Raw genomic sequence first — 57,671 nt, 5'->3', positions numbered from 1 at the left:
GCCGACTTCTAGCGCAACCCCGACGATCGGCGACTCCCGCAGCTGACACGGCTGGCCCTCGAAGCTAGACTGCGGGCATGACCGACATCTACAGCATCCCTCTGCACCGCCTGGACGGCACCCCGACGACTCTCGCCGAGTACCGCGACAAGACGCTGCTGATCGTGAACGTGGCGTCGAAGTGCGGGCTGACGCCCCAATACGCGAAGCTCGAAGAGCTGCAGCGCACGTACGCCGATCGCGGTTTCATCGTGCTGGGTTTTCCCTGCAATCAGTTTCTCGGGCAGGAGCCCGGAGACGCCGAGCAGATCGAGACCTTCTGCTCGGTGACCTACGGCGTGACCTTTCCGATGTTCGAGAAGGTCAAGGTCAATGGGCGCAACAAGCACCCGCTCTACGAGGTGCTCACCGCGGCTCCCGACGACAGCGGCAAGGCCGGGCGCGTGCAGTGGAACTTCGAGAAGTTCCTGATCACGCCGCCAGCCGAAGACGACGTCGATGCGGCACCCGGCATCCGCCGTTTCAGGCCGCGCACCGAGCCCGATGCGCCACAGATCACCGAGGCGATCGAGGCGTCGCTCGCGTCGCACTGAGTGCACGCACCTGCCCCGTACGGGTATGGAAAGAGCTCGGCACAGGCCGAGCTCTTTCTGTCTGCGGAGGATAGGGGATTCGAACCCCTGAGGGCTTGCACCCAACCCGCTTTCCAAGCGAGCGCCATAGGCCACTAGGCGAATCCTCCAGCGATGCACTTTTCAGCGCACACACCAACCTCATCAGTGTACCCGACGATTTCTGCCGGCGCAGGTGCCACGCAGGGTTTCGGCCCTTCGCTCACTCCTCCCCTGTGGGACAAGAGTGGGGCGGCACCGAGAACGTCTCTCGGTGCGGCCCCACTCTGCCAGCAGATTCGCCTCAGCACTTCAGCTGATCGAGGTCAGCGGGCTCGACGACCGTGACTCTGCTCTTTCGAACGAAGCATGACCAGGGCAGCTCCACCGATGAGCAGCCCGAACGCTGCGATCAGAATGCCGAAGTCCATGCCCGTCCTGGCCAGTGGGCTCAGGCCGTCGGCAGGCTGCACCTCGACTTCATCGCTGGCACTGAGCACGGCATCCGGCGTCTGCTCTGTGTCACTCGAGACGTGCACCGTATTGGTCAGGCGATCACCGGCGGCCTCGTTCACAGAGACCGTCAGCGTCAGCGTGCGCGTCTCGCCGACGGCGAGCGGAACCTTCGGGACCCATGTTACCGTCTGACCGGCCGAAGTCACACCCTGCTGATCGGCAGAACGGTAGACCAGGCCTGCCGGCAGCTCATCGACGACCCTGATCGCACTGGGGTCTTCAGTCGGCCCGTTGTTCGTGAGCGTGATCACGTAGGTGCCGTTCTCACCGATCTTGAACTCGCCCTGATGCTGCTTGGTGACGATCAGAGTCGACAGCGGCGGCACCACGATCGGGTCGTCTGCGTGGTTCGGGTGCGGGTCGTCCTGCCCCGGCTCGATGGTCGGCTCAGGCGTGTCCGAGCTGACGTCGACCCCGTTGACGATGTCGGGGTAAGCCTCAGCAGTCACTGTGGTGTCGAGCTTCAGCACCGGGGCGCTGGCGCCAGAGGCCAGGTTCCCCTCACCGGTCAGCAGTGCGAAGGCCACCGTGGTGGTGCCGTCGGCGTTGATGGTCGGCTCCCCGAGCTGCCGCCAGGCGGGTTCGCTCTGGTCAGACTCTTGGCCGGCCTGCAGCCCGACATAGGTCAACCCCTTCGGCAGCTTCTCTGTGATCGTCACACCGCGTGCAGTCGACGGCCCGTAGTTCGTCGTCGTGATCGTGAACGGCAGCGTGTCACCGATGTGCACAGCCGAGGCATCGTGCGTCTTCGTCACGCCGAGATCGGCCTGCTCAGTGACGTCGACCGTGGCGGTGTCGGTGTTGTTCGCAGGTTCGCTGTCGGGGGTGTCTGACGACGTCGTGGCTGTATTGACCAGCGCATGCTGGGCACCACTGGTGGCGTAGACGTCGGCAGAGAGCGAGACCTCGATCACCAGGGCCGGGGCCTTCGCACCCGTGGCAAGCGCACCTGCATATTCGAACTTCGGCGCGGTCGCTGTCGAGCCCTCGGCCACAGACCAGCCCTCACCGCTGACGATCTTGTCGAAGGTCATGCCAGCCGGCAGGGTGTCGCTGATGCGCACGGGCGCCACAACCTGCGAGGGCCCGTTGTTGCTCACGTCGAGCCGGTAGCGCAACGCGGTGCCGGCAGTCGCCGAAGAGACCTCATGCCCGTTCTCGTCAACGGCGGTCTTCGTGAGCTGCAGGTCGCCATCAGTCGTGACCACGATCTTCTCGTCGTCAGACTTCGTGTTCGGCGTGTTCGGATCGGTATCCGTCCACGTCGTCGTCGCCGTGTTCACCAAGTCGGTGCCGGTCGCGACCCCCTGCTCGATGTGCGCGGTCACCGGAATGCTGTAGATGCCCGGAGCGAGGCTGTCGCGCGCGCCCGTGGCGGTCATCTGATCCCACGTCCAGCCGTCACCGTCTGTGCCGATGCTCACCGGGGTCAGCCCGGCGGGCAGCACATCGCTGAGCGTGACGTTGCGGGCGAGCGACGGACCTTTCACCGTGAGTGTGACGTTGTACTTCACGTCAGTGCCCGCGATCCACGGGCCGGCAGCGACCGTCTTGTCGATCAGCACATCGGTCGACGTGGTGATCGGCGTCTCCTTCTCACTCGTGTTGTTGCTCGGGTTCGGGTCGCTGTCGGGGCCGTCGACGGTCGCGACGTTGACCAGCTTGCCCGCTGCCGCATCCTGCGCCACATGCGTGGTCAAGGTGACCGTGATGGTCTGACCCACGGCCAGGTGCAGCGACTCGTCGCCGATCTGCCAAGTCAGCTTGGTCTTGCCGTCAGCGGGTGAGCTGGTGGGCTCAAGTGCCTGAGCAGACTGCCCCGGCAGCACGACACGCGCGCTGCCGGCAACGTATGCCAGCTGTGCCGGCAGTGCATCGGTGACCGTGATCGGGCCACTCGTGTCTGACGACCCGTGGTTCGTGATCGTCAGCGTGTAGCCGAGATCCTTGCCTGCCGTGGGCACCGCCGTGGCATCGGTGAACGACTTCTCGATGCCGAGGTCGACCGAGCGCACTGGGCCGCCGTTGTCCGAGTCTTGCGGTTCATTGGTGTTGTCACCCTTGGCATAGGCCCAGTTCACGACGTCTGAGGTGATCGACGGCGAGGTGGATGCGGTGATCACGTAGGCAGCGGATGCACCGGCCGCGAGCTGACCGGCCGGGTCGCCGCTGGTGAGCTTCACACTCACGGTCTGGCCACCGGTCGAGACAACTGACCATGTACCGGCTGCGCTGTCGATGCTCTTGTACGTGAGGCCGTCAGGAAGCACGTCGCGACTGGTGACGTTCTTCGCGTCTGCACTCCCCTGATTGCTGACGGTGATCAGGTAGCTGACGTCCTGGCCTGCGATGATCTTCTGCTGGTCAGTCGGGATGAACCACGTGCCGTCGGCGCCCTTGACCACACGATGCTTGTCGATCGACAGAGTCGTGCCGTTGTTCGTGGGGTCAATCGTGACGTCGGCTTCACCGGTGTTGTTTGACGCACCCGGGTCAGAGGGCTCTGTCGTCGCGCCCGGCGTGACCGTCGCAGAGTTCTCGATCGTGCCGTCGAGATACGTGGGCAGCACGGTGCTGTTCAGCGTGATCTCGGCAGACTGATTGACGCTCAGCTTGCCGACGAACTGAACGGTGATGGTGTCACCAGCCTGAGCCTTGTGCTCGTTCGACCCCTTCGAGCCAGCGGCAAGTGCCCAACCGGCCGGCAGCGTGCCAACGGTGACGTCTTGTACGCCGGTCGGCACGGTGTCAGTCACGGTGATCGGCTTCTCGGCAGTGCCCAGAGAGCTGGCCTGACCGTTGTTGGTCGCCTTCAGCTGCCAGGTCAACGGCTTGCCCGCGCCGATGTCGGCAGGTGCCGTGGTCACCGACTTGGCCAGCGCCAGGTCGGCCAGCGCGGCGAAGTCCACCGTGTCAGTCGAGCTGTTGTTCTCGGGGTGATCGTCGAGGGTGGGGCTGCTGAGCTGTGCGGTGTCAGTGCCCGTTGAGCCGTTGACCGGATCGATCGCGGCATCAGCGTCAGCGGTCACCAGGATGGTGAGCTTCGGCAGTGTGGCGCCCGTCTCGAGCGTGACGCCGGTGCCTCCGTACGTGTACTTCGCGACCCACTTGCCTTCGGCATTCTTGACTGGGGCACCGTCGACGCTCCATCCTGCAGTGATGCTCTCCGGCGCGATGCCGGTGACTGTCACGCCGTCAGGCACCTCAGTGGTATCGGTGATGGTGAAAGGCCCCACCGCCGCATCCGGGCCGTTGTTGGCCACTTCGATGTCCCAGGCACTCTGCTGACCTGAGCCTGCATAGATCGGCCCGCTGGCCTGATCGGCCTTGTGCAGGCCGGTCTTGTCGACCGACAGGTCGGCCTCGGCGATGTATGCCTTCGCCTGAGCGTCTGTGCCTGCGTATGAGCTGTCGCCCTGGTCGCTGATGCTGCCGGAGTTGGTCGGGGCAGCCCCGTTGGACTTTGCACCGCTGCCATCCGTCAGCTCGACGCCGACCGTGTTGGTGTGCTCACCGGTTGCAGCCTTGGTCGTATCGGGCACGGTGCCGTCGTTCGGCGTGGCCGTGTAGACCACGGTGATCTTCTCACCGGGCTGCAGCGTCCAGCCGTCCTGACCGGCGTCGCGCCATGAGACCTTGCCGGTGTCACCCGCTGCAGGCCCACTCGTGCTGGCAGCCAATGAAGCGCTGTTCGCGCCAGAGGCTTTCGTGACAGACGATGTCGCGGTGAATCGCCAGTTGTCTGGCAGATCATCGACAAGCTTCACATTCTTGGCGACGCCCGCTCCGTTGTTTGTCGCGCTGATGGTCCACTCATAGGCGCCGCCTCGAGTAGCGGTACCCGAGTCGGGAGACTTCTGCAGTTCGACGTGCGGGAAGACCGGCGTGATCTGCGCGGTATCGCTTCCGCCGGCATACTCACGGGTTCCCGTCGGGTACTCACCGTCAGTCTTCGGCTGCGATGCAGAGTGGTCGATGGTCACCGTGTTGGTGTTGTCGGCATCCCATGTGGTGGAGGCCGGATCCAGCTGGTCAGAACTGATCAGCTGAGCCGTGTACTCGACCGTGACCACGCCGCCGACCGGGATCTGTGCAGCGGAAATGGCAATCGTGCCGTCGTTTCTGACCGCCTGTGCGTCGACGACGCCTGTGGTGCCCGACGCCGTGATGTCCTTGACCGACGCCGCATCAATGTTCGCGGGAAGCGCGTCAGCAGCGTTCACGTCATAGGCGGTGGACGCGTTGCCGCCTGCCCAGTTGGTCAACGTCACGCGATAGGTCGCCCAATCGGCCGGGTTCACCTTCGCCTTGCCCTCGTCAAGGCTCGGGGTGCTCCCGTTGACTTTCACCACCGACTTCTCTGGGGTGAGTTTTGGCCCGAGCACCGTGAAGGTCGCCGGTTCAGAGGTCGAACCATGGTCGAACGCCGTGCTGTCCGGACGATTCGAATCGTTCCAGCCGATGCTGGCGACGTTCGAGATGGTCGAACCGGGCTCGATATACGTCGTGCCGTCAGAGCCCTTCCCCGTCACATCCGCGACGAAGACCACACGAATCTGTCGATCCGTCGCACCCGAGGTCACCTTGTTGTTCTGATCGCCTGCCAGCACCCACGTGACGTTCTGCCCATCGACTGCGGCCTGGACGCCCTGAGGATCCTCAAGAGTCGTCCACGACTGGCCACCGTCATCGCTCGTCTGCACGCTGGTGGTGCCTGCAAAGGTGATGCCCTGTGGCAGCGTGTCGCCAACCGTCACGTTATAGCCGGTCGTGTTCGCCGGCAGCTGCGATTCGATCGTGTAGACCTGCTGCTGTCCATAGGTCAAGGCGCCGTCTTCACGAGTCTTGACCGTTGTGAAACCGACGGCGGTGATGTCTTTCGATGCCTGCTTGGCGTAGGTCTGGTTGACTTGGCCGCCGTTCTGATCAGTCGCCTCCTGCGCACTGAGCGAGTCCCCCTGCACAGTGGCCGTGTTCGTGAAGACCTTCGCAGCGCCAATGGGGTTCGGCAGCTTCGCCTGGTAGTTCACAACATACGACTTGCCGGGCTGAATGCCTGCGGTGTTGAGGGCAGGATCGTTCACAGCGACAGTCAGCACGGTGTTCGCAGGGATGACGTCACCCACGTTGAGGGTGGCGGCGACGCCGTCAACGGTGAATGATGACTGCACACTGGCAGCAGTCACTGTCGTTCCGTTCAGCTGGACATCACCGAGCCCCTGCCAGATCAGCCCAGCGGGCAGGGCGTCGTTCAGGCTCGGGGTCTTCAGACCTGGGCGTGAGCCGTCCGCTGTGGCAGTGACCTTGTAGTCGATCACATCGTCTGCGTTGACACGTGAGCCATCTGACAGCACAGTTCCCGCTCGAGAAGCCGTCTTGCCCACGCTGATCTTCGGCTGCACGATGTCGACATCTGCGGTGTCAATCAGTGCGGTCGTGTTGGCCTGGCTGGAGAATGAGGCGTAGTTGCGATCGCGCAGCGACGCCGAGGCATCAGCGAAGGTCGGCGCGGTCGTGACCGCAGCATCTGCGGAGACGACACCCGAGAACGCCACAGTCAAAGTCACTGTCTGATCCGACGTGTTCGTCCAATCAGCGATCGCCGATGTGAAACCGTTGGCGGTCTTCTCGCTGAAGGTCACCGACGGCACACCACTGCTCAATGGCCCGTCCGCATTTGCCCAAGAGGCCGCTGGCGATGACGTGTTCAACACGACTTGTGGATCAGTGCCTCGTTCCAAGGCATCGTTCAGGCGTGCACCCGTGATCGTCGAATGCGCGGGAATCTCCAAGGTGATCCGGTAGTCGACCCGCTCGCCGACGACAGCCTGCGCAGAGTCTCCGTAGACACCCTGGGCAAGGTCGCTCTGGCCCGTGCGCGACCAGTTGTTCTGCGCCTGGCCGAGCCCGGAGGTCACCTGCTTGTTGAGCACCACATTCTCTGCACGCACGTTGGCGGAGTCATCAGCGCGTGGCGCGTTGGGCTCGATGGCACCACCAGACTGGATGCTGGTGTCGATGTTCTGCGCCGGGTACCAGTCCCACGTGGTCGGGCTGCTGGTGTTCTGGTCCAGGATCGTCGTGAAATGGCGTACACCAGCGGTATTGGTGAAGAGCTTGTTCACTTCGGGGTTGTCGGCCACCTGCTGCGTCACATAATAGGTGGCCGTTGCTCCAGCCGCCATGGTGCCGTTATGCGTCCATTTCAAAGTCTTGTTCGGCTCGTCAAGCGCATCAGTGATTTGATTCGAGAGCGCCTCGTCGCTGTAGAGCTTTGCAGAGCCGGCGACGAACTCTGCAGGCAGCACATCCCAGATCTCGGGATCGCTGATGGCGTAGGAGTTCGTATTGGTGACTGCGATCTTGTACGTCACGGTCTGCCCGCTCTTGACCTGTGAGCCGTCGGGAAGCGGATTCTGGCCGACTGTTCCCGCGCTGCCGATGCCCACGATGCTCTTGTCGAGAGCCACCTTCGCGTCAGGCTCGACCCAGAAGCTCACCCGGTCACGGAATGTGACGACTTGACCGCTGTTGTTGGTGATCGAGGCCTTGGCCAAGTTGTCCTTGACCGTCACGCTGCCGCCAGCAGCTGGCGCATCCGTCACCCGCACTGCGATATTGAGCGCGAATTCCGCAGGGTCATCACCGAGCGACTGATAGTTGTCATTCGCCGTCCAGGAGAGCACGGAACCGTTCTGGTCGAAATCCCAGACGGATTTTCCACCGGCGTTGTTGTGGTGGGAGAAGTCCCAGCCCACGAGCTCGACTCCGGCAGGCAGGTAGTCCCTGACCGTCGTGCCCCTCAGCTGAAGCTTGGGATCCTGGATCTGCATGTGCACATGGAACCAGACGATGTCGCCCCGTTGGAAGGTGGAATCAGCAGCAGTCGAGTCGGTGTTGTAGAGAAAGCCCTTGTTGCTGGGGTCTCCCATGGTGCCCTCATTGTGGCCCTGCTGATCGGGCGTCTCGGTGTACTGCAGCTCTGCCGCAGTGAACGCCTCGGTCTCGGCACGGGGGAGAATGCCCTTCTTGATGGTGGGAGTCACCGCGCGCAGGTCGACGGAGGCACCGCCGCTGAGATCCGGCGTACCGGGAGTCTCCTGCTCAACGCCCGGGATCGTCGTCACTTTCGACTCGACCGCGTTCGTGAAGAGGTCGTAGGACACCACCTGCTGGGTGGGGTCTGACGTGTATGTCGTCTGCAAGTAGACCGGAATGGTGATGGAGACCTTGCCACCGCGAGCCAGCGTGTTCAGCGTGTCTGCAGCAGGGGCTCCGGGAAAGTTGAACGACACGGAATAGGTGCCGTCAGAGTTCAGAGTGGCACCCGCATAGGCCGCGCCAGCCGGACTCGAGCCCAACGGCAGCGTGCCGGAGTACTTGTTGTCGGAGTCCACCGGTGACCCGGCGACTGCCTGAGCGACCACGTCGTCGGCAGCAGTGGGAATCGGCTGCATGCCATCGCCGAGAGTGTCGGTCACCGTGATGCCCTGACCGGCGACGTATTCCGACAGCGACGTGGTCAGTGTGAAGTAGGTCACGCTGCCTGGACTGAAGTCATATGCGGGCCGGTTGCCGATGCGCTGCTGAGTCGCGGCAACCGGATTTCCCTGTGCATCGACGACAGTCTTGTCTGCGACGACATCCTGAATCGTGTACTGCTTCGAATCAGCGATGTCTACCGTGGAGTCGTCTTCACTCAGCACCTGAGCGGTGTTCGTCACCTGAGAGCCGACCAGGTCACGGGTGTTCGCACCCGTGTTGTTGTCGAGGTTCGAGGCTTGTTCCAGGCTCGTGGCTGAAGGCGCCGAGTCTGCTGGCCACGGGGCGTTCTCTTTGAGCGGGATGCCTGCGGTGTAGCTGATCTGAGCCGTTTGCCCGGCTGGGACGGTCACCTGCCAGGTGCTCTTGGTGTACACACCCGCTGCGACACCCGGCACTTCGCCATCGGCCAGAGTGACCGTCTCAACGGATTTGAGCGCCCCTGACGACGTGCCGGTAGTTCCGGGCTTGGGTCCGACCGCTGAGGCCGCCCCAGTTGTGTCCGCAGACTCCGCTGTGCCATCCGTGCCATCAGTCCACTCGGGTGCGCCGCTCGGGCTGTTCGTCGACGTGGAGTTGTCCGTCGCACCGAGGAATTCGAAGGCAGCCGGCAGATAGTCGACAACGGTTCGGGTGACGTCTGCGGTGCTGTTGTTCTGCAGCGTCAGCGGAATCGTGCGTTTGTTGTCGTGCACGCCACGCAGCCAGTCAGCGGGAGCCGTGTCCAGGGGCGAAGACTTGTCTTTCAGAAAGATGAGATCCGAGATCGTCGTCGTCACCGAGTCTTCCGGGCTGGACTGGTCAGGCTTCGGCTGGTCTCCCGAACCGAGCACTGAGCTGATCGCATCCTCGTCGACAGTCGATGCCGAGGTCAGCTGCGCGACCACTCGAGGATCGGAGTTGCTGTACGCCTGAGCGGTATTCTTCAGCGAACCGGTGATGCCTTGGTCGAACTTGACCCGGTACTCGAAACTGATGGACTGCCCCGGGACGAGATCGAGTTCGTTGTGCCAGACGAGCACGTGCTGGCCCGTCGCAGAGGTGGTGGAGCCCTCGGTATGCGTCACCGCGATCTGAGCAGGGTCACCGAACGAGTACGGATAGTCGACAGTCGTCGACCCTGCCACATACGAAGCCCCGGCCGGCAGGGTGTCCAGGAGTGAGACGTTGTAGGCGTTGGAGGTGCTCGTCGCCGGATTCTTGATCGTCACCCGGTAGGTGACGGTATCATCAGCTGACGCAGACGCCGGCCCGGATTTGTCCACCTCGAGCACCTCGGCGGTGCCATCGGCATGCGCATCGGCTGCGAACTGCGGGAGCGAGCTGAAGCCAGCCATCGCGATCAGCAGCGCCATCAGCATGGCAATCGGGCGTCGATACCATGGCTGCTCAGTCGAAGCATCAGCGGGCGCGTCGTCCGAGCCTCGTTTCGGCAGGCGGTCTCTCGTGTCCAAATATGCCGGCATGCGTTCCTTCTATCCCCTTGCGTCGAACAGCCTTCGACCGATGTCGAGCGCTGCAGATTCCAGCCACCCTCTTCGAGGGCAGAGTCCACCGCAACGCTCGTAACTCTAGAAAGTCACACAGGACCATTGACGCGGATAGCGTCTAATTCACCCCAAACATCACCCCTCTCACCCCACTGCGGGTCTCTGCTCGACCGCCATCCCGCTCCCTCACCACCACTCCCTCGCCTCAGAACAGTTCCACGGCACCCAGCTGAGCATTTGAGCCGTCGCCACGGCCGAGTCTGCTACCATTGAGGTCGGCTCCTCGTGTGACGACATCCAGGCCAATTCCCCCAGGGCAGAAATGCAGCAAGGGTAACCGGGCTCTGTCGGGTGCACGAGGGGTCTTTTCCATTCTCGGCGCACGCCGATGCGGCCTCTGCACACCGGTACGATGCGACCTTGTTCGCTCACAGATGCACGGCATCCGCCACTCGTGTCGCACCCGGCAGGTACTCTGGACACGTGGTCACCGCACTCTATCGACGCTATCGCCCAGACACCTTCGCCGACCTGATCGGTCAAGAGCAGGTGACGGCTCCCCTGTCCACCGCGCTGCGCACGAATCGGGTCAACCACGCCTACCTCTTCTCTGGCCCGCGCGGCTGCGGCAAGACGACGTCGGCCCGCATTCTGGCCCGCTGTCTGAACTGCGAGCAGGGCCCCACCGACACCCCATGCGGCGAATGCGACAGCTGCCGCGAGCTCGCGACCGGCGGCACCGGATCGCTTGACGTCATCGAGATCGACGCAGCGAGTCATGGCGGCGTCGACGACGCTCGCGACCTGCGGGAGCGCGCCGTGTTCGCTCCTGCCCGCGACCGCTACAAAGTCTTCATCATCGACGAGGCCCACATGGTCACGGCAGCCGGCTTCAACGCGCTGCTGAAGCTCGTCGAAGAGCCGCCAGAACACGTCAAGTTCATCTTCGCGACGACCGAGCCAGAGAAGGTCATCGGCACGATCCGGTCGCGCACGCACCACTATCCGTTCCGGCTGGTGCCGCCTGCCACGATGCTGCCGTTCCTCGAGAAGATTCTGTCCAGCGAGGATGTCTCGGCCGAGCCCGGCGTGCTGCCTCTGGCCGTGCGTGCGGGCGGCGGTTCGGTGCGTGACACACTGTCGGTCGTCGACCAGCTCATCGCGGGGTCTGAGACCGGCACAATCTCGTACGCGCGAACGATCGGGCTGCTCGGCTACACTCCGGGCGATCTGCTCGCCGAAGTGGTCGACGCCATCGGCCGGCAGCAGGCCGAACAGCTCTTTCTCAGCGTCGACAGAGTCGTGCAGACCGGGCAGGATCCCAAGCGCTTCGCCGAAGACGTGCTCGAGCGTCTGCGCGACCTCATCGTCGTGCAGGCCGCCCCTGATCAGGCTCAGGCGATTCTGCGCGGCACGAGCCAAGACGAGCTCGACGTGCTGCAGCGACAGGCTCGCGAGTTCGGCACGGCCGAGCTGTCGCGTGCCGCCGACATCGTCAATCACACGCTGAACACCATGGCCGGCACCACCAGCCCGCGCATGCAGCTCGAGCTGATGTGCGCACGACTGCTCGTTCCCGCTGCAGACGCCGACGAGCTGGGGGCGCTCAGCCGCATCGACCGCCTCGAACGCCGCATCGGGGTGCAGAACGGTGCCGCGAGTGCCGCCCCGAGTCACCCCGGAGCCGCACCGCAGGCATCTGCGCCACCAGCTGCAGTTCACGCACCTGCACAGCCCGAGGCTCAGCCAGCAGCACCTGCCGAGCAGTCTGCTTCACACCCCGCAGCGCAGCAGCCCGCACCGTCGCAGAGACACTCGACCGGGCAGCAGCCAGAGTCGACACGCCCCGCCCCGGCACAGACCGAGTTGCCATCGGAGCAGACATCGACTCCAGACAGCTCTGCCGCACCCTCTTCGCAGCCGGCGTCTGCGGCCGAAGTCGACACCGCCGCAGCCGTCGAGAACACGACAGATCCGCAGCAGCCGAGCACACCGACGACCGCGCTCACGCTCGACCAGATTCGAGTCGGCTGGGATCACGTGCTCGCCCATCTGGAGGGCACGAACCGGCGTGCCTGGATCGTCGCGATCAACGCCAAACCGGTGGCGTTCCGCGACGACATTCTGACACTGAGCTTCGCGTCGTCGACCGACGCTGAGAGTTTCCGCGGCAGCCGAGCGGGGGCGAACCCGGCCGCAGACGGCGTGCGCGACGCGCTGCAGCAGATCTTCGGCATCCGCATGCGCTTCATCGCGCACAGCGGCAGCACGCGACCGGCGCCACAGGTGACCGGCAGTCCCGTGCCTCATGACGCCGGCGCGCCGGCGTCACCGACCTCACCAGAGGCCTCGCCATCACACCAGACGGGCGCAGCACCATCCGACTCCGCCACCTCGCGTGCGATGCTGTCGGCTTCTTCTGCGAATGCAGCCGCGCGATCTGCGGCCTCGACGTCTGCGACTTCGAGCTCTCCGGTTCCCGACACGAGCAGCTCTGCGTCTGCAGCGCTGCAGTCAGAGGCATCCCGCCCCGCCTCGCCGTCAGCCGACGCGCCCTGGCCAGAAGAGCTCCCGCCCGAACCGCCAGACGACGAGTACGGCGCACCGACCCCGGACGACCTCGGCCCCGAGCCCCAGCAGAGCGCCCAGCCGACGAACCCGGCACCTGCGCCGGCACAGGCGCTGGCCACGCCGCACCACCGAGCGCAGTATGGCGAAGCCGTGATTCGCCAGATGCTGCACGCGAAGCCGATCGACGAGCGCTGATCGTGCACCACCCGCCGCCCGCCACAAGCGGCCCGTCACGAGGCGCGAACAAGAGGAGCACATGTACGAGGGCCTGATCCAAGATCTGATCGACGAGCTGGGCCAGCTGCCCGGCATCGGGCCGAAGTCTGCCCAGCGCATCGCGTTCTTCATCGTGCAGGACGAGCACTACAATCCGACGAAACTGGCGCAGACGCTCGCGGCGGTGCGCGAGCACGTGCACTTCTGCAGCATCTGCGGCAATCTCACCGAGAGCGAGATCTGCAGCATCTGCAGCGACGCCCGACGCGATCAGACGGTGATCTGCGTCGTCGAAGAGCCGAAAGACGTCGCGGCCATCGAGCGCACCCATGAGTATCACGGGCTCTATCACGTTCTCGGCGGGGCCATCAGCCCGATCGACGGCGTCGGCCCCGATCAGCTGCGCATCACCAGTCTGATGCCCCGACTCGCCGACGGCACCGTGCAAGAGGTCATCATCGCGACCGACCCGAACCTCGAGGGCGAGGCGACCGCCACGTATCTCTCTCGACAGCTCAGCTATCTCGACATCCCGGTCACGCGCCTCGCCTCAGGCCTTCCCGTCGGCGGCGACCTGGAGTACGCCGACGAGATCACCCTCGGGCGGGCATTCGAGGGGCGGCGCAAGGTCTGACAGACGCCGACCCACGGCGGAGCATCGATCGCTGCCCCGGCCTCGGGCAGTACCGGTTAGACTGGAGTCTGGCTGTCATCCGACGCGCAGGGCCACGCCGGCGCCGCGCACACCGGAATCTCAGCCGCAGCAGACCCAGACAAGGCAGGAAGACCGCGTGGCACTCGTCGTACAGAAGTTCGGAGGCTCATCCGTCTCGGACGCAACGGGCATCAAGCGTGTCGCGAAGCGCATCGTCGAGACCAAGAAGGCCGGCAACGACGTGGTCGTGGTCGTGAGCGCCATGGGCGACACCACCGACGAGCTGATCGATCTCGCGCACGAGGTCTCGGTCACGCCCAGCGGCCGCGAACTCGACATGCTGCTGACCGCCGGCGAGCGCATCTCGATGTCGCTGCTCGCGATGGCCATCATCTCGCTCGGCCAAGAGGCCCGCTCGTTCACCGGGTCGCAGGCCGGCCTGGTCACCGATGCGATTCACGGCAACGCCAGCATCGTCGACGTGACGCCCAAACGCGTGTTCGAGGCCATCGAAGACGGCGCCATCGCGATCGTCGCCGGCTTCCAGGGCTTCAACCGCGGCACCGGCGACATCACCACGCTCGGCCGCGGCGGCTCAGACACCACCGCAGTGGCGCTGGCCGCAGCCATGCACGCAGACGTCTGCGAGATCTACACCGACGTCGACGGCGTCTTCACCGCCGACCCGCGCGTGGTGCCCACTGCGCACAAACTCGACTTCGTCACCAGCGAAGAGATGCTCGAGCTCGCCTCGTCGGGCGCGAAGGTGCTCTACATCCGTGCCGTGGAGTTCGCCCGTCGTCATCATGTGACCCTGCATGTGCGTTCGTCGTTCAGCAACAAGGCCGGCACCATCGTCGCCGAGCCCAAAGAGGGAGAGACTGTGGAAGCACCCATCATCACCGGAGTCGCCACCGACAAAGACGAGGCGAAGATCACCGTCATCGGGGTGCCCGACAAGATCGGTCGCGCCGCCGACCTCTTCAAGGTCGTCTCTGACGAGGGCACCAGCATCGACATGATCGTGCAGAACATCTCAGCGGCAGCGACCGGGCGCACAGACATCTCGTTCACCCTGCCCACCGGCGACGGCCCTCGCGTGGTCGCCTCGCTGCGCCGTCATCAAGAGAGCCTCGGCTTCGAATCGATCCAGTACGACGACCAGATCGCCAAGCTCGCGATCGTCGGTGCGGGCATGCGAACGCATCCCGGCGTCTCGGCTCGGTTCTTCTCGGCGCTGGCCGACAACGGCATCAACATCGAGATGATCTCGACCAGTGACATTCGCGTGTCAGTGGTCACCCGGCTCGACAGCCTCGACGAGGCCGTGCGCGCCGTGCACACTGCCTTCGGTCTCGACGCCAACGGCGAGGCCGTGGTCTACGGAGGAACAGGACGATGAGCACCTACACCCATCCCAGCCGCCCGCTGAACGTCGCCGTGGTCGGCGCGACCGGCCAGGTCGGCGGCGTCATCCGACGACTGCTCGACGAACGCGACTTCCCCGTCGATCGGCTGCGCTTCTTCTCGTCACCACGCTCAGCCGGCAAGACTCTGACCTGGCGCGACCGTGAGATCACCGTCGAAGACGTGACCATCGCATCCGCAGACGACCTCGCCGGCATCGATCTGGCGCTCTTCTCTGCCGGTGGCGCCGCGTCGCGCGAGTATGCTCCCACGTTCGCCGCCGCCGGCGCGATCGTGGTCGACAACTCGTCTGCCTGGCGCGGCGACCCCGACGTGCCGCTCATCGTGCGCGAGGTGAACCCGCACGCGCTGACCGGGCTGCGCAAGGGCATCATCGCGAACCCGAACTGCACGACCATGGCGGCCATGCCGGTGCTCAAGCCGCTGCACGACGCGGCCGGGCTCAAGAAGCTCGTCGTGAGCACCTACCAGGCGGTGTCGGGCTCGGGTCTCGGCGGCGTCGAAGAGCTCGCTTCGCAGGCCGAGGCCGCGGTGGCGCAAGACTTCCGCCAGCTCGCCTTCGACGGCCGCTCGGTGACGTTCCCGGCTCCCGAGAAGTACGTCGCCCCGATCGCCTTCGACGTCGTGCCGCTGGCCGGCAGCCTCGTCGACGACGGCTCGCTTGAGACCGACGAAGAGCAGAAGCTGCGCAATGAGAGCCGCAAGATCCTCGAGCTGCCCGAGCTGCGCGTGGCGGGCACCTGCGTGCGCGTGCCGGTGTTCACCGGCCATGCGCTCTCGATTCATGCCGAGTTCGAGCGCGCGATCACCCCGGCGGATGCCGAGCGCATTCTGGCGGCGGCGCCTGCGGTCGAGCTGAGTGCGGTGCCGACCCCGCTCCAGGCGGCCGGGGCAGACCCGAGCTTCGTAGGTCGCATTCGCCAGGATCAGACCGTCGACGACGACCGCGGCCTCGTGCTCTTCGTCACCAACGACAACCTGCGCAAGGGCGCGGCGCTCAACACCGTGCAGATCGGCGAGCTGATCGCCGACGAGCACTTCAGCGCCTGATCAGTGCGTTCTGCCCCGGCGCTATGATGGATGAGGTGTCGGCGTGCTCGACACCCCGTCGGCGAAGAGGCCGGCACGAGGCCGAAGTGAAACTGGAGACCCGTCAGTGACTACACCGCTTTCCCGCAACGACCGCGACGTGATTCTCGTCGGGGCGGGCATCATGAGCGCAACGCTCGCCACCTTTCTGAAGATTCTGCAGCCCGATTGGTCGATCGAGGTGTTCGAGCGGCTGCCCGGCGCCGGGCGCGAGAGCTCAGACCCGTGGCACAATGCGGGCACCGGCCACTCGGCGCTCTGCGAGCTGAACTACACCCCGCAGGCCGCAGACGGCACGGTCAGCATCGACAAGGCTGTCAACGTCAACGAGCAGTTCCAGCTGTCACGTCAGTTCTGGGCGCACCTCGTGAGCGAGGGCCACCTCGAGGCCGAGCAGTTCATCCACACCGTGCCGCACATGAGCTTCGTCATGGGCAAAGAGCACAGCGACTTTCTGAAGGCGCGCTATGAGGCGCTGAAAGACCACCCGCTGTTCCAGGGCATGGAGTTCACCGGCAACAAGCGCACCATCCAGCAGTGGGCGCCCCTGCTGATCAAGGGCCGCGACGGCGAGCAGCAGGTCGCTGCGACGCGCACTGAGGCCGGCACCGACGTCGACTTCGGCGCACTGACCAAGAGCCTGCTCAAGTTCGCTGCCGAGCGCGACACCTCGATCACGTACAACGCCGAGGTTCGCGACGTCCGGCGTCGGGGCGACGGCCGGTGGTCGCTCAAGGTCAAGAATCGCGGCAACGGCGCGGCTGAGACCTTCACCGCCAAGTTCGTCTTCATCGGTGCCGGTGGTGGTGCCCTGCACCTGCTGCAGAAGAGCGGCATCCCCGAGATCGACGGCTTCGGCGGCTTTCCGATCAGCGGCGAGTTCCTGCGCGCGAAGAGCCCCGAGATCGCCAGACGCCATCACGCCAAGGTCTACGGTCAGGCTGCTGTGGGCGCGCCGCCGATGTCGGTGCCGCACCTCGACACCCGATACGTCAACGGCGAGCAGCATCTGATGTTCGGCCCGTACGCCGGCTGGTCTCCGAAGTTCCTGAAGAGCGGCTCATGGACCGACCTGCCCGGCTCGATTCGCTTCGGCAACATGGTGCCCATGATCGACGTCGGTCTGCACAACTTCGATCTGGTCAAGTACCTCGTCGGCGAGGTCGCGCAGAACCACGCCAAGCGCGTCGAGGCCCTGCGCCAGTTCTACCCCGAGGTGAACGGCGACGACTGGGAGCTCATCGTGGCCGGCCAGCGGGTGCAGGTCATCAAGAAGAAGGGCAAGGGCGGCGTGCTGCAGTTCGGCACCGAGGTCGTGGCTTCGTCCGACGGTTCGATCGCCGGTCTGCTCGGCGCCTCGCCGGGCGCCTCGACGGCCGTGCCGATCATGCTGAAGCTGCTGAAGCAGGCGTTCCCGTCAGAGTTCGACGGGGCCTGGGCAAAGCAGATCGAAACCCTCGTGCCCACCTACGGCACAAACCTGAGCGATGACGCAGATCTCGCAGCGAAGACGTTCACCTCGACCGCAGAGGTGCTCGGACTCACCGCGTAGTCCCTCACCACAGTCTCTGAGTACGTCCGTCGGGGTGGCCCGCGATGCATATCGCGGGCCACCCCTTCTGCTCGGCTCGTTTCCACACCCGTCACAGCGACGGTCTACACTTGGCGGGTGACTTCCACACCCCCAAATTTCTCTGAAGAACCAGACGCCCAAAAACGCGCTGGAGAGGCGACCCCGCCGTCAGAGCCGCCGACCACAACAGGTGCGTTCGACATCCCCATGCACACCCGCATGCTCACGAAGCCGATGCGCACCATCGCACTGCTCTCGCTGGCGCTCGGCGGCTTCGGCATCGGCATGACCGAGTTCGTCACCATGGGCATTCTCCCGCAGCTGGCCGAAGGTCTGCTGCCCGATCTCGCCGCCAGCGATCCCGAGGCGGCGAACGCGAGCGCAGGCCATCTGATCTCGGCGTATGCCGCCGGCGTGGTGGTCGGGGCTCCGTTGATCACCGGGCTCACGGCGCGCTGGCCGAAGAAGCGGCTGCTGCTCGTGGTGCTGACCTGGCTCGTGCTCTCGAACCTCGCAGTCGCCCTGCTCACCACGCTCGGACAGGTGGCGATCGCACGATTCCTCTCAGGTCTGCCACACGGTGTGTACTTCGGGGTGGCATCGATCATCGCCGCGCGGCTGATCGGGCCGGGAGCGCAGTCTCGAGGCGGCGCGTTCGTGCTCGGCGGTCTCACCGTGGCCAATGTGATCGGCGTGCCGCTGGGCACGTTCCTCGGTCAGCAGACTTCGTGGCGTTCGGCATATCTCGTGGTGGCCGCGACATTCACGCTCACGTTCGCCTGCATCGCCATCTTCGTGCCAAGCGACAGAGGCAATCCGGACGCCAGCCTGTCGACCGAGTTCAGCGCCTATCGCCGCCTGCAGGTGTGGCTGACGATCGGCATGGGCGCCGTCGGGTTCGGCGGATGGTTCGCGTTCTACAGCTACATCTCGCCGATCGCCACCGAGGTCGCCGGCATCGAGCCAGTCTGGGTGCCGGCGGTGCTGGTGGTCACCGGGCTGGGTATGACGCTCGGCAACATCCTCGGCGGGCGCTTCGGCGACCGCAGCATCTTCTTCACGATTCTCGCGTCGTTCGGGCTGATGCTCGTGCTGATGTTCGCCGGCCAGTTCGTGTTGGGGCTCAAGTACACCGGCAGCTTCTTGATGCTCTTCGCATTCGTGTTCCTCATGGGCATCGGGGCGTCGATGCTGGGGCCGGCGGCGCAGTCACGGCTCATGCAGGTCGCCCCGGGCAGCGAGACGATCGCGGCGGCCAGCCATCACGCCGCCTTCAACATGGCCAACTCGATCGGTGCGTTCTTGGGCGGGCTCGTGGTGGCATCCGGCGCCGGCTATCTGTCGACGCTGCAGCTGGGCATCTGGCTGACGCTCGGCGGCATGGCGTTCATGGCCGTGTCGTTCGGGCTTGATCTGCGCCCGAGGCGGCAGCGCCTGTCCTGACCCGCATCCGGCCATGCCGGATGGCAGCCACCGCGATCGAAACCGAGAACCTGGCATATCCGGATGCCCGGAGACCACATCTGGCATGTCTGGATGCCTCAATCAGGTGTCGCGAAGACGGAGAAGCGGCACTCTGCACAGCTGGATCGCCGTGGCCGCGGCAGTGCCCGCCTCGCGCCATGCCCGCAGGCAGAACGGGTTTGCGCTCAACGGCCCACGAGGTGAAAGAATGTGAGCATGACTGAGAACTACGCCAACGATGAAGCCGTCGAGAACGCTCTGCACCGGTACAAGCAGGTGCTCTGGAACGCCGTCGACGAGGGTTCGACGGTCGACGAGGCGATCGAGACCGGTCTCGAGGCCATGGAAGACAATGACACCTTCCAAGAGCTGCTCACCGACGACCCCGAAGATCTCATTCAGGCGATCGACGCCGAACTGGCTCGCGACGCCGAAGAAGACGAAGGCGACGATCTCGACGACTCGCTCGACGACGAGTGACCCGGGGCTGAGTGCGCACTCTGCGGGTCAGACGGCGCGTCGCGCGGTGTCTCAGGCGCCGAGCGAGCCCGCATCGGTCGTGCTGACGTCGATGCGCGAGAAGTTCAGCCAAGACCGCGATGCCGTCGGCCCACGCTGGCCCTGGTAGTGCGAACCATAGCTCTTCGAACCGTACGGGTGCTCCACCTCGCTCGACAGTTTGAAGAAGCACAGCTGGCCGACTTTCATGCCCGGCCACAGCTTGATCGGCAGCGTCGCCATGTTCGACAGCTCGAGAGTCACGTGGCCGCTGAATCCGGGGTCGACGAACCCCGCCGTCGAATGCGTCAGCAGGCCGAGACGCCCCAGGGAGCTCTTCCCCTCCAGCCGGGCGGCGATGTCGGTCGGCAGTGTGACCTGTTCGAACGTCGCGCCCAGGACGAACTCGCCGGGGTGCAGCACGAACGGCTCGTCGCGATCGACCTCGATCAGCCGAGTCAGCTCTGACTGCTCTTCTGCCGGGTCGATCACCGGATACTTGTGATTGTCGAAGAGTCGGAAGTATCGGTCGAGGCGCACATCGACGCTCGCGGGCTGCACCAGTTTGTCTTCGCTGGGCTCGAGCTTGATGCGCCCTTCGGCGAGTTGACGGCGAATGTCGCGATCAGAAAGCAGCATGCCTCCAGTGTAGACGGGAGTGTCTGAGGCAGAGGCGTCGGGTCACCGCAGCATCGTGCGACGCACCGCCGAACGCCCGCCGAACGAACCGGTCACACCGAGATCGGCAGCAGCGAGGCACCGATCAGCAGCCCGGCGACGACGAGCGCCCAGAACCCGACGACGAACGCCCAGTCGCGCATGCGCCAGGGAACCTCATACCGCTCGGTACGCGCCGATCCGGCGCCGAAAGCCCGAGCATCCATCGACAGGGCGACGCGTTCGGCATGACGAATGCCGCTGGCCAGCAGGGGCAGCGCGTACCCGGCGGCCCGACGCAGCACGGCGATCGGCCCGCGACCGTTCGAGACGCCGCGCACCCGATGCGCTCGCCTGATCTGTTCGAGCTCGTGCCCGAAGCGCGGCACGAACCTGTAGGCGGCCAGCGCCGTGTAGCCCAGCCGATACGGCACGTGCAGTCGACGCACCAGTGCTCGAATCGTGTCGACTCCAGTCGCCGTCAGCCCCGGCAGCATGCCGAGCGCCGCCACGGTGCCGACGCGCAGCGTGACGCCCAGGCCGGTCAGCCACATGCCTGTCGTGAACCGCCAGTCGCCGATCTGCCAGAGCGTCTGCTGCTGCTCGGCAGCAGCCGGGTCCATCCACAGACCGACGCTGACCGAGAGCACCGAGATGCCGACCACGATGCCGCCAATCACCGCGATCAGTCGCCGCCAGCCCGCACCGGATCCGACGATGACGACGAGCAGCACCACGGTCAGCGCGCCGAGCAGCGCGCCGATGTCGCGCAGTGCGAGGGCGACGACGGTCAGCGGCAGCATCGCGATCAGCTTGGCCACCGGGTTGAGCGTGGCCAGTGGAGCCCATCGGGGTCGGTCAGACGCCGGAACGGCCGGGTCGAACATGCTGGTCGTCGTCGGGCGCGGCCGTGGCCGACGACGTGGCCGCTTTTCGACGGATGCTGCGTCCTCTCGGCTCGGCAGCGGCAGGGGCGCTGACGGTCGGCTCGCGTTCGCCACGGTCGGCGCAGAGACCTCGTCTTCGTCGGCCACACCCGTCTGCAGCTGCTCGATCTGCTGCAGACGGGTGATCCCGTGCCAGGCGGGAGACACCACCGCGCTCATTGCTCGTGCCAGCGGCGGTCGCAGCAGACCGGCGCGTTCCAGTGCGTCGCCGGCCAGCACCTCGGCGGTCGGGCCAAAGGCCTCGAGCCGACCGTCGTTCATGACCGCGACATGGGTCGACTGCTCAGTCACGAGCTGCATGTCGTGGGTCACGATCACCACGGTCGACCCCGCGTTCACGAGTTCGGCCAGAAGCGCGACGAGCTCGGCTGCCCGGGCCTGATCCTGCCCGTAGGTGGGTTCGTCCAGGCAGAGCACCGGTGCGCCGGCGATCAGCGCGGTGCCCACCGAGAGGCGGCGCTTCTGCCCTCCCGAGAGCAGATACGGGTGCACCTCGCGAAGGTCTCCGAGACCGAGGCGCCGCAGCATCGCGGTGACTCGCGCCTCGATCTCGGGCTCGCCGAGCCCCTGCAGACGCAGGCCGTGCGCGAGCTCCTCGCCCACGGTCGGTGTGATGAACTGATGCTCCGGGTTCTGAAAGACGAAGCCGACCTCACGCGCCAGACGTCTGGGCGAGGCCGTCGCCACATCGAGCATGCCCCGGTCTGAATGTATTCGCACGCTGCCCCTCGGCGGCGACACCACTCCGGCCAGACGGTGCAGCAGCGTCGTCTTGCCCGCGCCGTTGCGGCCCACGATCGCCGTCAACGAGCCGCGGGGCACCTGCAGCGAGACACGGTCGACGAGCGGCTGGCCGCGTCCGTGAGCGTATGCGCTCAGATGCCGCACGTCGAGCACCGCACCGGCTCCGTCTGGGCCGAGGACGGGGCCAGCAGTCACCGTCTGTGCCGCCGCCCTCGGCTCGGCCGGCAGCGCACCGGAGGCGACCCCGGCATCCACCGCGGCCGTCAGCTCGGCCGGAGTCAGCGGCAGCGGTCTCACCCCGAGCCGCCGACCGGCCACCGTCGAGACCGGCAGCCAGACGCCGAGTCGGTCGATCTCGCCGGCATGGTTCTCGAGGATGCCACGCGTGGGCCCGTCGAACCGCACGCGCCCGGCCGCGTCGAGCACGATCACCCGATCGACGACGCTCATCGCCTCGTCGAGGTTGTGCTCGATCAGCAGGATGGCGCGGCTGCGCTCGGCGGCGATCTCACTGAGCACCGTGTAGACGTCAACCACACCCTGCGGGTCGAGGTTCGCGGTGGGCTCGTCGAGCACGATCACCCGCGACCCCAGTGCCAGGGCGCAGGCGATGGCCAGCCGCTGGCGGCCTCCCCCGCTGAGGTCGCCGGGGTCGTCGCGGCGGCGATCCCACAGATCCACACGGCGCAGCGCACGCTCGGCCGAGCGCAGGATCTCTTCGCGAGGCCGTTGCAGGTTCTCGAGACCGAAGCAGACCTCGTCGAGCACGGTGGCGGCGACGATCTGCGCGTCAGAATCTTGAAAGACCATCGCCACATCTGTGGCCAACTGCGCGACACGGGCACCGGCGACATCAGTGCCCGCCACGGTCACCGAGCCGGCGACCGTCGCCGACACCTCATGGGGGATCAGCCCGTCGAGTGTGAGCGCCAGCGTGGACTTGCCCGCACCGGAGGGCCCGAGCAGCAGGGCGACCTCACCGGTGTGCAGGTCGAAGGCGACGCCGTCAGGCGCGGCCTGAGCGCGTTCCGGATAGGTGACGCCGAGGTCGCGCACCTGCACGATGGTCTCGCCCCCGACGGGCAGGGATGAGCGGGCACACATGCCTCAATGGTGGCAGCGCCGCACGCCGCACACAAGTGTCAGCTCGCCGGGGCACCGAAGAGCGCGTCGACGTCGGCAGGGTCGACGTCTGTGAGACGAGAGGGGTTCCAGACGGGGTTGCGATCTTTGTCGATGACCTGCGCCCGCACCCCCTCGCGAAAGTCAGGCCGAGCCGTGAGGCCGCTGCACAGCCGCAGATCGGTCTCGAACACCTGCTCGAGCGTGCTCTCGGCCGCCATCTGCAGTGCACGCTCGGTCACGATCAGCGAGAACGGGCACATGCCAGCGATCAGATCGGCGGTCTCGTCGGCGTCGTCTTCGCCGTGATCGTGCAGCGCCGCGATCACCTTCGACGGGGACGTGTCGGCGAAGGCCTCGTCGATGCCGGCCCGGTTGCGCGCCAGGGCCGAAGCAGGCGCCTCCACCGCCGACCTGGTGATGACCCGTCGCGTGTTCTCACGGGCCTCGCCGCCGGTGCCGACTCCGGCGATCAGCCCGTCGACGACGTCACCGAGGTAGTCGCTCGGAACGAAATGACCGGCGAAGCCCATCGCAATCGCATCGGAGCCGGTCATCTCTCCCGCCGTGTAGGCGAGCAGGTGGCCGAGACGGCCGGGAGCCCGAGCCAGCAGCCAGGTCGCGCCGACATCGGGCATCAGCCCGATGCGCACTTCGGGCATCGCCACGCGAGAGCGCTCGGTGACCACGGGGAACGCACTGTGCGCGCTGATGCCGACGCCCGCACCCATCGTGATGCCGTCCATGAAGGCCACGACAGGCTTGGGATACCGGGCGATGCAGAGGTCGAGTGAGTATTCGGCGTCGAAGAAGTCATAGCGCTCGAAGGCGGACGCCTGCGAGAGCGCCCGAATGTCGGCTCCGGAGCACAGCCCCCGCGCGCCGGCGCCGCGAATCAGCACCGCCTGTACTTGGTCGTCGTCGATCCAGGCGTCGAGCTGGCTGTGAATAGTCGCGATCATGTCAGCGGTCAGCGCGTTGATGGCCCTCTCACGGTTGAGCAGAATCTCACCGAGGTGGCCGGTCACAGTGGTCAGCACATGCGTCTGTGTCGTCTGCTCAGCGGTCATGCCAACGATTCAAGCACGTGCTGCTGAGAAGCGCCGCACCGGCCGATGATGATATACGCTCACCGGCATGTCACCTCCGATCGCCAGCGGTGCTCCGCGACGCATGTCGGGGCGCACCGCCAGCCGGAGACTTCATCAGGGCGTCATCTGCGTGGGCTAGGTTTAACCGCATGAACGCACACACTCCCGACCACGACGCCTCCTCGCGGCGAGGCGGCACCGGCGCCGCCTTCGACGCCCATGACGCCGAGAGCTACGACGATCGGCCGCTGGGCAATCGCCACCACATGAACTTCTACACCCGACGCTGGGTGCGCCCCGAAGATCTCAATGCGAACGGCACGCTCTTCGGCGGGTCGCTGCTCAAATGGATCGACGAAGAGGCCGCCATCTACGCGATCGTGCAGCTCGGCAACGAACGCTGCGTCACGAAGTTCTACTCTGAGATCAACTTCGTCTCGAGCGCCTGGCAGGGTGATCTGATCGAGATGGGCCTGGTCGCCACGAAGTTCGGCCGCACCTCGCTGACGATGAGCTGCATCGTGCGCAACATGATCACGCGCAAGACGATTCTCACCATCAACGAGATCGTGTTCGTGAACCTCGGCCCCGACGGCAGGCCCGCACCCCACGGCTACACCGAGATCACGTATCTGCGCGACCGCATCCCCAAGCGCACCGGCGGCCCGATCCCCCGCGCGCCCATCACCGAGGTGCTCCCCGTCGTGCGCCCCGAAGACGCGCATTCGGTCGACCTCACCGGCGAGCAGGGTCGCTGACCTCCTCATCGCACGTGTGCTCGGCCGTCAACGGCGACCGTCGAGCACCCGCGGCACTCCCCCGGTTCAGAACCCCGATGCCGATGGAGCCGGATAATACCGCCTGAACTTTCGCAGCTGATTGACCTTGGCCAGCAGAATGTACCAGTTTCGCCTCATGCTGCGATCGGCGCGGTAGACCAGCGGGTGCACAACGCGACGCTGCCGGTAGAGCTCCTCGACCTGATCGCGCAGTTCTGCATCGCGAACATACTTCAGCAGCAGTCCCTTCGGCAGAATCGTGTACAGCACGCGACGCTCGGCGACGACCGGCGCGACCTCTTCGTCGAGCACCCAGTCGCGCACCAGGAACTCCGCCGGGTTCGCACCGGCGGCGAGCACATAGTTGTTGTTGCGCCCGATGCGCGGGTTGACCTCGAGAAAGCGCTGCGAGCCGTCGCGCGGGTCGACTTTGATGTCGAAGTTCGCGAACCCGACATATCCCGAGGCGTCCAGCAGTCGCCGCGCCTGGTCGAGCATCTCGTCGTTGCGCACCGTGATCATCGCGCAGGGGTTGCCCAGGCTGGCCGGGGTGTGCTCTTCGAGCAGCACGTGCGCCGAGCATGCCATGCTCACCGTTCCGTGGCGGTCGACATAGGCGGTCACCGACCACATCTGCGTATCGTCGCCGGGAATCAGCTCTTGAACCACGAAGCGACCGCGGAAACCGGCGTCGCGCAGGGACCGCCAGAGGCGATCGAGCTCGTCGGGCGAGCCGATCTCGAAGACCTTCATCTTGCCGTCGAACTCGACTCTCTCGTATTCGGCGCTGCTCGACGCCTTCGCGATCAGCGGGTAGTCGAAGTCGACGGGCACCGGTTGCCAGTCGTCCGAACCGGCGTTCGCGAAATCCTGGACGATGGTGCGCGGCGTGCCCACGCCGGTGCGTTCGCACAGCTCGGCGAAGCGCGCCTTGTCGCTGAGTTCGTCGAGCAGCTCGGCCGACAGGAATGGCACGACATAGTGCTTCTCGAGCACCGCGCGATTGTGCACGATGACGCTGACCAAGAAGTCGGAGTTCGCCAGCAGCACGAGACGCCGCTCGGGCAGCTCGGCGACGACCTCGAGCAGTGCGGCGACGAGCTGCTGTTCGTCGTGGCTGTCGCCGATCACTCTCGTCTCGAGAATGCGCGAGTCGGCGATGGGACCGGTGACGGCGCCGCAGATCACGATCGACCTGACGCCGTACTGACGGTGGAACGCCCGGGCCAAGGCGTAGACGCCGATGTCGGCGCCGAGGATGACCGGCTGCAGATCACTGAGTGACTGATCGTTTGCGTTCATGGGCTGCGCTCCTGACATATCGGTCGACCCGAATGCCAGGCCACACCTCTGGCGTCGGTTCCGGCGCCATCTCGTAGTATACGAACCGCAGGGCTTTCGCCGAGCCAGACGCGACCCCTCAGATGTACATCGCAGGGTCGCGGAACTGCTCCATGTCTTCGGGTTCGACGTTCGCCGACGAGCGCCCCGGCACCGTCGACCAGACGGCGCGCCCGTCGCTCGAGGCACGGTGCGCGGATGCCGCTCTGGCCCCGTCGCGCATGCTCCGGTCGCCGCGTGGTGGGGTCTGTGGACGCGGGCGCGGCTTGGCCGGAATGCCGACCAGCAGCGAGTCTGGCGGCGCGCTCTTGACCACCACCGCGTTGGCCCCGATGGAGCTGTGCGAGCCGATGGTCACCGGACCGAGCACTTTGGCTCCCGCGCCGATCAGCACGTGATCGCCGATGGTCGGGTGCCGCTTCTCGGCCGCCAGGCTGGTGCCGCCGAGCGTCACCCCGTGATAGATCATGACGTCGTCGCCGATCTCAGCCGTCTCGCCGATGACCACGCCCATGCCGTGATCGATGAAGAAGCGACGCCCGATTCGGGCGCCCGGATGAATCTCGACGCCGGTGAGAAAGCGGCTCAGCTGCGAGACGAACCGGGCGAGGCCCTTCGCACGGTGGTTCCACAGCCAGTGCGCGAGACGATGATTCCAGATGGCGTGCAGGCCAGAGTAGAGAAAGAAGATGCCGGCCGCCGACCGCGCCGCAGGATCATGTCGACGAGCGTTGTCGAGATCTTCCCGGAGTCTGCTGAACACGCCCACGACTCTAGCCGCTGAGCCGTCGACGTCGTCAATCGCCTCAGCGGCTGCGGCTCCGGTTACGACCGACATCTTCGCCTCAGTGTCTTCGACTCAGTCGAGCAGGTCGCTGTACAGCGACGTCGACAGGTAGCGCTCACCGAAGTCGGGAATGATCACCACGATGGTCTTGCCCGCCGCCTCGGGGCGTTTGGCCACCTCGAGCGCCGCCCACGTCGCGGCCCCCGCCGAGATGCCGGCGAGGATGCCCTCTTCACTGGCCAGTGCACGTGCGATCACCGTGGCATCCGAGAACTCCACGTCGATGATCTCGTCATAGAGTTCGGTGTCGAGCACGTCGGGGACGAAGTTCGCTCCGATACCCTGAATCTTGTGCGGTCCGGGTTTGCCTCCGTTGAGAATCGGCGAATCGCTGGGCTCGACGCCGATCACCTTGGCGTCGGGGTTGGCCGCCTTGATGATCTGACCGGCGCCGGTCAGGGTGCCGCCGGTGCCGATGCCGGCGATGAAGTAGTCGACTCGGCCCTTGGTCGCCTCGACGATCTCGGGGCCGGTGGTGGCGCGGTGGATGGCCACGTTGGCCGGGTTGGCGAACTGGCTGGCGAGAATGGCGTTGTCGCTCTGCTCGACGAGCTCCTTCGCCTTGGCGACGGCGCCCTTCATGCCCTCTGAGCCGGGGGTGAGCACGATCTCGGCGCCGTACGCGCGGGCGAGCACCCGGCGCTCGACCGACATCGTCTCGGGCATCGTGAGAATGACGCGGTAGCCCTTGGCCGCGCCCACGAAGGCCAGGCCGATGCCGGTGTTGCCGCTGGTGCCCTCGACGATGGTGCCGCCGGGCTTCAGCTCGCCGCTGCGCTCGGCGGCCTCGACGATCGCCGATGCGAGACGATCTTTGACGCTGCCTGCGGGGTTGGTGAACTCGACTTTGGCCAGCACCTCGGCGCCACGGTCACCCGGCAGCCGGTGCAGGCGCACCAGTGGGGTGTTGCCGATCGTATCGAGAATGCTGTCGTGGATCTCAGCCATGTCGTGATGCCTTCCGCCGGTCTGTTCGCACACGCCGAACGGCGCGTCAGTCGCAGCCTATCGAGCACGTGCGACATCCCGACGAACGAGCCGTCGCACTTCGTAACAGAGCGGTCAGGCGGGCAGCGCCCAGTCGACGCCGTGCCCCTCCTGCTGCTGCAGCCAGGCAGAGGCACGGCTGAACGGGTGCGACCCGAAGAAGCCGCGGTAGGCCGAGAGCGGGCTCGGGTGCGCAGATTCGATCAGATGCGCGTTCGGCAGCATGGGCGCCGCGCTGCGCGCGTCTCGCCCCCAGAGGATGGCGACCAGCGGACGATCGCGCTCGCCGAGCGCCCGGATGGCCCGCTCGGTGACCTGTTCCCACCCGATGCCGCGATGTGAGGCGGGGCGCCCGAGCTCGCAGGTGAGCACGCGGTTCAGCAGCATCACCCCCTGCTGCTCCCACGAAGTGAGGTCACCGTTCGCCGGCGTCGGTGCCCCGATGTCGTCGTGCAGCTCGGTGAAGATGTTCTGCAGCGACTTCGGCACCGGCCGCACGTCTGGCCGCACCGAGAACGAGAGGCCCATCGCATGGCCGGGCGTCGGGTACGGATCCTGCCCCACGATCAGCACCCGCACGGCGTCGAGCGGCTGTTGAAAGGCGCGGAACACATTGGGGCCGCCGGGAGCGTAGTGGCGCCCCTCGGCGACCTCGCCACGCAGGAACTCCCCGATATGCGCGATGCGCTCGGTCTCAGGCTCGAGCACCGGCGCCCATGACGGGTCGACGAGGTCGGCGACCGGATGCGGTCGAGTCTCGGTCACGACAGCTTCGGCCGCAGCGGGCCGCGATACAGCTTGTGCTGGGCCGACTGCGCGACCGGTCGCACCACGACCAGATCGAGGTTGATGTGCGGCGGCAGCTCGATCGTCTGCACGTTCACCAGCGCGACGTCCTCGGCGCTCAGCGGATGATCCACGTCGGCGTAGACGCTGTCGGCCTTCGCATGGTCACCGTGCAGTCGCTTCAGCGAGAACTCCTCGGTGTGCACCAGGCCCGGCGCGATCGCGATGACGCGGATCGGCTCCCCGTTGAGCTCGAGTCGCAGCGTGTCGACGAGCGCCTGCTCGGCGTGCTTGGCGGCGGTGTACCCGCCCCCGCCTTCGTAGACTCCCAGGCCGGCCGTCGAGGTCAGCGTGAGGATGCTGGCCCAGCCATGATCGGCAGCGGTGCGTCGCAGCACCGGCAGCAGCGCCTGCGTCACGCGCAGCGTCGCCACGGTGTTGATCTCGTACATCTGCACCCAGTCTTCGACGCGGCCGCGCTCGACCGGGTCGACGCCGATGGCGCCGCCGGTGATGTTCAGCAGTGCGTCGAGCCGCCCGTGCTCGTCGACGAATTCGGCGAGGGCCTGCACCTCGGCCGGCGACGTCAGATCTGCGGCGAACGGAATCGCCCCGGTCTGCGCCGCCAGCTCGTCGAGCCGCTCGGCACGTCGAGCCACGGCGATGACCTGCCAGCCGTGCTCGCGCAGCAGCGCCGCCGTCGCGCGCCCGATGCCGCTGCTGGCGCCGGTCACGAGCGCTGTGCGCCCGCCGACGTCGGTCTCGTCGATCTCGACGACGCTCGCACTGAGCGTGGGATGGGATGCCTGCGGTTCAGGAGTCGCTGGTGTCATGCAGAACATCCTAGATGCTGCCCTGGCGCAGATCGGCCGAGTTGGTAAAATGCGATGATTCACCCATTCGGCAGAGGCGGCCTTCACATGCAGCAGTACGGCGACGGCCGAGCACACTCGCACCGCATCGATCGCGCGCGAGACAACGACAGTGACCTCTTCTCGCCAGTCACCGACCGCATGATCGCCCGGGTCACCGGCAAACCCCCGGTCACTGGAGCCTGGCTGGTCGGCGATCCCCCCGGGCGCCGCCAGTTCGTGCACGTCGGCAAGCAGGATCTCGAGTTCGGCGGGCACCTCGACTGCGTACGCGTCGCGTACGAGACCTGGGGCGAGCTGAACGCCGAGCGCAGCAACGCCGTGCTGATCCTGCATGCGCTGACAGGCGACAGCCACGTCGCCGGCGTGCGCGAGCTCGGCCATCGCACCGCCGGCTGGTGGGCCGATCAGATCGGCCCCGGCCGCCCGATCGACACCGACCGTTTCTATGTGGTGTGTGCGAACGTGCTCGGCGGCTGTCAGGGCACAACCGGACCGAGCACGATGCGCCCCTCGGGCCAGCCGTGGGGCTCGCAGTTCCCGTACGTCTCGATCCGCGACATCGTGCACGCCAGCCACAATTTCTCGGCCACCCTCGGCATCGACCGCTGGCACACCGTGATCGGCCCGTCGATGGGCGGCATGCAGGCGCTCGAGTGGGCCGTCATGTACCCCGACGAGGTCGAACGACTCATCGTGATCGCCGCGCCGGCGGTCACCAGCGCCGACCGCATCGCGGTGAACTCAGTGCAGGTCGACATGATCCGCAGCGACCCCGACTACCTCGGCGGCGACTACTACGACCTGCCCGAGGGGCGTGGCCCGTGGCATTCGCTCGCTCTCGCCCGCCGAGTGGCCGTCACCAGCTATCGCAGCGCCGAGGAGTTCAACACCCGCTTCGGCCGTTCGGCGCAGTCCGGCGTCTCGCCGCTGGGCAAGGGCGGGCGCTTCGCCATCGAGTCGTACCTCGACTTCCACGGCAACAAGTTCACCCGACGTTTCGACGCGAACACCTACGTCACCATGCTCGAGGCGATGAACTCGCACGACATCGGCCGCGACCGCGGCAGCGTGACCGAGGCGCTCGGCAGGATCACGGCGAAGTCACTCGTCGTCGGCATTGACTCCGACCGCCTCTACGGCATCGACGAGCAGCATGCCATCGTAGCCGGGCTGCACACGCACATCGCGGGCGACGAGGCGGTCGTGGTGCACTCCCCCTACGGGCACGACTCGTTCCTCATCGAGCGAGAGGCGATCGGGGCGCAGCTCGAACGCATCCTCGCGGCCTGAGCTCGGCCACAGCCCAGATCAGCAGCACGACCAGCAGCAGGTTGCGCACGGTGATCACCCACAGCATCCACGCGCTCAGGTTCAGCAGATAGCCGTACCATGACGGATAGATCACCTGGGTGAGCACTGCGATCATCGACGACAGCACCATCGGCACCCACCAGCGCGGCGCGCGCACCGCAGCGAGCAGCAGCACGGGGGCCACCAGCCACACCTCGAACTGGGGCGATCCCACCTTGTTGCACACGATGAAGGTCACCACGAGGGCGAGCGTCGTCCAGGCGAACACCCGCAGCCGATCGACGCCGGCGCGCTGCAGCCGCCAGGCGAGCAGGGCGATCGCCAAGGCCAGGACACCCATCAGCACCGTGACCGTCGTCGCGATGACGGGCGACGACGCGCTGATCAGCTCGTTGGTGTAGATCTCGTGGTTGTAGACGACCGCGCCGTCGCCGGAACGCGCCTGCCAGAGCCCCACGGTCGCACCGACCGCTTCGATCTGCAGATTGCGCGAGGCCTGGCCTCCGACGAAGCCGAGCAGGTTGCCGATACCGGCGAGACCTCGACCGCTGACGAGGGATGCGACGGCTGCGACCGCGGCGAGGGCGCCGGTCAACGCGACGCCGGGAGCGATCAGCTCGCCCAGCATCCGCCGGCCCCGACCCCAGAACGAGGCGACGGCAGCCGCGAGCACGGCCGCCGGCCACACCTTGACCCAGGCGCCGACGGCCAGCAGCAGCCCGGTGAGCGCCGGACGATGCTCGAGCAGCGACAGCGCGATGATCACGAGGGCGAGCGCGACCGTGTCGACCCGGCCCAGGGCGACCGGCCCGAGCAGCAGCAGGTATGCCGCCCACCACCAGGCGGCGCGCATGCGCCGGGCGTTGCGGAACCCCTCGGTGAAGACACCGAGCGCGACGACGTTGAGCAGGGTGACCATGATCAGCCAGCTGAACGTGTAGTCCAGGCCGGTCGCGGCCCAGAGCGTCAGCGGCAGGAGCATCGTCACGAGTGCGAGCGCCGGGTAGACCCACGGGTCGGTGATGCCGTACCAGGTGCCGTAGCGAACCGTGTCGAACGACCAGAGATGATAGACGCTGGTGACGTCTCCGAAGGGCGCACCGTACTGCTGCCGACCGCTCAGCGCGAGCCAGAGGTGAACCACGAGGAACGCCACGATGAGCAGGCTCGGCCGTGCGGCGATGCGGCCGACGGCGGTCGCGAGGCTCGTCGTCCGAGGCGCGGCGATCGTCTCGGCAGAATGCGTCTTCGGTGCGCGGCTCGTCATCGAGGGTTCATTGTACCGAGCCGTGCGCACGCATCCGTCACGCGGCCGCTCACGACCCGCCCGGCTGAGAGCAGACAGATGCGCCGTCGCAGACCGGCGCTCAGCTCTTGCTGCCCGTCTTGCCGCCGCGGCCCAGCAGCCAGCCGATCAGAATGCCGATGAGCAGCAGGATCACCGTGAAGATCCAGAACGAGCCGCTGATCTGCATGCCGAAGAGCACCAGCGTCACCGCCGAGGTGTTCTGGAAGATGAAGATCAGTGCGAGCACGACAAGCACGAGCGCAGGCCAGGTCTTCTTCAGCCACCCGCTGATTCGCTCGCCGGCGGTGACCTCGCTGTGCGGGGTGAGAGTTCTCTTGTGAGCCATGGTCTCTTCCTGTCTCTGTCACAGACTGATCGCTCCGATCAGACCGGCACGGTGCTGCTTTCAGTATGACCGTTCCGAGTGCCGTAGCGCAGGAATGCAGTCATATGCGATGCCCGTCAGACCGCCCTCCTTCGATACACTGTGCCCCAGTGACGCTTATGCCGTCCGCCCCGTTCGCCAGATGAGAAGGATCACGATGAGTTCCGTTCCCCCTGAGAATCCGACGACTCCACCGGCGAACTGGTATCCCGACCCGTCTCAGACCGGCCGACTGCGCTGGTGGGACGGCACACAGTGGACCGATCACACCGCGCCCGACCAGCAGGCCGGGGTGCCCGGTTACGGGGCGCCCGTGCCCCGCAAGAGCAAGACGGGTCTGATCATCGGCATCGTCGTGGCGGCCGTCGTGGTGTTGGCCGGTGTGGGAGTGGGGCTCTTCGCGCTGGTCGGCAGCGCGGCGAGCGGCCCGAAAGAGGTCGTCGCGAATGCCATCGCCGCTGCGGCATCTGGTGACTGCGACAGCGCGGCCAAGTACTACACCTCGTCGATGGCCTCGCAGGTCAAGACCGGCTGCAGCCAGATCGGCAAGCTGCCGAGCGGCTTGGGCGGCAGCACCAGCGCTGACGGCACTGACGGCACTGACGGTTTGAAGGTCTCGAACGACTTCTCGTCTGAGAGCATCACCGGAGACTCGGCGACGGTGACCTACACCATCGACGGCGAGTCGGGCTCTGGCCTCTCGAAGGTCACCGTCTCGGGCACCTACGACTACAAGCTGATCAAAGAGGGCGGCAGCTGGAAGATCTCGGGCATCGACACCAGCAATATGAAGGTCGACGTGCCGGGACTGGGCGACCTGGGCAAGCAGTTGAAAGATCTCAACGAGCAGTACGGAGACTTGGGAGACCTCGGAGACCTGGGCCAGTACGGCAGCGGCTCGGGCTCGGGCTCAAGCTCTGAAACGGGGACGTCCCGCCTCGGCACCAGCATCTGACTGCAGGTCCGCAGGGCTGACGCCCCGCCGCATCCGCCAGACACAGACACGCAGGGCCGCGACCCCACCTTCGGGGGCCGCGGCCCTGCGTTCATCTCAGCCCATCAGACGGCCGGCCGACGTTCAGGCCTCGACGCCGAGCTTCTCGCGCTCGGCACGGGCTGCGGCGACCATGTCGGTCAGCGCCGGCACGACCTCTTCGTAGCGGCGCGTCTTCAGCCCGCAGTCGGGGTTGACCCACAGCAGCTGGTCGGGAATCGACTCGAGCGCGATGTCGAGCAGACCCTCGATGTCGGTCTCTGTGGGCACACGCGGCGAGTGGATGTCATAGACGCCCGGGCCGACCCCGCGGCTGAAGCCCGCTGCCTTGATGTCGCGCACGATGTCCATCTTCGAACGCTCTGCCTCAACCGAGGTCACGTCGGCGTCGAGCCCGTCGACGGCGTCGATGACCTGCCCGAACTCCGAGTAGCAGAGGTGGGTGTGGATCTGCGTGCGGTCGGCAGCGCCGGCGGTCGCGAGGCGGAACGACCCGACCGACCATTTGAGGTAGTCGGCGTGGTCGGCGCGCTTCAACGGCAGCAGCTCACGGATGGCCGGCTCGTCGACCTGCACGATGTCGATGCCTGCGGCCTCGAGGTCGGCGATCTCGTCGCGCAGTGCCAGGGCGACTTGGTCAGCGGTGACGCCCTTCGGCTGATCGTCGCGCACGAATGACCAGGCCAGAATCGTCACCGGGCCGGTGAGCATGCCCTTGACCTGCTTCTCGGTGAGCGACTGCGCATAGCTGATCCACTCGACCGTGAACGGCTTCGGGCGCACGACGTCGCCCCAGAGGATGCTCGGTCGCGTGCAGCGTGAGCCATACGACTGCACCCAGCCGTTCTCGGTGACGTCGAAGCCCTCGAAGTTCTCGGCGAAGTACTGCACCATGTCGTTGCGCTCGGCCTCACCGTGCACGAGTACGTCCAGCCCGATCTCTTCCTGCAGCCTCACGACATCGGCGATATGGCCCTTGATCTGCTCGTTGTAGGCGGCCTCGTCGATCTCGCCCTTCGTGAACTGCGAGCGCGTGCGACGAATCTCAGGCGTCTGCGGGAACGACCCGATGGTGGTCGTCGGCAGCAGCGGCAGGCCGAGCTCGGCCTGCTGCACCTTGGCGCGCTCGGCATACGGCGTGCGCGAGAAGTCGGCGTCGGTGAGGGCAGAGATGCGCGCACCCACCTCGGGGCGGTGCACTCCGGCATGCTGAGCGCGGGATGCAAGGGCGGCAGCCGCTTCGTCGAACGCTGCCTGCACCCCGGCCTTGTCGCCGTCGTAGGCGCGTGCGAGCGTGACGATCTCGACGACCTTCTCGGCGGCGAAGGCCAGCCAGGAGCGCAGCTCGTCGCCGAGCTTCGACTCGTCGTCGAGCGTGTGCGGCACGTGGAACAGCGACGTCGAGCTCGAGGCCACGACCCTGCCGGCCAACGGGCGCAGCTCCTCGAGCTTCGCAAGCGCGGCATCCAGATCGGCACGCCAGATGTTGTGACCGTTGATCACACCTGCGACCACGACCTTGTCTCGCAGCCCGGTCACGCCGGGGGCGTCGGCGGCAGGCACGCCGCCTTCGACCAGGTCGAGCGCGACGCCCTCGATCGGGGCCTCGGCCAGTGCGGGCAGTGCCTCATCGAGAGCGGCATACGACGCCTGGGCGAGAATCTGCGGGCGATTCTCGAGCGCGCCGAGCACGTCGTAGGCGTGTTTCGCTGCGGCGATGAGCTTCGGGCGGTCGCTGGGCAGCAGCTCGCTGACCAGGGCCGACTCGTCGAGCTGCACCCAGGGCGCGTCGAGCTCGGCGAGGCCGGCGAGCACCTCGGCGTAGACCGGCAGCAGGTCGTCGAGGCGGTCGAGCGGGTCGAAGCCCTCAGGCGCATCGGCCGTCGGCTTCGCCAACGCCAGCAGCGTGACCGGGCCGACGATGACCGGGCGAGTCACGAAGCCGTGCGAGAGCGCCTCGGCGAAGAGCAGAGCCGGCTGGTCGCTGCCCTGGCGAAAAGTCGTGTCGGGCCCGATCTCGGGCACGAGGTAGTGGTAGTTGGTGTCGAACCACTTGGTCATCTCGAGCGGCTGCACGCGGTCGACGCCGCGGGCTGCGGCGAAGTACCCGTCGAGGCTCAGACTGCCGTCTTCGTCGACCCACTGGTCGAAGCGCTTGGGCAGGGCGCCGACGAGCACGGTGGCGTCGAGCACCTGGTCGTAGTACGAGAAGTCGCTGGGAATGCTGGCGTTGTGCGCTTCGAACCCGAGGTCGTGCAGACGGCGCCAGTTGGTCGCGCGGATCTCTGCTGCCGTCTCGGCGAGCTCCTGAGCCTCGATGCGGCCGCTCCAGTAGCGCTCGAGCGCCTTCTTGAGCTGTCGGCTGCGCCCGATGCGCGGGTAGCCTAGTGCAGTGCCGCCTTCAAGGCCGGCCCCTGTGTGTTGAGTAGCCATGGTTCTCTTCCTGTGTTCTGGCCGAGCGCGCCTGCAGGCGAAGTGCTGAGAGCGTCGAACACCCTGAGCGCGGTCGGCTCGTCATTCATGGTGAACAGCTGTATGCCCGGGGCTCCGGCTCGCGCCAGCTTCTCAGCCAGCTCAACTGTGTTCTGCACCGCGATGTCGCGGCGAGTCTGTGCGTCCGGGGCGGCCTGGAGCGCTGCGGCGAGCGCAGGCGGGGGCGTGAGCCCGGAGAGTTCTGAGATGCGCTCGAGACGGCGCACCGTGGTCGTGGGGGTGAGACCGGGAACAATCGGCAGCGTCGCACCCGTTGCGGCGACCAGGTCGAGAAAGCGTGTGTAGTCTTCGGCGTCGAAGAAGTGCTGGGTGATCGCGAAGTCGGCGCCGGCCTGCTGCTTTCGTGCGACGTTCTCGGCGTCTTCACGCAGATCGCGGCTGTCGGGATGCCCCGTCGGGAACGCCGCGACGACGATGCGGATGCGCTGCCCCGCTGCTTCGGCACGCTGCCGAACACGTGTGATCAGATCGGTGGCGTGCGGCAGCACCAGACCGCTGCCGTCGTCTCGCGCGTCACCGCGCAGGGCGAGAATGCCGGTGACCCGGGCCTCGAGCAGCTCGTCGATCGTCTCGTCGAGTTCGCGCAGAGATGTGGCCTGACACGTGAGGTGCGCATAGGTGGGCACGCCTGACTGTGCGATCCAGGTGACCAGCTCTTTCGTACCGGCCTGACGGCTGCCCGCCGCGCCATAGGTGACCGTGACGAAGTCGGGACCGAGCTTCAGGAGCTTGCGCACGGCGGTGACGTTGCGCCGCAGCTGCGGCACGCCCCGGGCCGGAAAGACTTCGAGCGAGAGGGTGGGCGCCGCGACGCTCGGCAGGGTGTCCCAGGCGGGCGCGACCGATGCCGCGGTCTCGCGCGGGGCATCCGCCGCATCATCGGCCTCGTCGAACTCGTCGTTGACCGACAGGCCGAAGCGGCTCGCGCTGAAGCGGCGCTCGGCGATGCGCTCTTCGGCGCTGACCTCAGGCGAGACGGCAGCATCGTTCGACCGCGCGACCTGGGGTCGGCGATCTGCTGCGTGCTGCGCGCTTGCGGTCATAGTGGCTCTATCGTATTCTGCGCGGCCGCACTGACGCCAGACGTGTGACGTCGCGTTACATCGCGTGGCTCAGGTGCGGTCAGGTGCAGTCAAGTGCGACCAAGTGCGGTCAGGGCAGTCAGGGCGGTCAAGTGCTCAACGCTGCTGTCGAAACGCGTGCAGCGACTGACGGCGCCGTGTGAAGTGGCATCTGCAGCAGCACTGGGCGTCATGCCGTGTCTCCCGGTGTCGTGCGCAGTATCTTCTCGCAGAACCCCGTGCGGCTCAGACGCAGATGCGCGTGGCCGAGGTGCAGAAACTGTGGTCATTGTCGGCCTTTCCCACATTTTTTGCGTACCGGCATGTCTCAGCTCCCGTCGAGATTGCCGGTTCGTCGGTGTGGACACCGAGATTGCAGAACGCACCAGATTGAACACCGAGACTGCAGAGAGCACCGTCGAAGTGGGTGCGGTTTCAGGTGGCGAGTGGGCAGGTGACTGAGTAGAGCAGGTGGCTGAGTGGGCAGCGATTCTGATACCCTTACAGGCGGTCACAGACCATGCGGCTGTAGCTCAATGGTAGAGCGCACGCTTCCCAAGCCTGATACGCGGGTTCGATTCCCGTCAGCCGCTCCACTCTCTGCCGTCACCTGCAGCACTCGCACCGGAGCTCCGCCCGGCGCCTGATCGCGCAGAACGGCCGCCCACCCCCGGGCATCCGATCACCCCCAGCATCCGGTCAGCTCGACCAGCCGGGCCCTCCCCTGCGAATACACCACCGTGCCGACCTCGGCCGGAATGTCGCTCAACCCGGGCTTCTTCACGTTGTCGACGATCGCGTCGCCGAAGTCGAGCACGAAGTGCAGATCGTTCGCGCGCACGATCGGGCATGTGCGATCCTTCCAACTGGCATCGCTCAGGTGCCAGTCCAGCGTCTGCAGGTCGTCAGGCACATCGCTGAGAATGTGCACGCGCGTCACCGGCACGTTCTCGAACGCATAGGCGAGCGCACCTCCGTTGCCCGGGTCGACCAGCACGGTCTGCCCCGCCGGCACATAGTCGCGCAGATGCGCGAGCACATCACGCTCATCGGTGTTCAGCAGCTTCGACGTCGGCGCGATGACGTAGTCGCGCTGCGCCCAGCTCACCACCTGTGCGATCGCCCCGTTGCGAATCGGCAGCACGAGCACCGCGGCCAGCATGAGCAGCACGACCCCGACGACCGCACGCCGCATGGCCTGCGCCGACCGCGAAAGCCGATGGGTGTGCTTGGGCCCGATGCGCATGACCGCGATCGTCACCAGTGCCCAGACCGTCGTGAAACCGATGACGGCCAGCGGCAGAAAGCCGAACACCGTCAGCCCCGCGATGCGCTTCGGGTCGCGGTAGAACCCGGCGGTGAGCACGTCGCGCAGCAGCGGAATCGGCGAGGCCACCACCACCAGATACAGCACCACGGTGAACCCGAAGACGATGAGCGGCCACCACCGCCGTGAGCGCAGGCAGCGCACCAGCCCGATCAGTGCGAGCACGCTGACCGCGATGGCCGCGGGGCGGTCGACCGGCCCGTTCGTCACGATGTCTGTCAGCGCGTCGAGCAGGTTCTCATCCGCGTTCCAGGGCGCCACGTCGAGCCCGGTGCGCAGCACGCCCCAGAGCAGCACGAACACGCCCGCGACCGACCAGATCGCGATGCGGGTGCCGCGCACGCCCAGCCAGCCGACGAGCGTCTCGGCGGATGCCCCGCCCGCGCCCGCCTGCCCGCTGTCGGCCCGCATTCGGCGCAGCTGCGGCCCCAGTGTGGCGAAGACGATCATGGCGGCGAAGCCCACAGCGGCCAGCAGCGAGTTCGGGTGCGCGAGGGCGAGCCCCGGCACCGCGAGCAGGAGCGCGGCCGTCGCGTTCAGGCGGTGCCGAACCGAGTCGGGGCGGCGGCGACAGATCGACAGCGTCAGCGCGAGGGCCGCGGCGATCAGAGAGTTGCCCAGCAGGTTGGGGTACAGCGGCCCCCAGTGCAGAAAGAGCCAGGGGAACGCGGGAAAGCACGTGCTCAGCAGACCGCCGGCCAGACTGCTCGCCAGGTTCGGGCCGCCGATGGCCTGTGCGAGCCAGATCGCACCGAGCGGCCAGACCACGGCGCTCACCACGAGCGCCACGACGTTCGTGGCCTGCGGCACGCCGATGCCGCTCAGCTGCGCGACCAGCGCCACCACATCGTGCCATGCTGCGGGATAGAACGCTGAGTTGTTCGCCTTGTTCGTGATCGACCACAGCGTCAACGACGAACCATCTCCGCTGTCGAGAATCGCGCGCACGGCGTTGAGGTGGAACGTGGTGTCGAACAGTTGCATGATGTACTCGGCGTCGGGCACCAGCGTGAAGAACGTCGACGAGATCAGCGCCACCGCGGCGATCAGCGCCAGCAGCCCGGGAGTCACACCGCGACGCCAGGCCGACCTCGTGAGCCGTGAGCCGCCGTGCCCGGGCAAGGGCGTCGATACGCTCGATGCGGCCAGCGCATGGTTCTCTGCCGTCGAGACGCCCCGTGCACCGGACGCGACCGGCGCCGGGCGGCGAGTCAGCATCCGTCGAATGACGCGACGCAGCCCGACGACCAGCGCGAGCGCGACCGCCCAGCCGATCAGCAGACACCACAGCGACCAGCGCAGACCGAGCCGGGGAGTGACGATCGCGCTGATCGCGATCACCGAGACCGAGACCGGCGCAGCGGCGCCCCACACCGCCATACCGCGCAGCCCGAGCCCGCGGACGAGCACGGCACCCGGAACGAGCAGCAGGGCGACGGCGATGAGCATCGCGGGCACCAGCTCGACCCAGGTCTGCGCCTGTGTGAGGTCCATCGTCGTTCTCTGCTCTCATTCGTTGCCTGAGCACCTGCTGTGCACGGTCTTTCCATTGTGCCCTGCGCGATACGCTGATGTATGCAAGCGCGCGTGTACGCGCAGCCATGCACAGCGCCGCCACAGCGCTCGAATGGCTTCTGCAGTCGAAAGGCGATTCAGACATGACCGACAGTTCGGCCGATACCTCAGCTGACCAGCCGAAGCTTGCCCGCCGACAGTTTCTCGGATTCGTCGCGGGCACCCTCGTCGTCGGCTCGGGGGTCGTCGCGGGCGTCGTGACCGCCGTGCAGAATCACCAGCAGGGCGCACGCGGGTTCGTGCAGAGCAGCGACACGGCCGACGCCGACGCCACGCCGGTGGCCGACGCCGGATTCGGCGAAACGGTGCCCGTGCTCACCACTGCGGTGACCGGCCTCGGGGTGCAGCGCGCCTTCACGCTCGACCCCTCGGCGTCGTTCGCCGGCCGCTGGCCGGTGCTGACCGGGCAGGATGCGTTCAACGGCCGCGTCGAGGCCTGGGTGCGCCGAGCGCTGCAGGACTACGCCCACGAATACGCCCGTTCCGGCGGCTTCACCCCGGTGCGCACGCCGGTGCCCGGCCATGCCGACGACGGCTCGTACGTCGCGCCAGCCGACGCAGTCGGCACCGCTGACGACCTGCGCGCCGGCACCTCGACCGCGGGCACGGCCTGGAGCCGCCCCGACGCCGCACAGGCCGTTGGCTTCAGCGCCGGCAGTGTGCTCGACACCATGCCGCTGCCCGGCTCGACGCGCAGCGACGCCGACTCGAGACTCACCGATCGGGCCGAGTTTCCCGAACCGCAGGCGCACGGGCATCTGCTGGCGGTCAGCTGCGACGCGACGCAGGCCACCGGCTCTGTGCTCGGCGTGCAGCTGCGAGCCACCCGTGCCGCAACCATCGACAATGTGCACCGCACCCTCTTCGAGCAGCGGCAGAGCGTCTTCGTCGACATTGCGAGCGGCACGGCCGGCACCGGGGCCAGCCTGCTCACCGACGCCGGACGCAGCCGCACCGTCGCATCCCTCGCCACCCTCTTGGGCTCCGACCTCGAAGCATCGATCGGCACATCGAAGAAGGATGCCCCGGGCTACGATCCGCTGCGCGACGCGATCGACCGCGGCACCCTGCTCGACGACGTCTCGTTCGACCGCCACGGGCAGCTCGTGCTGCGCTTTGCCGTCGAGACCGGCCGCCTCACCGACGAGCAGCGCGGCCGATGGGCCGGCGGCCTGGCCACAGCCGGTCTGCTGACCGTGCGTGTGGCGGTCGGCGACGACGACTGCACCCCATTCGGCCGTGCGGCGCGGCAGGCGGCTGGCGGGCGGATGCCATGGTCGGGCCCGGCTCGCGCCGGCGCGACCGATGCCCAGGCGGCTCGAACGCAGGTGTCGTTCACCGCGCCTCTTGCTGCGGAGGCGACCATGGCATCCGCCGTCAGCACCCTCGACGCTGACCAGAGCGCGCAGGCCGAACCGCGCACCGACGGCCCGGTGCGCCCCAGCGCGTACGTCTGGCCGACGCCGGCCGACCTCGTCGCATGCGCGGCGGTGACCTTCGACGACGGGCCGAGCGACTACACCGACACGATCTTGGGCGACTTCGCCACCGCCGGATCGCATGCGTCGTTCATGGTCGAGGGACAGCACGCCGTGATCTATCCGCAGCAGATTCGCGACGAGATCGCGCAGGGGCACACGGTGTGCAATCACACCTGGGATCATCCCGCGCTGACCGATCTCACCTCGGCGCAGGTGCACGATCAGCTGACCCGCACCGACGACGCGGTCGAGCGAATCTGCGGGGTGCGCCCTGCCCATGTGCGGCCGCCGTACGGGTTCTACGACGACACGGTCGCGCAGGCGTCACCGCACCCGTTGGTGCTGTGGGATGTCGACTCGCTCGACTGGAAGGAGCCCGGGCAGGGCGTCGTGCACGACAAGATTCTGCGCGAGGCGAAGGCGGGGTCGATCGTGCTGATGCACGACGTGCACGAGCCGACCATGGAGATGATGCCGAAGCTGCTGCGCGATCTGCGCGCCGCCGGGCTCACCCTCGTCAATCTCGACACGCTGCTGGCCCGGGCGCCCGAGCAGCAGACGCAGAATGTGATTCACCGGCTGGGGTGAGGTGCGGCCTGCGAAATCTTCGCAGCTCTCTTCATTCTCTCGCAGAACCGTGGCGTCTTCGCGAAGATTTCGTGCGGTCTGCGAAGATTCGGGTGCGCCAGCAGGCGCCAGCAGGTGCCAGCAGGCGGTTCAGAACATCGGGGCCGACGCCGTGCGCATGAACTCGAGCACACGACGGTCGACGATGATGTCGCCACGCCTGACCGGCCTGGCCAGATAGAGCCCGTCGAGACTGGTCAGACGGCTGAGCGCCACGTAGGTCTGACCCGGGCTGAACGCTCGCGCGCCCAAGTCGATGACCGCACGGTCATAGGTCTGCCCCTGCGACTTGTGCACGGTGACCGCCCAGGCCAGGCGCAGGGGGAATTGCGTGAACTCGCCGATCTGGTCCTGCTCGATCGTCTTCTCGGCGGGGTCGAAGGTGTACTCGTACCGCTCCCAGACCACCGGCTCGACCTCGACGTCCTGCCCGTCGAGCTCGACGACGACCACGTCGGGGCGAATGCTCACCACCTTGCCGATCGACCCGTTGACCCATCGGCCCTCGGGGTCGTTGCGCAGGAACATCACCTGGGCGTCGACCTTGAGCTCGAGTTCGGGGTCGGCCGGGAACGCATTGCCGAACTCGCCGTCGATCTGCGCCCGCGCGACCTTGGTGCGCCCCGGAAGCTTCGCGAGCTCGGTGGCATTGCGCTCGTCGACGATGCGGTTCGTGGTGGCCAGCGTGATGATCGGCTGTTCGGGGTCGGGGTCGCGGTGACCGATCTGGTTCAGCCGCGCGATCCAGTGGTCGGGCACCGTGCCCTCGCGCACCGCATTCAGCAGCTGTTTGAACCCGTCATGGTTCTGCCGATGAATGTTGGTCAGCTCGTAGACGCTCACCGTCGCCTCGGCCCAGACGTGCGCGTCGAAGAACCACTGACTCGCATAGTGCTCGGTGTAGAACGCGCGCTCATCGGTCGAGCGCGGCGGCACCGGCGCCAGCTGGTAGGGGTCGCCGAACATCACGATCTGCGCACCGCCGAACGGCGTTCGGCTGCGCTTCTTGGCCAGCCGCAGGCTGCGGTCGATCGCATCGAGCAGGTCGGCCGACACCATCGACACCTCGTCGATGATCACCGTGTCGACCGCGGCGAGCACCTCGCGCGTCTCGCGACTCATGTAGCGCGCGATCTTGGCGACGTCCTGCACGCCGACGCGCAGCCCGAAAAGCGAGTGGATCGTCTGCCCGCCGACATTCAGCGCCGCGACGCCGGTCGGGGCGCACACCACGACCTTGCCCGGCAGCTCGCGCATCAGCCGAGCGAGCAGCGTCGACTTGCCGGTGCCGGCTCGCCCGGTGACGAAGACGCTCTGCCCGCGCATGGTCGCGTCGATGACGGCCTGCTGTTCGCCGGTGAGCGTGATGCCCTCGGCGGATGCCGCAGCGCTCTGGTGCACCCCGGTTGCGTCCGTCGTCGGGTCAACTCCAGGGTCGGCTCGACCGTCGCCCGTCGACTCGCTGTCGGTGGCAGCGGCAGTGGCAGCGGCAGCGGCAGCGGCGACATCGACTGTGCGGTCGCGATTCGCCTCGGTCGTCGCGACTTCGCCGGTCTGATCTGCGCTCTCGACGCTGTCAGTCTTCGTGCGATCGCTCGCAGCGGGTTCGCTCATGCTCTGCGCCCCTTCGAGGTCTGTGCGTCTGCGGCGTCGGCATCTGCAGCCTTGCCCATGCCATCGGCGCCGACAGAGCCCTGGTGTCGCAGATCGGCCAGCATCTCGTTGTAGGCGTTGAGCTCGGCGTCTTCGGTTCTGGCCGCATTGCGGTCGCCGCGCCGACGCTCTTTGGCGTCGCTGCGCGACCACAGCAGGCCGACCAGCAACGCCAAGATGATCGTCGGGAACTCGCCCAGCCCCCACGCGATGGCTCCGCCGATCTGCTGATCGCGAATCGCACTGTCGCCCCAAGTGCGCCCCATGGCCCCGTACCAGTCGGCCTCCTGCAGGCCCGTGCCCATCATCATGAAGATTCCGAAGAAGGCATGGAACGCCATCGTGACCACCAGGAAGAGCAGCCGCACGGGATACGGCGGACGATTCGGCCCCGGGTCGATGCCGATCAGCGACTGCACGAACAGGTAGCCGCTGATCAGGAAGTGCACGATCATCCACTGATGACCGAGATGATCGCGCGTCGCCCAGCCGAAGAGCGGCGTGTAATAGAAGACCACCAGCGAGAACGCGAAGATGAAGGCGGCGACGACGGGGCCGGCGACGAACTGCCCCCACCGGCTGTGCACGGCCCAGAGTATCCATTCACGGCCGCCCCGCGAGCCGTCAGTGCGCCGGGTGATCGCGCGCATACAGAGGGTCACCGGCGCGCCGAGCACCAGGAAGAGCGGAATCAGCATGGTGAGCATCATGTGACCGGTCATATGCACGCTGAACAGATAGGTCTGATACAGGTTGAACGCGCCGTTGGTCGTCCAGAAGAGAAAGAGCACGCCGATGCTCCACAGCAGCGTGCGATGCCACGGCCAGTGATCGCCGCGACGATGCAGTCGCCAGGCCCCGACGAGGTACAGCGTCAGTGCGAAGGCGCACACCACCAGCCAGATCGGGTCGATGCGCCAGACCGTCAGGTACGTCAGCCACGTCGGCTCGGGTGGCACCTGCTCGCCGGTGAGCAGCTCGGCCGGGGTGGGGTCGCTCGAGAGCTGCTGGGGAATGGGCGTCGCCGTGCGGCTGAGGGCTGCGCTGAAGCCGCTGACCAGCCCCATCAGCGCGAATTCGCAGGTCACGATCCAGCCGAAGGCTCGCTTCGCGGTCTCTGACGCGCTGAGTCGCCTGATCAGCCGCATGCGGTTGACAGCGCCGGCCGCGCCGAGCAGAATCAGCCCCGCGGCCTTCCAGAGCACGATCTGGCCATAGGCCGTGGCGAACAGCTGCTCCCAGGTGCCGACGCGCAGCACGGCGTTGACCACGCCCGAGAACGCCACCAGCAGGAATGAGACCAGGGCGAGCGACGAGTACCGCTCGGTGACCGCACGCAGGTGGCGCCCCAGCTTGGGCGAGACAGCGGCGAGCACGACGAGGCCGCCGATCCAGATGGATGCGCCGCCCAGGTGCAGCAGCATCGCGCTGACCGCCTGGTTGTGCCCTGCGGTGCCGGCCGCGTGCCCGGCCGAGGCCAGCGGGATCAGCCCGGCGAACGCGGCGACGCACACGAAGAGCACGCCGATCTGTCTGCGCACCCCAGCGGCGAGCACCGTGACGACGGCGGCGATGCAGATGTCCCAGAGCGCCAGCTGACCGACCTGCACCTGCGTGAGAAACAGCCACAGTCGCGCCCCGAAGGTCTCAGACCCCCAGGAGTCTGGATCGAGCGAGATGTAGGTGAGGATGGTCGACAGCGCGCCGCTGATCGTCCACACTGCAGCGGCCACCGCCGCGATGTTCAGCGAGCGGTTGTACGCACCCTTCCAGTCGGGCGACAGCGCCCAGACCGCCATGACCAGGCCGCCGATCGTGACGCTGATCGAGATGTTGTTCAGCGCTGTGACCGCGGGCAGCCCCCATCGCACGACCGCACCTGGATCGAGCAGCACAGAGGCCGCGGCCCCACCGCCGTGCACCAGGGCCAGGACGAGCCCGATGCCGGTGGCGATGACGCCGAGAAGAAGGGAGAAGAGGGTCTTGCGCTGCACCACACCAGCCTAGTGCCACCCGCCGACTCGCACTGATCGGCGCACGCCGCCTGCAGACGCAGAAAGGGCGCATCCCAGAGGATGCGCCCTTTCGAACGAAGCGTTGAAGGCTACTTCACTGCAGCCTTCAGCTTGCTGCCTGCCGAGATCTTGACACCCTTGCTGGCGGGGATGTTCAGGGTCTCGCCGGTCTGCGGGTTGCGACCGGTGCGTGCGGCGCGGTTGGTGCGCTCGACTGAGAGCCAGCCGGGCACGCTCACCTTGACGCCGTTGGCGATGTTCTCTGAGACGGTCGCGAAGACGGCATCGAGAACGCCGTTCACAGCGGCCTGGGTCTCGCCGGTCTTGTTCGCGACCTCAGCGACGAGCTCGCTGCGGTTCAGGGTGTTGTCAGCCATGAGTACTCCCTAGTGTTCAGTTCGATTTTGGCTACGGACGGTTCGTGCTGTGCTTGAGATCCGCCGGTCGAGCGCCGAAACGCTGCATGACCGGCGGAACATCAGGCTACCAGCTGGACTTGGTGATACCTGGAAGCTCACCGCGGTGAGCCATGTCGCGGAAGCGCACACGAGAGATGCCGTAGGCGCTCAGGTGGCCGCGGGGACGACCGTCGATGGCGTCGCGATTGCGAACGCGCACCGGCGATGCGTTGCGGGGCAGCTTCTGCAGGCCGACGCGGGCCTCTTCGCGCTGCTCGTCGGTCGAGTTGGGGTCGACCAGCTGCTTCTTGAGCTGAGCACGCTTCTCGGCGTACCGCTCGACGATCACTTTGCGCTGCTCATTGCGCGCGATTTTGCTCTTCTTAGCCATGCTTCTTAGCGCTCCTCGCGAAACTCGACGTGTTTGCGAACGACCGGGTCGTACTTCTTCAGCACGATGCGATCAGGGTTGTTGCGACGGTTCTTGCGGGTCACGTAGGTGTACCCGGTGCCGGCGGTCGAACGCAGCTTGATGATGGGACGAACATCAGACTTCTTGGCCATCAGAGCTTCACCCCTTTAGCGATCAGTTCCTGCACGACGGCATCGATACCGCGGCTGTCAATGACCTTGATGCCCTTCGCCGAGACGTTCAGCGTGACCTTGCGACGCAGTGACGGAACGAAGTACGTCTTCTTCTGCACGTTGGGGTCGAATCGGCGTTTGTTGCGCCGGTGTGAATGCGAGATGCTGTGCCCGAAGCCCGGCGTGGCTCCAGTCACCTGGCAGACTGCTGCCATGGTTTCCTCCTGTACCGTGACCGCCCCGATGGCGATCACCCAAGATCTCTTGTCGGCTGTGATGCGGGGTTCCGCATCACGCGATGCAGACGTGGAAGATCTGCAACCTACTCAGTTTATTGGTTTTCACGCGCAGATCGCAACAGACATCGGCGACCGCCCAGCGCAGATCGGCAGCAGACCTGCGCCAGATCAGCGCCAGGACTGCACCCGATCAGCGCCAGGCCCCGTACCGATCAGTGCCATGCCTGCACCAGATCAGCGAAAGACCCGACGCAGCCAGATCGACAGCGCCTCGACGACCAGCACGACGCCGAACACCAGCAGCACGATGACGCCGACCAGCCCGTAGTTGGCCCCCTGCGAGGCGTTCAGCAGATAGTAGCCGACGCCCCCGGCGCCCACGACTCCCAGCAGCGTGCCCGCGCGGATGTTCGTGTCGAGCATGTACATCGTGTGCGCGATCAGCGAGCGTCGGCCCTGCGGCAGCGTGGCCGCCGTGTAGACCTGTGCGCGCGTCGCGCCGGTGGCCGACAGCGCCCGCTCCGGCCCGGCATCCACCTCTTCGAACGAGTCGGCGATCAGCTTGCCGAGCAGACCGATGCCGCAGAAGCCCAGTGCGAGCGCCCCGGCCTGGCCGCCCAGACCGGTGATGATGATCAGCATGATCGCGAGAATCGTCTCGGGAATGCCGCGGATCACCACCAGCAGGAATCGGTTGAGCCCGCGCACTCCCCCGGTCGGCGCCACGTTGCGTGCGGCGAGCGAGCCGATGACGACTGAGAAGACCAGGCTGATCAACGTGGCCGCGAGGGCGATCGCGATCGTCTCGCCCAGTGCGCCGGTGATGATCTGCGGCCCGTACGAGCCGAAGTTCAGCGGCCAGAATTTCGCCAGAGTCGCCGGCAGCTTGGCCCAGAACGTGGCGAAGTCGCCCCACTGGATATCGCTGACGATGACCGCGAGCACGATGACCACCGCGGCGACCCAGCCCCAAGTCGTGTTGCGCACCCGCGAACGGGTCCACGGTCGCCGCAGTGCCGCGACGGCCGCCCGGCTGGCCCCGCGCTGACGCAGCGACCCGGTGGGCTCGGTGACGGCGGATGCCCCGCTCGCGCCCGCCCGCCTGACGCCGCTTCGCGACGTGGCCGCCTGCGTTCGCGACCCGACGATTCGGTCGAGCAAACGGTCGATCACGCTGCGTCGCTGCGCGGCCGCGCCCAGCATCACCTTGCGGATGCTGCTCGAGATGACCTCCATCACGACGCAGAGTGCGAAGATCACGATCGCGATGCCGACGCCCTTGGAGTAGTCGAGCTGCGCGAACGAGTTGGCCATGTCGTAACCGAGGCCGACGATGCCGACATAGCCGAGAATCACCGAGCCGCGCAGATTGATGTCGTTGCGGTGCAGGGTGGTGGCCACCCAGGAGGGGGCGACCTGAGGCAGAATGCCCGAGACGAACTGCTGCATGCGCCCGCCGCCGGCAGCTCGGATGGCCTCGACCGGCCCCGGATCGATCTGCTCGATCGCATCGGCGAACATCTTCGAGATCATGCCGACCGAGTGCAGACCGATCGCGAGAATGCCGGGAAGCGACCCGATCGAGAACATCAGCACGAAGACCATCGCGAGCACGACGTCCGGCAGCGCGCGGGCGAACACGCCGATGAACCGGCCGAGCACCTGGCAGAAGCGGTTCGGGGCCGTGTTCGACGCGGCGAGGTAGGCGACCGGAATCGAGATCAGCGCCGCCATCAGCGTGCCGAGAATCACGATGCCGAGCGTGATGCCGGTCAGAAACAGCAGACGATCGGGAGCCGGAAAGGTGATCGACCCCACCCGGCGCAGAAAGCGCTGGGCGTTGGGCCCGCTCTCGAGAAACGTGCTGACTGAGAGGTTCAGCCCGAAGATCGAGGCGACGGCCAGCACCAGCAGCACAAGCAGCGCCGTGATGGCGAGGCCCTGTGAGAGCACCTGCGCCAGCGGGCGACGCGACCCGCGCGCCCGATCCCGCAGCGACTGGGCCTCGGCCTCGCTGAGCGTCGCCCGCACCGAGGCGGGAGTGAGCGCGGTCATCAGCGCACGCCCTCGGGCTCGCTGCCGGCCAGCGGATGCGACTCGCCGCGATCCGCGCCCACTCCGGTCGCGATGAGCTCGTGCTCGATCGCGTGCAGCTCGCTCGTCGAGGTGACGACGCGGCCGTAGATCTCCATGACCTCTGCCTTGTCGAGGCCTGCGGCGGGGGTGTCGAGCACGATCTCGCCCGAGCGCAGACCGACGATGCGGTCACCCCAGCTGAGCGCGAGATCGACCTGGTGCAGGCTGCAGATCACGGTGAGTCCCTCGTCGAGGGCGATCTCGCGGATGAGGTTCATGACCTGCTCACTCGACTCCGGGTCGAGCGACGCGACCGGCTCGTCGGCGAGCAGCACCTCGGGATCCTGCATGAGCGCACGGGCGATCGCGACGCGCTGCTGCTGACCGCCCGACAGGGTGTCGGCGCGCTGATATGCGCGCTCGAGCAGCCCGACGCGTTCCAGATGCACGAGCCCTTTGAGCCGCAGCTGTTTGGAGTAGCCCCAGAGGCCGAGACGCGGGCCCCTGATCTTCGCCAGTGCGCCGGTGAGCACGTTCTCGAGCACCGTCAGCGACCCCACCAGCTCGAACTGCTGAAAGATCACGCCGACTCGTGCGCGCAGCGTCCGCAGCGCCTTGCCTCTCAGCGAGCTCACCTGTTGCCCGAGCACTGTGACGGTGCCGCTCGTGGGCTCTTCGAGCGCGTTGAGATGGCGCAGCAGCGTCGACTTTCCCGAGCCCGACAGGCCGAGCAGCACGACGACCTCGCCCTGCTGCACGGTCACGTTCACGTCGCGCAGCGCGGTGTTGGTGCCGAAGCGCTTCGTGAGGTCTCTCACCTCGACCACCGTCTCGCCGGCGTGCGGCTGGTGAGGTCTGGCGGGTTGGCTGGTCATCGTGTTCTCCTTGAGTCTGCGCCGAGTGAGATCTGTCTCGCGCGGTCGTCGATGGATGCTTGCTGAGTGGCGTCTGAGACACGAGCGCGTCGGCCGGTGACGGAGAGCCGCACCGACCGACGCCGTCGTGGTCACAGGTCAGGGGATCAGCCCTGGCACTGCTTCGCGTTGGTCTTCGAGCAGATGTCGCGAATCGTGTCGTAGTACTGGTCGTCGACCGGCTTGGTCTCGTAGAACGCCGAGGCGAAGCCCTCGCTGGTCGCGTCCTTGATGCCGGCATCGGCGATCTGCGTGATGGTGACGTCGCTGAGCGTCTTGCTCAGCGAGTCTTTGACGTCTTGCGGCAGTGCGTCGTTCATGACGATCGGGGCGCCGGGCACGAGCACCTTGTCGATGACTTTGACCTTGTCGCCGGCCTTCTCGACCTCGCTGTCCTCGGCGAAGCCGGCCTCGCACTCCGTGCCCTCCGAGACCTTCTGCACGCTGACGTCGTGCTTGCCGGCGAACACCGCGGTGACGTCAGACTGCGACGGATCATCGGCGTTCACCTTGATGTCCTGGTTCAGCAGCTCGTAGCTGGGAAAGAGAAAGCCCGAGGTGGAGCTGGGCGAGACGAAGCAGACCTTCTTGCCCTTGAAGTCGGCGACGCTGCTGATCGACGAGTTCGCGGGAACGATGGCCTCGGAGTAGTAGCCGGGCTCCTGACCCTCTTTGGTCACGATCGACGAGATCGGGGTGAGCTCTGCACCGTTGTTCTTGGCGGTGACATAGGTGAAGCCCGAGAACGAGGCGACGTCGATCTTGCCCGAGACCGCGGCCTCGATGAGCGCTGCGTAGTCGGTCGACTGCTTGTACTCGACCTTCTTGCCGGTCTCTTTGGCGATGTAGTCCATCAGCGGCTGGTAGTTGGTCTCAGTGTCGGCCGAGTCGGGCACGGCGCCGAAGACGAGTGTGTCGGAGTTCTCGGCGAAGCTGCCACCGACATTCGACGACGAAGCCGAGTCTGATGAGCTGGAGCAGGCTGCCAGGCTCAGTGCCGCGGTGGCCGCGAAGCCGACAGCCGCGACCTTGGTGAACAGTTTCTTCATGGAGAATCCTCATCCGATCTGCGCCAGGGGCGCGCTCTTGCTGGTGAACGACTCGAATCTAAGGACGCCATGTGAACAGACCTTGCCGCAGGAGTGAACGCCCACCGCTGCACAGGTGAACGGGGCCGTCACCGGGTGAATGCCGGGTGAACTCGACGCCCTGCGTCGACGCGTAGAGGTCGCCCAGGCCTCGGGTGTCAGGTGTTGGAACACGCTCAGAGCGCGAGCACGACCACTCCCCCGAGCACGACCGTGGCACCGATCAGTCGGCGCACGGGGCTCGGCTCCCGAAAGATCAGCCACGAGGCGAGCGCGACGAAGACGACGCTCACCTCTCGCGCCGGTGCGACCAGCGAGACCGGCGCGATGCGCATGGCCATCAGCGCGGCCACGTACGACAGCGGCGAGAGCACGCCGAACACGAGTGCCGGGCGCCACGAGCCCCGTATGGTCGCAGCGACCTGACGTCGGGCGTCGCCGCCTCGTTCGCGCAGACTCTTCCACGCGCCGGCCCTGCGATCCGAGAAGCGCTGGGCGTCACTCGACGAGACGTCCACGCGACGAGACGGGCGCAATGGTCGGCCTCCGAGCAGCATCCAGAGAAAGGCGAACGATTCGCCGAGGCTGCACCCGACCATCAGCGCGACCGGTGCCACGCCGGCGCCGTTGACCATGTGGGCGTCCCAGATCGTGTACACGGCGATCGTGACGCCGGTGAGCGTGCCGAACACGACGCCCACGCGCGTGCGTGCGGCGTTCGTGGTGCGCAGATCGCTCAGCCCGATGAAGAGCACGCCCGCGATGATGAGCGCGACGCCGATCACCGCGGATGCGCCTGGCCGCTCGTCGAAGAGCACGATCGCGAAGATCACCGAGAGCAGCGGCCCGGAGCCCCGTGCCGTGGGGTAGACCACCGAGATGTCGCCCACCTGGTAGCCGTGCTGCAGCAGCAGCATGTAGCCGACGTGCAGCAGGGCCGAGACCGCAGACCCCACGATCAGGGCCGACCACGAGGTCGGCGTGATGACGAGCACCCAGGCGGCGACGGGTGCCCAGACCAGTGTCGACGCGAGCGCGCCCACGAGCAGGAATGCGACGCCCCCGGCGGCCGCGCGCTTCGAGATGAGATTCCAGGCGGCGTGGGCGAGCGCACCGACGGTGATGAGAGCGATGGCGACGAGAGACACAGGGGAACCCAACTGGACGGCGCGGGCGCGCCGAACGGGTTCCTCCGGGCTTTTGTCCTGTCAGATGACGACGTTCGATGGCGACCGCCGTGGTGCCGCTCGGACCAGTCGTGCGCGATGCACCGGAACCCTAGGCACTGTCGCTCAGCACACTAGCCCGTGCAGGTGAACACGCGGCAAACGACGCCCGGCGGCGTGCACGGGCCGAGCCCGAGATCCCACAGCGCGACCTCTCAGCCTCGTGTGACTGCCGCCACGCTGCGCCGCAGCGTCCTGGAGTCGGCGGCAGGCTCGAGCAGCGCGTCGTGCAGCCGTGCCAGCGGCAGCGGTGCTTCGACCAGCTCTTCCCACAGCGGGTCGCGCGCCAGAAGCTCGACCGCCCGAACCAGATGCCGGGGCTCGTAGTTGTGCACCCCGGTGATGGTCAGGTGGTCGCGCACCACGTGTTCCGGGTCGACGGCCACCTCGCCGATCGGAGAGACCGCACCGACCATCACCAGCACACCGCCGAGCCGCAGCCCGGCGAGTCCGCTGTGCACGCCCGACGGCGTGCCCGAGAACTCCAGTGCGACATCGAAGCAGCCGGCCGTCGCCGACCCCGGCTCATGCACACGGGCGCCGAACCGGCCTGCCGTGCGCAGCCGCTCGTCCGAGAGGTCGCAGACCGCCACCTGGCCGCCGAGTGCGACGGCGCCAGCCGTCGCGATCGTGCCGAGCGCACCGGCGCCGACCACCAGCACCTCGAGACCCGAGAGATCCGCGCGCCCGAGCATCCGCGTGGCGACTTCGAGCGCTGCGACGGCCGTGCCGCCGGCGCACGAGGCGAGGGATGCGGCCCGATTCCCGAGACGGTCGGGCACCCGCGTGATCGCCGTGCCCACAGGCAGCAGCATGTGCGAGGCGTAGCCGCCGGAGAGCGGCCATCCGCTGTCGGCCCGCTCGTGACCGACTTTGCGCAGATGGCGACATTTGGCGGTGACACCGGCTCGGCAACGGTCGCACTGCCCGCAGGCGACCGTGACCGACCAGACGACGCGGTCGCCGACCTGCAGATCGCCGCCGCCGACGTCGGTCGGAGCCGGCGCGTCGCGGCCGGGCGAGCCGATCGCCACGATCTCGCCCACCGACTCATGCCCGAGCACCGACGGGCACGGCGCGTCGCGATGACCGAGCACGGTATGACGGTCGGAGCCGCAGACGCCCGCCACGAGCACACGCACCAGTACCTCGCCGGGCCACAGCTCGGGCATCTCGACTCGGTGCTCGTCGAAGCGGTCTGCGCCGAGCCAGACCATCTCGGTTGCGGCGGTCATCAGATCGCCGCTGCCGCGATGTCAGCGGGCAGGTCGATCACGGAGTCGACCACGAGATCGGCCCCGGCCGCCTCGAGCTGCTCGCGACTGCCGGCACCGGTCAGCACGCCGACGGCTCGCACACCCGCATGCCGGGCGGCCAGCACATCGGCCGCGGTATCGCCTGCAGCAACCACGTGTGCGACGTCGTCGACACCGGCGAGCTCCATGGCGTGCTGAATCAGGTAGGGCGCAGGCCGGCCGGCACGCACCTCGGTGGCGCAGATCAGACCGTCGAGCGTCGCGTCCGCGTCTCCGGCTTCGACCCGCCAGCCCAGCCCCTCGAGCAGCGCATCTGCGACCGGGCGCGCGAAGCCCGTGGTCAGCACGACGGCGGCTCCACCGGTTCGCACCTCGCGCATCCACGTTTCGACGCCGGACACCGGGCGCGGCGGCGTCTCTCTATAGGCCCGCTGCAACATCGAGGTGAACGCGGCGAACACGTCGGCGACCCTGGCGTCATCGTGGTCGGCCCCGCCGAGACGCAGCAGGTTGCGAATCGCCCACTGCTTCTCGACGCCGGTCCAATCTGCGAAATCGGCCTCGTCGATCGTGGCGCCGGCTGCTGTCACCGACCGGCGCAGCACGTCATAGACGATGTTGCCTTCATCGACGGTGGTGCCTGCGATGTCGAGAGCGAAGAGTCCGTGCATGAGGGGTCCTTTCCATTGGTGTGTGATTGCTGGTTCGTGATTCGTGGCTCGCGACTGGTGCGGCATGATCCACGCCGAGGCTGGAGCCGATGCCGCACGTCGCGTCGTCTTCAGAGCTCAAGCGTCGCGTGCGCGAGCCCGAGCGCCGTCGTCATGCCGATGCCGGTGGTCACCGTCGAGATCTGCACGCCAGCGCACGGCGACTCGACGAGATACTCGCGCTCGGGCGCCGAGGCGTAGACCCCCTGCCACCGCTGCTCGACATGCAGCTCGTCGACGCCGAACAGATCACGGGTGAGTGCGAGCAGCGTCTCGAAGCCCTGCTCGGGCTGGAACGGCTGGGGCGCAACGGTGCGCAGATGCGTGTCGCCGATGTAGAGCTCACCGGTCGACGACATGGTGTGCATGTGGTTCAGATCGAGTTCGGCGGCGACCGGGTGCTCGGCGTGCAGCCGCGAGCGCAGGGCAGCGGCCGCCTCGCACTCGGCGAACGCCGAATAGCGCAGCATCGACCAGCCGGTGAAGAGCGGATGCCGAAGCGCGAAGCGCAGGCGCGGCCGAGCTCGGATCATCTGCAGCTGGCAGCGCAGCACACCTGCGCGTTCGGCCGACTCGGGAAAGAGCTCGTCGAGATCGTGGTTGACGGCGACCACGATGCGGTCGGCCTGCACGTCGCCACGCGAGGTGCTGACGACTCCCTCGGCAACGCCGGTCACCGCCGTGCGCAGCAGAAAGCGCACCCCCGTTGAGGCGAGCCAACCGGCGATCGCCGGTGCGGCAGTTCGCGGATCGACCTGGAGATCGAGCGGCAGCAGGGCACCGCCCATGGTCGTCTCAGGCCGGACAGGCACCAGTTCGTTCGTCGCCGCCGCATCGAGAAGACGCGCCTCGCCGTCGTGCGTGCCGACGAACTCGTCGAGCAGTGCGCGCTCTTCGTCGCTGCGAGCGACGATCACGGTGCCAGACTCGGCTGCGGCGAAGCCCGCCTCACGGGCGAGACGCAGCCAGCGGGGTCTGGCCAGATCGGCATACTCTCGTGCGACACCCGACTGAGCGGTGATGCAGGCGTGCCCGAAGTTGCGCACCGAGGCACCTCGGATCCCGGCGGCACGGTCGATCACCAGCACGCGAGCACCGCGTTGAAGCCCCTCATAGGCATACGAGAGACCGACGATTCCCGAACCGACGACGACGAGGTCGAAGCGGTCGGCCCCGAGCGCCGAGAGAACACCAGAACGTGCGTCGTCGGGGAGGGCCTGGTGCGGGCGCTTCGGAGACGCCGCAGGGGAGGCGGCGGGGGCGAAGTCGGCGGGATCGGAATCGAATGTGTCGGGGGTCACAGCAGAACCATGTCACTGCAGGTCGGTGCACCCGCGCAGATCACGGTTTTCTTCGTGAACCCTTCACCGGTCAGTCACCTGCTGGTCACCTCGGGCAGCAGACCTGTGCGACATGGCAGGGCCTGCCCCGACCCCGCCATGACCGGCGGCAGTGGCGACTGGGCCGGTCAGCGCAGCTGCGCAGCGCGTGCAGCGGTGCACTTCGGGCACAGGCCGATCACGTCGATCACGTGCGTCTCGTCGGTGTACCCGTGTTCTGCGGCCACCTCACGCGCCCAGCGCTCGACGGGCGGCGCCGAGATCTCGACGGTGGCCCCGCACCGACGGCAGATCAGGTGATGGTGATGGGCTTCGCTGCCACAGGCTCGAAAGAGCTGCTGACCGTCAGTGTCGATGTGCACATCGGCCTCGCCGTCTTCGGCCATTCGGCTGAGCGCACGGTAGACCGTGGCGACGCTGACGGTCGATCCGGCATTGGCCATGCGCAGATGCAGCGCCTGCGCATTGATGAAGCCGTGCTCGCGTTCGAGAGCCTCGCGCACCGCGGTCTGCTGCCAGGTGTTGCGCCGTTTCACGTCGGTCATGATGCCTCCATTGTGCCACCCGCAGAAACGACTCGTCAGGCCCTGCTCAACCCGCTGCCCGCGACGATGAGTCCTCCGACCGCGCGACTTCGCGGTTCTCGTGCGCCGCGGCCGCCCTGAGCGGCCCTCGGGCGGATGCCGGATTCGCCCCGCCTCGACGCACCAGCCGGAGTGCGCGGCGCAGCAGCCACGCCACCAGCAGCGTTCCGGTGGCGCTCAGCACGATCGCCGGCCCGGCCGGAACCGGCCACCGAGCCGAGACGAGGAGTCCGACGACGCCGCTCGCCGCACCGATGATGGGTGCCACGATGAGCATGCCGCGCATGCTCACGGTGAGCTGTGCCGCTGCGAGTGCCGGCGCCGCCAGCAGGGCGATCGAGAGAATCGCACCGACCGCGGGCATCAGCGCCACGACCGTGGCGGTGATCAGCACCAGCACGACCGCATCGATGCGCCAGCCGCGAAAGCCAGATGCCTCATACCCCGCGGGGTCGAAGGTCGAGAACAGCAGCTGTCTGCGGAGCAGCGCGATCGCGACGATCGAGATCGCGAGCAGAACGCCGGCGAACTGCACGTCTGGCAGGTCCACAGCGAGAATCGAGCCGGTGAGAAAGGTCTGCACCCGAATGGGAAGCGACGGGTTGAGACCGGTGAGCACGGTGCTCAGGGCGAACCCGCCGGTGAGCACGACACCGCTGGCGACGGCGGCACGCTGATGAAACCAGGTCGTCAGCGCGAGCATGACCATCGTGAGCACGACCGCGAAGATCGCATTGCCGATGAGCACGTTCCAGCCGAGCAGCACCGCCATGATGCCGCCGGGAAACGTCGCGTGCGTCAGCGCCGTGGCGAAGAAGGTGCGTTTGCGCAGCACGACGAGCACGCCGACCAGCCCGGCGAGCGCACCGACGAGCACCGCCTCGACGAGCGCCTGGCCGAAGAATCCGACGGCATCGGTGAGCACGTTCATGACGCGCTCCCCCGCCGAGACCGGTGCAGCCCCGCCCGTCTCACCGCACCGACGATCAGCGACGCCAGGTAGACGACGATGAACGCCCCGACCACCGAGCCGCTCGGCGACAGGTTCACGCCGCGACCCACTGAGGCCTCAAAGGCGACCGCCAGCCCGACCCACCCTGAGACCAGTGTGAACGCCCCGGAGAGTACGACCATGCCGATGATGCCCGCACCGAAATTGCGCGCAGATGCGGCCGGAATGATCAGCAGTGCGAGCACGAGCAGGTTGCCGAGCACC

The 57,671-nt window shown here is 66.9% G+C and carries 42 protein-coding genes, 2 tRNA genes, 1 other RNA gene and 1 pseudogene (2 of these 46 running past the window's edge); 15 read left to right on the top strand and 31 right to left on the bottom strand.

The window, feature by feature from the left end; genetic code table 11:
* Positions 1–12, top strand: partial view of a DNA helicase RecQ gene (recQ, locus tag LRX77_RS05040; protein WP_231831830.1) — the 3' portion only. The gene continues 1,896 nt to the left of window position 1, outside the view; the window shows 12 of its 1,908 coding nt (coding positions 1,897–1,908); the start codon falls outside the window, past its left edge; its stop codon occupies positions 10–12.
* A gap of 65 nt (positions 13–77) precedes the next feature.
* Positions 78–593 carry a glutathione peroxidase gene (locus LRX77_RS05035; RefSeq protein WP_231831829.1) on the top strand — a complete coding sequence of 172 codons (516 nt, stop codon included), beginning with the start codon at positions 78–80 and terminating at the stop codon, positions 591–593.
* Positions 594–657: 64 nt separating this feature from the next.
* Here LRX77_RS05035 and LRX77_RS05030 read toward each other — a convergent pair.
* Positions 658–742, bottom strand: a tRNA-Ser gene (locus LRX77_RS05030).
* 195 nt (positions 743–937) lie between these two features.
* Positions 938–10,135, bottom strand: coding sequence for an isopeptide-forming domain-containing fimbrial protein (locus LRX77_RS05025; RefSeq protein ID WP_231831828.1), 9,198 nt, complete (start codon positions 10,133–10,135; stop codon positions 938–940).
* Between the two features lie 298 nt (positions 10,136–10,433).
* Here LRX77_RS05025 and ffs point away from each other — a divergent pair.
* From ffs to LRX77_RS04985, 8 genes are all read left to right on the top strand, one after another.
* An RNA gene (gene ffs / locus LRX77_RS05020) (signal recognition particle sRNA small type) lies at positions 10,434–10,530 on the top strand.
* A 112-nt stretch (positions 10,531–10,642) separates the two neighbouring features.
* Entirely contained in the window at positions 10,643–12,925 is a 2,283-nt protein-coding gene (locus tag LRX77_RS05015; protein ID WP_231831827.1) for a DNA polymerase III subunit gamma and tau, read from the top strand.
* Positions 12,926–12,986: 61 nt separating this feature from the next.
* Complete coding sequence (gene recR, locus LRX77_RS05010; RefSeq protein WP_231831826.1) at positions 12,987–13,580, top strand: recombination mediator RecR; 594 nt, start codon at positions 12,987–12,989, stop codon at positions 13,578–13,580.
* A 157-nt stretch (positions 13,581–13,737) separates the two neighbouring features.
* Positions 13,738–15,003: an aspartate kinase gene (locus tag LRX77_RS05005; RefSeq protein WP_231831825.1), complete on the top strand. Its 1,266-nt coding sequence runs from the start codon at positions 13,738–13,740 to the stop codon at positions 15,001–15,003.
* On the top strand, positions 15,000–16,079 hold the full coding sequence (locus LRX77_RS05000) for an aspartate-semialdehyde dehydrogenase (RefSeq protein WP_231831824.1): 1,080 nt from the start codon (positions 15,000–15,002) through the stop codon (positions 16,077–16,079). Before LRX77_RS05005 ends, LRX77_RS05000 begins: the two co-directional genes overlap by 4 nt.
* Before the next feature lie 106 nt (positions 16,080–16,185).
* A complete protein-coding gene (locus LRX77_RS04995; RefSeq protein ID WP_331716136.1) occupies positions 16,186–17,670 on the top strand; it encodes a malate:quinone oxidoreductase in 1,485 nt (494 codons plus the stop codon).
* A 117-nt stretch (positions 17,671–17,787) separates the two neighbouring features.
* Positions 17,788–19,134 (top strand): MFS transporter, encoded by a 1,347-nt coding sequence (locus LRX77_RS04990; RefSeq protein WP_231831823.1) that lies wholly within the window; start codon positions 17,788–17,790, stop codon positions 19,132–19,134.
* Positions 19,135–19,371: 237 nt separating this feature from the next.
* A complete protein-coding gene (locus tag LRX77_RS04985; RefSeq protein ID WP_231831822.1) occupies positions 19,372–19,635 on the top strand; it encodes a hypothetical protein in 264 nt (87 codons plus the stop codon).
* Between the two features lie 51 nt (positions 19,636–19,686).
* Here LRX77_RS04985 and dcd read toward each other — a convergent pair whose 3' ends face one another.
* From dcd to LRX77_RS04970, 3 genes are all read right to left on the bottom strand, one after another.
* A complete protein-coding gene (gene dcd / locus LRX77_RS04980) occupies positions 19,687–20,292 on the bottom strand; it encodes a dCTP deaminase (protein ID WP_231831821.1) in 606 nt (201 codons plus the stop codon).
* Between the two features lie 92 nt (positions 20,293–20,384).
* Complete coding sequence (locus tag LRX77_RS04975) at positions 20,385–23,105, bottom strand: energy-coupling factor transporter ATPase (protein ID WP_231831820.1); 2,721 nt, start codon at positions 23,103–23,105, stop codon at positions 20,385–20,387.
* Between the two features lie 38 nt (positions 23,106–23,143).
* A complete protein-coding gene (locus tag LRX77_RS04970; protein ID WP_231831819.1) occupies positions 23,144–24,193 on the bottom strand; it encodes an enoyl-CoA hydratase/isomerase family protein in 1,050 nt (349 codons plus the stop codon).
* Positions 24,194–24,480: 287 nt separating this feature from the next.
* Between LRX77_RS04970 and LRX77_RS04965 the strand changes: the two are divergent.
* Positions 24,481–24,864: pseudogene (locus LRX77_RS04965) on the top strand (acyl-CoA thioesterase); the annotation flags it as partial.
* Between the two features lie 174 nt (positions 24,865–25,038).
* On the opposite strand, the gene LRX77_RS04960 reads toward LRX77_RS04965, so the two are convergent.
* The 5 genes from LRX77_RS04960 to LRX77_RS04940 form a co-directional block, all read right to left on the bottom strand.
* Positions 25,039–26,295: a carboxylate--amine ligase gene (locus LRX77_RS04960; RefSeq protein ID WP_231831818.1), complete on the bottom strand. Its 1,257-nt coding sequence runs from the start codon at positions 26,293–26,295 to the stop codon at positions 25,039–25,041.
* 118 nt (positions 26,296–26,413) lie between these two features.
* Positions 26,414–27,103, bottom strand: coding sequence for a serine O-acetyltransferase EpsC (gene epsC / locus LRX77_RS04955; RefSeq protein WP_231832008.1), 690 nt, complete (start codon positions 27,101–27,103; stop codon positions 26,414–26,416).
* A 90-nt stretch (positions 27,104–27,193) separates the two neighbouring features.
* On the bottom strand, positions 27,194–28,129 hold the full coding sequence (gene cysK, locus LRX77_RS04950; protein ID WP_231831817.1) for a cysteine synthase A: 936 nt from the start codon (positions 28,127–28,129) through the stop codon (positions 27,194–27,196).
* 114 nt (positions 28,130–28,243) lie between these two features.
* On the bottom strand, positions 28,244–28,933 hold the full coding sequence (locus LRX77_RS04945) for a uracil-DNA glycosylase (RefSeq protein ID WP_231831816.1): 690 nt from the start codon (positions 28,931–28,933) through the stop codon (positions 28,244–28,246).
* Complete coding sequence (locus LRX77_RS04940) at positions 28,930–29,787, bottom strand: SDR family oxidoreductase (RefSeq protein ID WP_231831815.1); 858 nt, start codon at positions 29,785–29,787, stop codon at positions 28,930–28,932. The genes LRX77_RS04945 and LRX77_RS04940 overlap by 4 nt, the downstream gene beginning before the upstream one ends.
* 126 nt (positions 29,788–29,913) lie before the next feature.
* On the opposite strand from LRX77_RS04940, the gene metX reads away from it, so the two are divergent.
* On the top strand, positions 29,914–31,119 hold the full coding sequence (metX, locus tag LRX77_RS04935) for a homoserine O-acetyltransferase MetX (protein ID WP_442961613.1): 1,206 nt from the start codon (positions 29,914–29,916) through the stop codon (positions 31,117–31,119).
* On the opposite strand, the gene LRX77_RS04930 is transcribed toward metX, so the two are convergent.
* Positions 31,067–32,407 (bottom strand): glycosyltransferase 87 family protein, encoded by a 1,341-nt coding sequence (locus LRX77_RS04930; protein ID WP_231831814.1) that lies wholly within the window; start codon positions 32,405–32,407, stop codon positions 31,067–31,069. The two genes, metX and LRX77_RS04930, sit on opposite strands and share 53 nt — an antisense overlap.
* A 100-nt stretch (positions 32,408–32,507) precedes the next feature.
* Complete coding sequence (locus LRX77_RS04925; RefSeq protein WP_231831813.1) at positions 32,508–32,774, bottom strand: hypothetical protein; 267 nt, start codon at positions 32,772–32,774, stop codon at positions 32,508–32,510.
* 196 nt (positions 32,775–32,970) lie between these two features.
* Between LRX77_RS04925 and LRX77_RS04920 the strand changes: the two genes are divergently transcribed.
* Positions 32,971–33,768, top strand: coding sequence for a DUF2510 domain-containing protein (locus tag LRX77_RS04920; RefSeq protein WP_231831812.1), 798 nt, complete (start codon positions 32,971–32,973; stop codon positions 33,766–33,768).
* Between the two features lie 123 nt (positions 33,769–33,891).
* On the opposite strand, the gene metE is transcribed toward LRX77_RS04920, so the two are convergent.
* Both metE and LRX77_RS04910 read right to left on the bottom strand, forming a co-directional pair.
* The gene (gene metE, locus LRX77_RS04915) at positions 33,892–36,240 is read right to left on the bottom strand and encodes a 5-methyltetrahydropteroyltriglutamate--homocysteine S-methyltransferase (protein WP_231831811.1); all 2,349 of its coding nucleotides are present in this window, start codon (positions 36,238–36,240) and stop codon (positions 33,892–33,894) included.
* Positions 36,192–37,343 carry a methylenetetrahydrofolate reductase gene (locus LRX77_RS04910; protein WP_231831810.1) on the bottom strand — a complete coding sequence of 384 codons (1,152 nt, stop codon included), beginning with the start codon at positions 37,341–37,343 and terminating at the stop codon, positions 36,192–36,194. The genes metE and LRX77_RS04910 overlap by 49 nt, the downstream gene beginning before the upstream one ends.
* A 540-nt stretch (positions 37,344–37,883) precedes the next feature.
* Between LRX77_RS04910 and LRX77_RS04905 the strand changes: the two genes are divergently transcribed.
* Positions 37,884–37,957, top strand: a tRNA-Gly gene (locus LRX77_RS04905).
* 86 nt (positions 37,958–38,043) lie between these two features.
* On the opposite strand, the gene LRX77_RS04900 is transcribed toward LRX77_RS04905, so the two are convergent.
* Complete coding sequence (locus LRX77_RS04900; RefSeq protein ID WP_231831809.1) at positions 38,044–40,182, bottom strand: DUF6541 family protein; 2,139 nt, start codon at positions 40,180–40,182, stop codon at positions 38,044–38,046.
* Between the two features lie 164 nt (positions 40,183–40,346).
* Here LRX77_RS04900 and LRX77_RS04895 point away from each other — a divergent pair, with 164 nt between their 5' ends.
* Positions 40,347–42,332 carry a polysaccharide deacetylase family protein gene (locus LRX77_RS04895; protein ID WP_231831808.1) on the top strand — a complete coding sequence of 662 codons (1,986 nt, stop codon included), beginning with the start codon at positions 40,347–40,349 and terminating at the stop codon, positions 42,330–42,332.
* A gap of 129 nt (positions 42,333–42,461) precedes the next feature.
* Here the strand turns inward: LRX77_RS04895 and LRX77_RS04890 are convergent, their stop codons facing one another.
* From LRX77_RS04890 to LRX77_RS04815, 16 genes are all read right to left on the bottom strand, one after another.
* Positions 42,462–43,985 carry an ATP-dependent DNA helicase gene (locus LRX77_RS04890; protein ID WP_269453696.1) on the bottom strand — a complete coding sequence of 508 codons (1,524 nt, stop codon included), beginning with the start codon at positions 43,983–43,985 and terminating at the stop codon, positions 42,462–42,464.
* The gene (locus LRX77_RS04885) at positions 43,982–46,018 is read right to left on the bottom strand and encodes a cytochrome c oxidase assembly protein (RefSeq protein WP_231831807.1); all 2,037 of its coding nucleotides are present in this window, start codon (positions 46,016–46,018) and stop codon (positions 43,982–43,984) included. The genes LRX77_RS04890 and LRX77_RS04885 overlap by 4 nt, the downstream gene beginning before the upstream one ends.
* A gap of 110 nt (positions 46,019–46,128) precedes the next feature.
* Positions 46,129–46,416: an HU family DNA-binding protein gene (locus LRX77_RS04880; RefSeq protein WP_231831806.1), complete on the bottom strand. Its 288-nt coding sequence runs from the start codon at positions 46,414–46,416 to the stop codon at positions 46,129–46,131.
* 106 nt (positions 46,417–46,522) lie between these two features.
* Positions 46,523–46,828, bottom strand: a complete 306-nt coding sequence (gene rpsN, locus LRX77_RS04875; RefSeq protein ID WP_158030616.1) for a 30S ribosomal protein S14 — start codon at positions 46,826–46,828, stop codon at positions 46,523–46,525.
* Positions 46,829–46,833: 5 nt separating this feature from the next.
* Positions 46,834–47,001: a 50S ribosomal protein L33 gene (gene rpmG, locus LRX77_RS04870; protein ID WP_158030615.1), complete on the bottom strand. Its 168-nt coding sequence runs from the start codon at positions 46,999–47,001 to the stop codon at positions 46,834–46,836.
* The gene (gene rpmB, locus LRX77_RS04865) at positions 47,001–47,237 is read right to left on the bottom strand and encodes a 50S ribosomal protein L28 (protein WP_158030614.1); all 237 of its coding nucleotides are present in this window, start codon (positions 47,235–47,237) and stop codon (positions 47,001–47,003) included. Before rpmB ends, rpmG begins: the two co-directional genes overlap by 1 nt.
* Before the next feature lie 258 nt (positions 47,238–47,495).
* Positions 47,496–49,316: a phosphonate ABC transporter, permease protein PhnE gene (gene phnE / locus LRX77_RS04860; protein WP_231831805.1), complete on the bottom strand. Its 1,821-nt coding sequence runs from the start codon at positions 49,314–49,316 to the stop codon at positions 47,496–47,498.
* Positions 49,316–50,212 (bottom strand): phosphonate ABC transporter ATP-binding protein, encoded by an 897-nt coding sequence (gene phnC / locus LRX77_RS04855; RefSeq protein ID WP_231831804.1) that lies wholly within the window; start codon positions 50,210–50,212, stop codon positions 49,316–49,318. The genes phnE and phnC overlap by 1 nt, the downstream gene beginning before the upstream one ends.
* Positions 50,213–50,358: 146 nt before the next feature.
* Positions 50,359–51,300 (bottom strand): phosphate/phosphite/phosphonate ABC transporter substrate-binding protein, encoded by a 942-nt coding sequence (locus LRX77_RS04850; protein ID WP_231831803.1) that lies wholly within the window; start codon positions 51,298–51,300, stop codon positions 50,359–50,361.
* A gap of 215 nt (positions 51,301–51,515) precedes the next feature.
* The gene (locus LRX77_RS10495) at positions 51,516–52,487 is read right to left on the bottom strand and encodes an EamA family transporter (RefSeq protein ID WP_231831802.1); all 972 of its coding nucleotides are present in this window, start codon (positions 52,485–52,487) and stop codon (positions 51,516–51,518) included.
* Between the two features lie 233 nt (positions 52,488–52,720).
* Positions 52,721–53,800: a zinc-binding dehydrogenase gene (locus tag LRX77_RS04840; RefSeq protein ID WP_231831801.1), complete on the bottom strand. Its 1,080-nt coding sequence runs from the start codon at positions 53,798–53,800 to the stop codon at positions 52,721–52,723.
* Positions 53,800–54,492 carry a phosphonatase-like hydrolase gene (locus LRX77_RS04835; RefSeq protein WP_231831800.1) on the bottom strand — a complete coding sequence of 231 codons (693 nt, stop codon included), beginning with the start codon at positions 54,490–54,492 and terminating at the stop codon, positions 53,800–53,802. Before LRX77_RS04835 ends, LRX77_RS04840 begins: the two co-directional genes overlap by 1 nt.
* 110 nt (positions 54,493–54,602) lie before the next feature.
* Positions 54,603–55,832: a TIGR03364 family FAD-dependent oxidoreductase gene (locus LRX77_RS04830; protein WP_231831799.1), complete on the bottom strand. Its 1,230-nt coding sequence runs from the start codon at positions 55,830–55,832 to the stop codon at positions 54,603–54,605.
* A 167-nt stretch (positions 55,833–55,999) separates the two neighbouring features.
* On the bottom strand, positions 56,000–56,416 hold the full coding sequence (locus tag LRX77_RS04825; protein ID WP_231831798.1) for a Fur family transcriptional regulator: 417 nt from the start codon (positions 56,414–56,416) through the stop codon (positions 56,000–56,002).
* Positions 56,417–56,462: 46 nt separating this feature from the next.
* Complete coding sequence (locus LRX77_RS04820; protein WP_231831797.1) at positions 56,463–57,386, bottom strand: metal ABC transporter permease; 924 nt, start codon at positions 57,384–57,386, stop codon at positions 56,463–56,465.
* Positions 57,383–57,671 carry the 3' portion of a metal ABC transporter permease gene (locus tag LRX77_RS04815; protein WP_231831796.1) on the bottom strand. 578 nt of this gene lie beyond the right edge of the window, so 289 of the gene's 867 nt are visible here — the last part of the coding sequence; its start codon lies beyond the right edge, outside the window; its stop codon occupies positions 57,383–57,385. Before LRX77_RS04815 ends, LRX77_RS04820 begins: the two co-directional genes overlap by 4 nt.

Origin of the sequence: Pseudoclavibacter sp. 13-3 (genome assembly GCF_021168475.1) — a bacterium.
In the GTDB taxonomy this organism is placed as follows: domain Bacteria; phylum Actinomycetota; class Actinomycetes; order Actinomycetales; family Microbacteriaceae; genus Pseudoclavibacter_A.
The sequence above is the reverse complement of the archived record's forward strand: the minus strand, read 5'-3'. Positions and strand labels throughout refer to the sequence as shown.

What these genes read in the sequence shown, in the direction of transcription:
- LRX77_RS05035 (WP_231831829.1), top strand. Translation starts at nt 78, where the DNA reads ATGACCGACATCTACAGCATCCCTCTGCACCGCCTGGACGGCACCCCG.
- LRX77_RS05025 (WP_231831828.1), bottom strand. Translation starts at nt 10,135, where the DNA reads ATGCCGGCATATTTGGACACGAGAGACCGCCTGCCGAAACGAGGCTCG.
- recR (WP_231831826.1), top strand. Translation starts at nt 12,987, where the DNA reads ATGTACGAGGGCCTGATCCAAGATCTGATCGACGAGCTGGGCCAGCTG.
- LRX77_RS05000 (WP_231831824.1), top strand. Translation starts at nt 15,000, where the DNA reads ATGAGCACCTACACCCATCCCAGCCGCCCGCTGAACGTCGCCGTGGTC.
- LRX77_RS04985 (WP_231831822.1), top strand. Translation starts at nt 19,372, where the DNA reads ATGACTGAGAACTACGCCAACGATGAAGCCGTCGAGAACGCTCTGCAC.
- dcd (WP_231831821.1), bottom strand. Translation starts at nt 20,292, where the DNA reads ATGCTGCTTTCTGATCGCGACATTCGCCGTCAACTCGCCGAAGGGCGC.
- LRX77_RS04975 (WP_231831820.1), bottom strand. Translation starts at nt 23,105, where the DNA reads ATGTGTGCCCGCTCATCCCTGCCCGTCGGGGGCGAGACCATCGTGCAG.
- LRX77_RS04970 (WP_231831819.1), bottom strand. Translation starts at nt 24,193, where the DNA reads ATGACCGCTGAGCAGACGACACAGACGCATGTGCTGACCACTGTGACC.
- LRX77_RS04960 (WP_231831818.1), bottom strand. Translation starts at nt 26,295, where the DNA reads ATGAACGCAAACGATCAGTCACTCAGTGATCTGCAGCCGGTCATCCTC.
- cysK (WP_231831817.1), bottom strand. Translation starts at nt 28,129, where the DNA reads ATGGCTGAGATCCACGACAGCATTCTCGATACGATCGGCAACACCCCA.
- LRX77_RS04940 (WP_231831815.1), bottom strand. Translation starts at nt 29,787, where the DNA reads ATGACACCAGCGACTCCTGAACCGCAGGCATCCCATCCCACGCTCAGT.
- LRX77_RS04930 (WP_231831814.1), bottom strand. Translation starts at nt 32,407, where the DNA reads ATGACGAGCCGCGCACCGAAGACGCATTCTGCCGAGACGATCGCCGCG.
- LRX77_RS04925 (WP_231831813.1), bottom strand. Translation starts at nt 32,774, where the DNA reads ATGGCTCACAAGAGAACTCTCACCCCGCACAGCGAGGTCACCGCCGGC.
- LRX77_RS04920 (WP_231831812.1), top strand. Translation starts at nt 32,971, where the DNA reads ATGAGTTCCGTTCCCCCTGAGAATCCGACGACTCCACCGGCGAACTGG.
- metE (WP_231831811.1), bottom strand. Translation starts at nt 36,240, where the DNA reads ATGGCTACTCAACACACAGGGGCCGGCCTTGAAGGCGGCACTGCACTA.
- LRX77_RS04910 (WP_231831810.1), bottom strand. Translation starts at nt 37,343, where the DNA reads ATGACCGCAAGCGCGCAGCACGCAGCAGATCGCCGACCCCAGGTCGCG.
- LRX77_RS04900 (WP_231831809.1), bottom strand. Translation starts at nt 40,182, where the DNA reads ATGGACCTCACACAGGCGCAGACCTGGGTCGAGCTGGTGCCCGCGATG.
- LRX77_RS04895 (WP_231831808.1), top strand. Translation starts at nt 40,347, where the DNA reads ATGACCGACAGTTCGGCCGATACCTCAGCTGACCAGCCGAAGCTTGCC.
- LRX77_RS04890 (WP_269453696.1), bottom strand. Translation starts at nt 43,985, where the DNA reads ATGAGCGAACCCGCTGCGAGCGATCGCACGAAGACTGACAGCGTCGAG.
- LRX77_RS04880 (WP_231831806.1), bottom strand. Translation starts at nt 46,416, where the DNA reads ATGGCTGACAACACCCTGAACCGCAGCGAGCTCGTCGCTGAGGTCGCG.
- rpsN (WP_158030616.1), bottom strand. Translation starts at nt 46,828, where the DNA reads ATGGCTAAGAAGAGCAAAATCGCGCGCAATGAGCAGCGCAAAGTGATC.
- rpmG (WP_158030615.1), bottom strand. Translation starts at nt 47,001, where the DNA reads ATGGCCAAGAAGTCTGATGTTCGTCCCATCATCAAGCTGCGTTCGACC.
- rpmB (WP_158030614.1), bottom strand. Translation starts at nt 47,237, where the DNA reads ATGGCAGCAGTCTGCCAGGTGACTGGAGCCACGCCGGGCTTCGGGCAC.
- phnE (WP_231831805.1), bottom strand. Translation starts at nt 49,316, where the DNA reads ATGACCGCGCTCACTCCCGCCTCGGTGCGGGCGACGCTCAGCGAGGCC.
- phnC (WP_231831804.1), bottom strand. Translation starts at nt 50,212, where the DNA reads ATGACCAGCCAACCCGCCAGACCTCACCAGCCGCACGCCGGCGAGACG.
- LRX77_RS04850 (WP_231831803.1), bottom strand. Translation starts at nt 51,300, where the DNA reads ATGAAGAAACTGTTCACCAAGGTCGCGGCTGTCGGCTTCGCGGCCACC.
- LRX77_RS04840 (WP_231831801.1), bottom strand. Translation starts at nt 53,800, where the DNA reads ATGACCGCCGCAACCGAGATGGTCTGGCTCGGCGCAGACCGCTTCGAC.
- LRX77_RS04835 (WP_231831800.1), bottom strand. Translation starts at nt 54,492, where the DNA reads ATGCACGGACTCTTCGCTCTCGACATCGCAGGCACCACCGTCGATGAA.
- LRX77_RS04825 (WP_231831798.1), bottom strand. Translation starts at nt 56,416, where the DNA reads ATGACCGACGTGAAACGGCGCAACACCTGGCAGCAGACCGCGGTGCGC.
- LRX77_RS04820 (WP_231831797.1), bottom strand. Translation starts at nt 57,386, where the DNA reads ATGAACGTGCTCACCGATGCCGTCGGATTCTTCGGCCAGGCGCTCGTC.